The following is a 57671-nucleotide window of genomic DNA, read 5'->3' on the forward strand; positions in this document are numbered from 1 at the left end:
TATTGGATTGCAAATATACGACAATATTTTTAAAATCCTAATTTTTCTTTTAAATAAAGGACTTTTATGAAAACTATTTTAATATTCGTATCTTTGTTCTATGGCAAAAATATTGAAAATATATCCTGACAATCCACAGGAAAATCTTATTAATGAGGTTATTAAAACCTTAAACAATGGCGGACTCATTATTTATCCTTCCGACACTGTTTATGCCCTTGGCTGCAATATTTTTGATATAAAAGCCATGGAAAAATTAGCACAGATAAAGAAAATCAAATTAGAAAAGGCTCAATTTTCCATTATCTGTAATGATCTCAGCCATCTTTCGGATTTCACAAGACCTATTGAAACTTCGGTTTTCAGGTTTTTAAAAAGCCATCTTCCTGGTCCGTTTACATTCATCTTAGATGCGAACAAGGGCCTGCCTTTAGCCTACAAAAATCATAAAACCATCGGTATCCGTGTTCCGGACCATCCGATTCCGCAGCTGATCGTAGAGAAACTTGGCCATCCTATAGCCTCTACCTCCATCAAGGATGATGATGAGATCATAGAATATTCTACCGATCCTGAACTGATCGCTGAAAAATATGACCATCTTGTAGACATCGTTATAGATTCCGGCTACGGAGACAATATGGCTTCCACTATTGTTGATCTTACTTCAGGCGAACCGGAGGTGATCCGTCAGGGAAAAGGTATAGTATAAATTGTTCAAAATTAATTTCTGAGCCTCAATTAAACTACGTTTTTACTTTTATGAAAATAGTAACATCTCCTGCAAAATTGATGAATGTGGAAAATTCAACAGACCTGTTGAGAAGCACCACACCGAAATTCATTGATGACGCAGCTTTTATACAATCTTATTTAAAACAGAAAACTCCGAAATACCTTTCGGAACTAATGGAGATATCCCCAAAACTGGCTGATGAAAACTGGGAAAGAAACCAGAAATGGAAAGCAAAACCTACAGTAAAAGATTCGTGTCCTGCACTTTTTGCTTTTACCGGCGAAGTTTACAGAGGGCTTGATGCAAAAACCCTGGATAAAAATGCAGTGGATTATCTGCAGAAAAACCACCGGATACTTTCCGGATTGTATGGATTGCTGAAACCTTCCGATAAAGTGATGCTCTACAGGCTGGAAATGGGAAGACCTTTTGAATTTGATACTTATAAAAACTTATATGAATTCTGGCGAGAAAAAGTTACGGAACAATTAAATTCCGAATTAAAAAAGAACGAAATTTTACTCAATCTTGCCAGCAACGAATACTTTAAAGTTGTGGACCGTAAAAAGCTTAATCATAAAATAATTGATTTTGATTTCTATGAATTAAAGGATGGAAAACCAAAAACAATTGTTGTTTACACCAAACACGCCCGGGGAATGGTGGCCAGATTCTGCGCAGAAACCAACGCAAAAACTTTGAATGATGTCAAAGCATTCAACTATGAAGGCTACAGAATTGACGAGCAAAAATCTATAGATACGAAACTTGTTTTCACAAGATAATGACGATTTCAGAATTTAAAAATCTTTTCAAATCAGAGCTTTCAGAAATCTATATAGATTCGGAAGCAGCCTTTTTGTCAGCTGTTTTCGTTGAAAAAATAGTGGGATTTGACAATTTTCAGCAAAGAAGATTTTGCGGACAGGAATTATTAATCCAGGACGAAAAAAGTTTATTGGAAATCATTTCCGAATTGAAAACCTACAAGCCTTATCAGCAGATTTTAGGTGAAACAGAGTTTTATGGAATGAAATTTTTTGTGGATGAAAATGTATTGATTCCGCGGCCTGAAACGGAAGAACTGCTGGAATTCGCTATTCAAAAAATTCAAAGTTTAGGGTTTAATTTTCAAAGTTTGAGGATTTTGGATATCGGAACCGGAAGCGGGGTTATTCCTTTGGTTTTAAAGAAACATTTTTCATTATCTGAAGTTACTTCGATCGATATTTCTGAAAAAGCATTGGAAACAGCTAAAAAAAATGCAGCTTTTCATCAGCTTGAAGTTAATTTCATACATTCGGATTATTTGAATTTTGAATTAAATCAAAAATTTGACATTATAATTTCCAACCCACCTTATATCGGGATTGAGGAAGAGTTCGAAATTGCCGATTCGGTGAAAGAATTTGAGCCGAAAATGGCTTTATTCTCTCCCACTTCTGATGTCTTGATTTTCTACAAAAAAATTGCGGAAGATTCTCAAAAATATCTGAACAAAGGCGGACTTTTATTTTTAGAAATTAATCAGAAACTGGGGCTGGAAACTTTAAATCTGTATTTAAATAATTTTTCAGAAGCAAATTTAATAAAGGATTTATCTGAAAATGACCGGTTTATTTTCGGGATAAAATAATTAAGAGACCTGTTTAAGTTTTTTATTTAACCACAAAAGACACAAAAGATTTTGATATTATATTTAAAGTTAATGATTAAACAATAAAAAAGAACACACAAGTCTTTAAAAATCTTTGATTTTTATTCTTTTGAGAACTTTGAATAGCTAATAATGTATTTTCCAAATTTCTTTTGCTTCTTTTGTGGTTAAATTTAAATTAGTTTAAACAACTTTAATATGGAAATCAAAACACACGCAGTCAACAATACAAAAATCGCTGAAGTAATTTCTAATGATATAATCATTAATTCTGCTCAGGACGGACTGGATCTTCTGGGAAATATCTATTATCAGGATTTTGATAAGGTAATTATTTATGAAAAAAATATTTGCCCGGAATTCTTTGACCTGAAAAATAAAATGGCAGGTGATATTTTACAAAAATTCTCAAATTACCGGGTAAGGCTTGCTATTATTGGAGATTTCACACGATACGAAAGTAAAAGCGTTAAAGATTTTATTTTCGAAAGTAATAAGACAAATCATATTATTTTCATAGAAAATCTGGAAAAGGCATTGGAAAAGCTTTCGATTTAAGTTTTTTAAAACCTTTTGATTTTTATTCTTTTATAAATTTTGCTTTCAATAATTATCTTTAATAAGTCAATTATAGTTATAAATTCTTTTGTGGTAAAAACTAAGTAAGTTTTAGTTAAAATATAAAAAAATAAACCAGCGAAATCATCACTGGTTTTATATTTTAATTTATCCTATTCTTTTCCTTACAAAAATTTCGTAACTGAGATAGATGAGTGGAAGTGCCATAATTCCTATATATAATGAATTAGCCATCGCAGCCTGCGGTTGATTCGCGACAGCATAAACAAGCCCGAAAAAAGCACCTCCTAAATGCGCGGCGTGTCCAATATTATCGTGCTGTCTTGGATTGAGCATCATATACACTGAATATCCAAAATAAACTAAACCAAAGATATAGCCAGGAATCGGAATTGGAATAAAGAAAAAATAAATTCCTATTTGAGGATATAAAGCAATTGCTGAAAACAAAATCCCCGAAACACCTCCACTAGCCCCAATTGCCGAATACCAGGGCTGTTTCTGATAAATAAATAATGAAAAAATATTTCCTAACAGGATTGCTCCAAAATAAATAATCAAAAATCCTACATTCCCAAATCCCTGAATTACAACCGGACCAAAGAAATACAGCGTTATCATATTAAATGCCAAGTGCATAATATCCGCATGAAGAAATCCCGCAGAAAGCAGACGGATGTATTCTTTCCTGTGCAGAATAGCTCCTACACTGAATTTATATTTTTCGAAATTACTGCTTCCATTAGGTGCTACAAAGCTTATAATGGCAGTAATAGCTATTATTACGATTAAAATATTCATAATTTTTTTCTTTAATTTTCCGAATTCTCATCACTCTGAAACAGATCACCAATCGTGCCATCTTCATCGAAACCGCTCATAGGTTCCGGCTCTTCATAAACTTCCGGCTCTTCTTCTTCAGGTTCAGGAACAGAAATATTGATTGACTTTACCTTAAACTTGGTAAACTGGTTTCCAATGGCTTTAATCCCTTTTACAGCAATGAATTCATCTATATTTACAGACTCAGGATCTCTTTCTTTTCCTTTATCTTTTGCAAAAATAATTTCTGCCGTTGCCCCGTTAGCCACAATTACATTTTCGATAAATGATTTCGGATGTTCTGTAGGCATGAAGGTCTGTACGTTCGGGGTATTTTCAAATAAAAACCTCTTAATGAAGTACATATCTTTCTCGCCATCATAGTAAATGCAGGTTACAGGCTGTTCCGGCTTCCATTTTTCAAGGACCAGATATTCATCGTCAAAACGGTTTCCGAGATCAAAAGAAACCAGTTTTGCATCACCGTTTGTGTTAATGGTTAATATTTTATCATCCCCTTTAAAGCTTCCCAGCAAAGTTCCCCTTCCGTCTGCATTCAGCCTTCTTACCGTATCATCGAACCAGATTCTTCTCGGCGCCAGAGTGGAAACTCCTTCTTCCTTTAAATCTACTTTTTTTACCGCATATTTTGTTACCAGATTTCCTTTGGAATCACGGCCCTTGATAGCCAGCTCCGAGAAACTGATGTCCATTTTATTTTTTCTGATTCTTGGATTAGGCTTTAGCAGAACGGTTACTGTTTCAGCCTCACCATTAGGATTAGCCGAAAAATAAAGCACTTCTGAACCTTTTTTATCAGAGGCTAAAGGATAGTCCGTATTCCTTGTGCCTCCCGTTACGGAAAAACGCTTCATGTAATAAGGCCCCTCCTTTCCTTCACGGTAGATCATATTGTAGACCGTACGCTTATCGTTTTTCTTCCAGATCGCTACGTGAAGAATATCTTTTCCGATAAATGTTTTTGCTTCTACTTTTACCACCTTCATGCTTCCGTCTTTCCTGAAAGTAATGATGTCATCAATATCCGAACAGTCGAACAAATACTGATCCTTTTTCAATGAAGTCCCGATGAAACCTTCTTCAAAATTGGCATAGAATTTTTCATTTGCAACCGCCACTTTTGTAGCATCGATGGTATCAAAAATCCTTAATTCCGTTTTTCTCTGCTTGTCTTTACCGTATTTTTTCTGAATATTCAGATAATAATCAATAGCGTACTGAACAAGGTTTTCCAGGTGATGTTTCACCTGCTCTATTTTTCCTTCAAGAGCGGCTATATTTTCTTTAAATTTATCTAAATCGAATCTTGAAATTCTCTTGATTCTGATTTCTGTAAGCCTTAAAATATCCTCTTCCGTAACAGCTCTCAAAAGATGCCCGGTGTGAGGCTTTAAACCTTCATAAATGGTTTTCAGAACATCCTCCCAGGTTTTTACCTCTTCAATATCATGGTAAATCCTGTTTTCGATGAAAATTCTTTCCAATGAAGAAAAATGCCAGCTTTCCTGCAATTCATGAAGTTCGATTTCAAGCTCTTTTTTAAGCAGCGAAACCGTGTGATCCGTATTCATTCTCAAAATTTCGGATACATTCAGGAACATTGGCTTGTCGCCGACAATTACGCAGGCATTTGGTGAAATGGTAACCTGGCAGTCAGTAAATGCATACAATGCATCAATCGTTTTATCAGGCGAAACATCGTTATGAAGGTGGATTAAGATCTCTACCTTATCTGATGTATTGTCTTCAATTTTTTTAATCTTGATTTTACCTTTCTCATTTGCTTTTAAGATAGAATCAATAAGATCACTGGTTGTTTTGGAATAAGGAAGTTCCGTAATGATTAAAGTATGCTTATCAACAGGGGAAATTTTGGCTCTTGCCCTTACTTTTCCGCCTCTGTGACCGTCATTGTATTCTGAAACATCCAGATAACCAGCCGTTAAAAAATCAGGAAACAGCTCAAACTTTTTACCTTTAAGATAAGCTACGGAAGCGTTGATTAATTCATTAAAATTATGTGGAAGAATTTTAGTGGAAAGCCCCACCCCGATTCCTTCAACTCCCTGAGCGAGAAGCAATGGGAATTTTACCGGAAGATCAATAGGCTCATTGTTTCTGCCGTCATAAGACTTTGCCCATTCCGTAGTTTTTGGGTTAAAAACCACTTCCAGTGCAAAAGGCGTAAGCCTGGCTTCAATATATCTTGCCGCCGCTGCAGAATCCCCTGTATAGATATTCCCCCAGTTTCCCTGAGTGTCTATCAACAGTTCCTTCTGCCCGATTCCTACCATGGCATCCGTAATAGAGGCATCACCATGAGGGTGATATTTCATGGTGTTTCCTACGATATTGGCAACTTTGTTGTAACGTCCGTCTTCCAGCTCTCGCATGGAATGCATGATCCTACGCTGAACAGGCTTAAAACCATCATATACTGACGGGATTGCCCTGTCTAAAATAACGTATGAGGCATAATCCAAAAACCAGTCTTTGTACAGCCCGGAAACTTTTTTTAAGCTCTCACCTTCATGCGAGTATTCTTCTGTCATCATTTATTATAACCCTTTTTTCTCGTTATTAGCTTTTACCACTTTATTTAAGGAGAGTTTTAAATCATTAACTTCTTTTCTTGTTAAATACGAGATCTCATATTTCAGCATAGTAGATCCGCTGTTTTTGCTGGATATCGTGACATACAATCTTTTAACGAAAAATACGTCGATAATTTCGTATTCCAACAATTTATATTTCGGGAATTCATCGCTTAATGGCTTATCCAGAAAGGGTATGATATTCCTGTTTTTAAAATGAATAGCTTCTCCATCGCTATCATATTCAAAAATCTGTCTTCCGTTAAGATAAAAAAGCATTATGAATACTGCGGGAACAAGTATAAATAAATAGCTTTCCCATCCTAAAATGTCAAATCTGTATTCTTCCAACAGAAAAGCTCCGATTCCTGCGATTAAAAACATAATCAGCAGGGTGTTCAGGAAATTGTACAAGGAACTTTTGTTACGGTTACTTAGTCTCATATTTGTGTTGTGTTTTAAAATTATAGTTTTTATTTATTTTTCATCTATGACTTCACTCAATATTTCTTTTTTATCAATATCCGGATCTTCTACTACAAGATTTTCGAGGATGAAAGTTTGTCTGTCCGGAGTATTTTTCCCCATATAAAATTCCAGCAGCTGGTCTATGGTCTGATCCTTTCCTACAACTACGGGCTCCAGACGAATGTCTTTTCCTATAAAATGCTTGAACTCATCCGGTGAGATCTCTCCCAATCCTTTGAATCGGGTGATTTCCGGGTTTTTCCCCAGCTCATTCAATGCCTTTACTCTTTCTGCCTCAGAATAGCAATATCTTGTTTCCTTTTTGTTTCTTACCCTGAACAAAGGGGTCTGAAGAATATAAAGATGTCCGTTTTTAATCAGGTCAGGGAAGAACTGAAGGAAAAACGTAATCATCAACAGACGGATGTGCATCCCGTCCACATCGGCATCGGTAGCAATAATTACCTGGTTATATCTGAGATCTTCTAAGCTTTCCTCAATATTTAAAGCGGCCTGGAGAAGATTGAACTCTTCATTTTCGTACACCACTTTCTTTGTTAGGCCATAGCAGTTCAAAGGCTTTCCTTTTAATGAAAATACAGCCTGAGTTTCTACATCTCTTGACTTCGTAATCGATCCGGAAGCAGAATCTCCCTCGGTAATAAATATCTGGGTTTCTCCTTTTCTTTCGTTTTTCTGGTCATTGTAATGCTGTCTGCAGTCACGAAGCTTTTTATTGTGAAGGGAAACTTTTTTTGCCCTCTCCCTTGCCAGCTTCTGAATTCCGGAAAGTTCTTTTCTCTCTCTTTCGGAAATTAATATTTTTCGCTGAATTGCTTCTGCAACTTCAGGATTTTTATGTAAAAAGTTATCTAATTTGCTTTTTAAGAAATCAATAATGAAAGTTCTTACCGTAGGTCCGTTTGGCCCGATATCGTTTGATCCCAACTTGGTTTTAGTCTGAGATTCGAAAACAGGTTCTTCCACATTGATGGAAACGGCTGCAACAATTGACTTTCTGACATCCGAGGCATCAAAATTCTTATTGAAGAATTCGCGGATGGTTTTTACATACGCTTCACGGAAGGCATTCAGGTGAGTACCGCCCTGAGTGGTATTTTGTCCGTTAACAAAAGAAAAATACGTTTCCGTCTGGGATTTATCAGTATGTGTAATGGCAACTTCAATATCATTATCCCTCAAATGAACAATCGGATACAGGGTTTCGTTTTCCAGCTCCTCGTCCAACAAATCTTTAAGTCCGTTTTCGGAAAAGAAAGTTTCGCCGTTAAAAAGTATTTTCAGTCCAGGGTTCAGGTAAGCATAATTTCGGAGCATTCTCTCGATGTATTCTTTTCTGAACTTGAAGTGAAGGAAAATCTCACCATCCGGAATGAAAGAGATTTCGGTCCCGTTTCTGTCCGAAGTTTCTTTTTCCTCGTGATTTTCGGTAATGATCCCGCGTGAAAATTCTGCCATTTTCATCCTTCCTTCACGGAAAGAACGCACACGAAAATATTCCGAAAGCGCATTTACTGCTTTTGTACCTACACCGTTAAGACCTACTGATTTTTTGAAAGCTTTGCTGTCATACTTACCACCGGTATTCATTTTTGAAACGGCTTCCACCACTTTCCCCAGCGGGATACCACGGCCGAAGTCACGGATCGTAACTTTCCCGTCGTCCAGCTTTATTTCAATTCTTTTACCTGCTTTCATCCTGAACTCATCTATGGAGTTGTCCAGAATTTCTTTAAGCAAAATATAGATACCGTCATCAGCAGAAGAACCGTCTCCCAGCTTCCCGATGTACATTCCGGGACGCAAGCGTATGTGTTCCTGCCAATCGAGGGTTCTGATGTTATCTTCGGAATAGATTGGATTTATTTCTTGTGACATAGTAATTTCAGCAAACATACAAAAATACGAAATTGGACAAAATTATCCGAATTTTTAATTTATTTTTATGATAATACTATCAACCATGCTTTATAAATCATTTTATTCTGAAAGAAGTTCTAAATCTACTGTACAAAAGCAAAAATATACTACAGTAGAATAAAAATGCAGTGCAGCGGAATAAATTTCTTCAGTAGCAATATAAAAATTAACTACAGTACGATAAAAATATACCGAAGTTGAATAAATTTTTACTCAACTAAAGTAAATGCATTATGGAGTATAGTAAAAGTAAGTAACAGTACATAAAAAATTATCTGTAAGACAATAAATCTGCTCTTTATAGTATAAAAATGAGTAAAGCACCTTTTAGACTCTTCTCTTTTTTTAATGTATTGCTCTCGTGTCGCTGGGATTCCTTTTTGTAAAGGCGCAATTTCAAATGCTTTTTTTCGATTCCAATTGCTGTAAATTAATGAAATCTGTTAGGGTCACTAACTTCCAAGATTAAACCTGTTAAACCTTTAAATCGATAAATTCCTTCTGATACCGGAATATCTTTGTGTACCAAGCTGCTCAAAATGGTACAATGATTATTCATAATGAAAAAGAATATATTCAAAGATTAAAAGAAGAAATTACATTTTTAAGGAAGATATTAGATGAAAAAATAAAGTAAAGAGCTTTTAATTCTACCTCTTGTCAAGGTTTTGAACCTTAACAAGGTTTATGCAGAACGGAAGATAAAACCGATTATAAAAGAAATTTGGACAGATTTAGAAAATGAATTAAATTCGATATAATTAAAAATCCGCTTAATGATACACCTTCCTTTATCGAAATTATCTAATGTAGGAACCACTATTTTCAGCCAGATGACACAGCTGGCCAATGAAAACGAAGCCATCAACCTGTCGCAGGGCTTCCCGGATTTCATGCCGGATTCTGAGCTGCTGGATAAAGCAGATCATTTCATTAAAAAAGGCTTTAATCAATACGCCCCCATGGGAGGAATGATTGCTTTAAAAGAAGAAATTGCAAAAAAAATAGAAAATTCTCATCAGGCGATTTACCATCCTGAATCGGAAATTACCATAACTGCGGGCGGAACCCAGGCTATTTTTACCGCTATTGCCACTTTTATAAAAAAAGATGATGAAGTTATAATCTTTGAGCCGGCATACGATTGTTATGAACCTACCGTAGAACTTTTCGGGGGAATTGTGAAGCGTTTTGAAATGAAAGCTCCGGACTATGAAATCGACTGGAATTCAGTAAAAAGCTTAGTTTCAGACAAAACAAAAATGATTATCCTGAATAATCCGAATAACCCTTCCGGAAAGATTTTAAAGGAGAATGACATTCAGGAATTAATTAAAATTGTAAAAGGAACTTCCATTTTGATTTTAAGCGATGAAGTCTATGAAAACATTGTCTATGACGGAAAACAGCACCTCAGCATCTGCAAATATCCCGAACTGAAAGAAAGAAGCCTTCTTGTAGCATCTTTTGGAAAGTTATTCCATGTTACAGGTTGGAAAACCGGATATTGTGCCGCACCGAAAAACCTTACGGATGAATTCCGGAAAGTACATCAGTTCAATGTTTTTTCTGTAAATACACCCATTCAGATGGCCTTGGCGGAATACATGAAAAACCCCGATCATTACAATCAGCTGAACCAGTTTTTTGAGGAAAAAAGAGATTTTTTAAGACAAGGCTTGGCCACAACATCATTTGAGCTGCTGGATTGTGAAGGAACTTATTTCCAAGCTTTGAAATATGATAAAATTTCAGATAAAAATGATTTCGATTTTGCCAGCGAACTGACCATCACGCATAAAGTAGCGAGTGTTCCGTTTTCTTCTTTTTATAAAAATAAACTGAATGAAAATGTGATCCGTTTATGTTTTGCAAAAAAGCAGGAAACTTTAGAAAAAGCGATTGAAAATTTATTGAAAATATAGTATTTATAATCCAAAGGTTTGTCATTCTGAACGAAATGTAAGTGAAGAATCTCAATATATCAGAGATTTTCCGTTCCTCAGAATGACAAACCGTTGAATTAATTTAGCTTCTATAAAAACATTCCTCCGGAAGCTTCTATTCTCTGCCCGTTGATCCATCTTGCATCTTCAGTACAAAGGAAAGCCACCACTCCGCCGATATCATCCGGTACTCCGGCTCTTCCTAATGCCGTATTGCTGGCTACCATAGCATTTATATGCTCATCATCCCTTGTTCTTCCGCCTCCGAAATCTGTTTCGATAGCGCCAGGAGCGATAACATTGACTTTAATTTTTCTTGGTCCTAATTCTTTCGCCATATATTTCGTCAGCATCTCAACGCCTGCTTTGATAGAGCCATAAATTGACGATCCCGGCAATGCAAATCTTGCAAGTCCTGAAGAAACATTGATAATTCCTCCTTCTTCATTAATAAACGGTAAAAACTTCTGTGTCAAGAAAAATACTCCCTTGAAATGGATGTCTACCACATCATCCAGTTGGTCTTCCGTAACATCAGGAATCGGTGCGTATAAGGCTGTTCCGGCATTATTTACAAGAAAATCTATGTTTCTGCTGCCTGTATTTTCTTCCAGATGATCTCCCACCTGCTTTACGAAAGCATCAAAGCTCCTTATATCTTTTGTATCCAGCTGATAAGCAATTGCTTTTCTGCCTAAAGCCTGGATTTCTTCCACCACTTTATCAGCTTCTTCCTTGTTACTTCTGTAAGTGATGATTACATCTAAACCTTTTTGTGCAATTTTAATTGCTGAATTTTTTCCCAGTCCGCGGCTTCCTCCGGTTACCACAGCGATTTTTGTTCTTGTACTCATTTGTTTATGTTATTTGTTGATACAAAGTTGAGAAAATTGTAAGCCAAAGTATTTGCCCGAATCAAACTGAAATTTGCAAAATTCAAATCACGAGCGAAATTCCATGGGAGTAAACGTTGTTTTCCTTTTAAAAAAGTTTGAAAAGTGAGCAATTTCTTCAAAACCCAATGCGTAGGAAATCTCGGAAACATTCCATTTTGTTTGTTTTAAAAGGATTTTTGCTTCCTGTATCAATCGGTCTGCGATAAATTCTGTCGTAGTTTTTCCGGTACTTTCTTTTAATTTTTTATTTAAGTAATTCACATGAACGGCCAACCTATCTGCATAGTCTTTCGCGGTTTTTAACTGCAGCCTGTTTTCAGCAGATTCAATGGGAAACTGCCTTTCCAGTAATTCTATGAATAAAGAAACCACACGGAGTGATGCGTCATTTGATGTAGAAATTTTGGTCGCGGGCTGTAGTTTCTGGCCGTAATGGATGAGTTCCACTACATAATTTCTGATCAGGTCATATTTGAAGATATAATCTGATTCTATTTCTTTTTTTATTTTGCTGTAAAGCTGTTCTATTTCATCGGCCAGTTCATTATCAATTTCAAAAACAGGCACATTTCCCGGCTGGAAAATCGGTAAATCTTCAAGGGTGCTGTGAGATTTGTCTTTAATAAAAAAATCTTCCGTAAAAACACAGAAACTCCCGGACTGATCGGGGTCTTCAGGGATCCAGTGGTAAGGAACCTTTGGGGTTGCAAACAATAAAGCATTCTGTTTAATCTGAATAGTTTTATCTGCGTATTCTGCCCTGTTTTTCCCTCTTATCAGGCTTATTTTATAATATTTCCTTCTGTTATAGGGCATTTCAGAAGTCGCTTTTGCTTTTTCAATTGTCTGGGCAATATCAAATACATTAAAATGCCCGATATCTTTATGAAGTCCTTTTGGGAAGATGCTTTCGAGGTCTTTCCCAAGCTTGGCGGTCATTTCTCTGTAGAAATCTTCAATTGTGGCATGCGCGAGTTTTTCCATGAGTGTTATTTGTAAAAATCAAATGTACAACTATTACATTATAAATTAAATAGTAATTCCGCCGATTATTTCTAAAGCCCATTTTCCGTTTTTATACTCGGCCGCATAGTCATTTTCAAAACTGCTTCCTGACTTTGAAATGTAAAATTTGTTTTTATCAAGCTTATCCCTTTTAATTTTTGAAATATTGCCTCTTGTAAGATCAGTTACTTTTTCATAATAAGTTTTCTTGCTATTGCTTTCCGGTGTAAACAGAATTCTTGAATTTGGATGTACCTGATGAAAATAATCGCAGTCATTTTCAAATATATCAAAAGTATAGTGGAGATTTTTAAGATCAACTGTTTCTTCGTAAGCCGGAAGAAGCTGTTCATAAAGTGTCGTAAACTTATTTTTCCCTGATATAAACATTGGGTTAAGATCATCGAAATCAGACATTCCGTCACCGTCCGTATCCTTATTGTTTGGGTTTAAGCCAAAACTTTTTTCAAAAATGTCATTATAACCATCATTATCAGAATCTTTTGTGAGATCTTTTAAATTAATTTTAAATAATTTTCCATCATCGATAGCGGAATAGTCGTCATAGCCGGGTAAGCCTGCAACCTTTACAATTTTAACCAGGCTGCCTTCCAATTGAAGGAATCCATCTTTTATAATTGAATTTTCCTGGATATTATTAATATAGTAATGACTAAAACTTAAGCCTAGAAAATATGCAGAAGGTCTATCTTTCTCAATCTTCAACAGCCAGAATCCCAAATTATTTGTTCCCAGTGCATATATTGCATCTCCTGTCTGCAGTTTATTTGAACAGGAAAACTGATCTGAAAATTTTTCTTTGAACAGCTTAAATTCTTCCTGATGTGTTTTCCATTTTTTTTCTTCTATTTCTTCAGAGTAAATTTCACGAGCCTCTATACTATCTTGCTTAAAGGTCCAATAATTTCTGAGATCACTGATTTCAAGATAATCCGGTTTATATTCAAGAATCTGTTTTACAGTAAATGTCTCTTTTTCAACATATCCTTTGAAGGTCTGTTCATATTTACCGGCAAAACACCTGTCATCGGCATTTTTTGAGCATGAAATTAATAGAGTAAAAAGAATAAAATATAAAATCTTCATCGTTAAAAGTTTGACTCATGAATGCAAAAAACGCTCCCAAAATACATCGGAAGCGTTTTTCTTTATAACTAACTTTAATATTTTCTTATACGTTGAATCTGAAGTGCATGATGTCACCATCTTTCACCACATATTCTTTTCCTTCTACAGAAAGTTTCCCTGCTTCTTTCACCTTTGCTTCAGAACCATAATTCACATAATCATCATATTTGATTACCTCAGCACGGATGAATCCTTTTTCGAAGTCTGTGTGGATAACCCCCGCAGCCTGCGGTGCCGTCCAGCCCTGCCCGATTGTCCAGGCTCTTACTTCTTTAACTCCGGCTGTAAAGTACGTCTGAAGCTTTAACAGATCGTATGCTTTTCTGATCAGACGGTTAACTCCCGGTTCAGTAAGTCCCAGCTCTTCAAGGAAAATTTCTCTTTCCTCAAATGTTTCAAGCTCATTGATATCAGCCTCGATCTGAGCAGCAAGAACTACTACTTCTGCCCCTTCATTTTTAGCCATTTCTTCGATCTTTCCGATCCACTCGTTTCCGTTTTTGATAGAATTTTCGTCTACGTTGCAAACGTAAAGAACCGGTTTATTTGTCAACAATTGAACTTCCCCGATAATTGATTTTGCGAAATCATCAGCCGGGAATTCTCTTGCATTTTTACCATCTTCAAGGAATTTTTGAAGATTCTGAAGTGTTTCATACGTCAGAATATCTTCTTTTTTACCTGATTTAATGAACTTTTTCGCTTTTTCAACTGCTTTTCCTACAGTTTCCAAGTCTTTCAACTGAAGCTCGATGTCAATAATTTCCTTATCTCTTAACGGATCTACCGAACCTTCTACGTGAACGATATTTCCATTATCAAAACATCTTAAAACATGGATAATCGCCTCACACTCACGAATATTCGCCAGGAACTGGTTTCCCAAACCTTCTCCTTTGCTGGCTCCTTTTACAAGACCTGCGATATCTACGATCTCTACAACGGCAGGCAAAACTCTTTCCGGTTTTACTAATTTTTCCAGCTCAAACAATCTGTGATCCGGAACGGAAACTGTTCCCAAATTGGGCTCAATAGTACAGAAAGGATAGTTTGCCGACTGTGCTTTTGCGTTGCTCAGACAGTTAAAAAGAGTTGATTTACCTACATTCGGTAAGCCTACGATTCCACATTTCATAACGTTAGATTCAAAGTTTAAGGGTTAAGATTCAGGGATTAAAGTTTAAGGATTCCAGATTGAGCAAAAACTGCTTTCAATCTGTACCATAAAACTTTAAACCATAAGCCTTGAATTATGAGTGTGCAAAGATAGTGATTTTAAAGACAGTTTCATAATAAAAAAATCTGCCAGTTTCCTGACAGATTCAAATAAATTTTTATTCAATCCGGTTTTATGGGTTATCACCTGTAGCGTCCTGTGCAAGAGGAACGTCATTAGGTGCATCTTGTAATGTTTTATCAAAAATAAACAGAGATTCGTCTGTAGCCCTATCTCCTCCGGCAATTTTCAGTTTGTCGATCAGGTTGGAAGCCAGTGTTTCTTCTTCGATCTGTTCCTGCACAAACCATTGCATAAAATTCCACGTTGCCCAGTCTTTTTCTTCCATAGCCAGATCTACCAGCCTGTAAATTGAGGTGGTATTGTCTACTTCATGTTTAAAAACACCATCAAAACAAGCAGTTAAAGATTCCGGATCTGCGGGCGGAGCCGGGATTGCATCTACTTTTGGTTTTCCTCCTCTGTTCAGAATGTATTCCATAAATTTAATAGAATGATTTCTTTCTTCCTGAGCGTGTCTGTAAAGGAAATTTGCGATTCCCTGATAACCTTTATCATCTGCCCAGATTCCATAAGATAAAAAAACGTGTGATGCGTGAATTTCTTTGTTCATTTGGTCACTAAGCGCTTTTTCCATTGTTGCGGAAAGTCTGTTAGTATTCATAATTCATATTTTTTAGTGATTATGGTTTTACAGATGCAAAAATGGTTCCGAGAGGTTTTTAATTTAAATCTATTTAATGAAACATATTTATAATCTACTGAATTACTTTATTTTAAGTTAATAATTTATAGTTAGTCTAAAATAAAATTGTTTACTTTTTCCGTACTTTTTAACTAAAACTGAAATTTTGGATGCGTTTTTTGAAAATATAGCAAAAGGGATAACTAATATCCCTTCTTTAATTTAATTTAATTCAAATTATTTATTTATTCAAAAATTCAACAACTTTTGAGACAAATGCATCATGATTCTGGAAAAAAGAAGCGTACCCTGAATCCGGAAAAATAATTAATTCTGAGTTTTCTAAATTTTCATGTAAATTATGTGCATTCTGAACAGCAACGGGAAGATCATTTTCTCCATGAGCGATAAGAACAGGATTGTGAATGTTATGCAGTTCAGTCAATGCATTAGCATCCGGCTGTGCCCAGCTCAACACTGCTGTGAAAAGCGTTAAACATAAAACACTGGTAACTGAGTTTTTCTGATTGTTTTCATTGTAGTTTATTTTTGTTTGATTTTATGGTGCAAGCATAAATCATAAAAATAAACGTGTCACTGATAAACTGGTTTAAACAGACATTTTAAAGGCTAATTAGACATTTTAAAACGTAAAAAATCCCCTCTTTGTAAAGAAGGGACAATATGTATTGATTTATTTTACTTTTTTAGCCAGATAATCGCTTTCATTTCCCAGTCTGTCTATGGCTTTAATGGCTACGGCATTTAATGTTTTTCCGTCTTTGAATTTAGGAATATCTTTGGAAAGCTGATCCAGTGTAAGAATTTCCGTTTCCCAGACTCCGTTGTACTGTGTAAAAAGTACCCACTGAAATACATCTCCGATGTTTTTCACGCTCCAGCTTGTTTTCGCAAAGCTTCCATTGTCCGTAATGAAAAGCGTGGGAATCTGCAGGGGCGCAGCTTTTAGCCATGAGGTTTTTGGGACTAATGCTTTTTCTTTGTAAGGCCCGTTCTTTAAGGCAGGCAGCATTCCTGCATTTCTTGTCAGTCCCGCTATACTCCAGTGAATTTCGCCGGCATCTTTTCCTAAAACCTGCCTTGAAATTTCTACCTGATTTTTAATTTCCGCTGGTCGGTCAGAAACTTTGATTTCTACGGTATTCAGTCCCGGCCAAAGGTGGCGGTTCATGGTGTTTTCTGACTTCCACCAGCTTAATAATTTTTCAAATCCCTGTCCCTGGGAATCAATCGGCCAGTACAACTGGGGTGAGAAATAATCTACCCAGCCTTTATTTAGCCATAGTTTAGCATCAGCATACAATTCGTCATACTGTGAAGAGCCTACAATACCTTCCGGATAGCCGGGTTTCCAGATCCCGAACGGGCTGATCCCAAATCTTACATGACTTTTTTCCGCATGGATTTCTTTGTAAATTCTTTCTACAAACTTATTCACATTATCTCTTCTCCAATCTGCCCTTGTAAGGCTTCCTCCATTTCTTACATATTCGTTCCAGCTTGCATTATCAGGAAAATCCGCTCCTTTATTATAGGTTGCATAAGGATAAAAATAATCATCAAAATGAACAGCATCTATATCATATCTCTTTACAATATCCTTCACCACGTTGGAAACATGGCCCTGGGTTTTCGGGTTAGCGGGATCAAACCAGTACATTCCGTTTTTAAGCCTCATCACAATATCAGAAAGTTTGTTAACCATTGATAAGCTGTTGACAGCACCTCCATTGGTGTGATGTGCCCTGTAAGGATTTAACCAGACATGAAGCTCCAATCCTCTTTTATGGGCTTCTTCTATCCAAAACTGCAACGGATCATAATTAGGATAAGGTGCCCTTCCTGTTTCTCCTGTCAAAAAATAAGACCACGGCTCCATGCTGCTTGTATATAAGGCATCTGCAGAAGGACGAACCTGAAAAATCACCGCATTGAAATTATTATCTCTAAGCATATCGAGCATGCTGATCGCTTCCGATTTTTGCTGATCAACCGTTAAATAGCCTTTGACGGCCAGTTGATATTGGCTACGCTGGCAATCCATGCGCCACGGAATTCCCTTTTGATTTCCGGAAGATTGGTGCGGAATATTTCTTCTGTGGGAGTTGTGGTTACTGACGCTGCAGGAGGAGTATTGGGTGCAGGTTTTACGGGTTTTGTTGTATTTTGATTTTTTACCGGCTTTGAGCTATTTATTACAGTTTTAGAACTGCTGCACGAAGCAAAAAGCCCTAATAAAAATATTAATTTAAGTTTATTCATTTTCATACTCTGCAAAACTACATTAAATTATTTTTTTTGATTTTAAAAATTAAGATAATAAAATGAATTATTTAATGAATATTTATTTAAATTAATTATTTTAACGCAAAGTACACAAAGTTTTTTTTGGTTACTATCTGTTTTTAAGTTCGCAAAGGCGTTTGACTTCGCCGAATCTTCGATTTCACTCAGTTAAGCTCTCAAAAAGATTCTCACTTCTATCATATTAATTTTGACTGAAGCCAGGATTTTTATTGAATGTTGAAAGCGGACTAAAGTCCGCTCCTATTGAGGTTTCGTGTAGATAGAAATAAAAAAGCCCCGAAAAATCGAGGCTTTTGTTTATATTAAAGAATTTTATTAAGCTTTTGCTTGTCTTTCCAATCTTTTTCTGTCTTCTTCAGAAAGAATTTTCTTTCTCATACGGATGAAGTTTGGTGTTACCTCAATAGCTTCATCAGCCTGAATATATTCCATACATTCTTCCAGAGAGAATAAGATTTTTGGTGCTACACCAGTATCTTTATCTTTTCCGGCAGCTCTCATGTTATTAAGCTGTTTTGCTTCAACGATGTTTACCACCAAATCTCCCGGCTTGTTTTGCTCACCGATAATCATACCTGCATAGATTTCCTCTCCCGGATCTACGAAGAACTTACCTCTGTCCTGTAGTTTGTTGATAGAATATTCCGTAGCCGGCCCTTGAGTTTTGCTGATCAATACCCCGTTGTTTCTTCCCGGAATAGCTCCTTTGAAAGGCTTATATTCTGTGAAACGGTGGGCCATGATAGCTTCCCCTGCAGTAGCAGTCAACATCTGAGAACGTAACCCGATTAAACCTCTTGAAGGAATTTCGAATTCCATGTGCTGCATTTCACCTTTAGTTTCCATAATGTGAAGGTCACCTTTTCTCTGAGTCGCTAAATCGATAACTCTTGATGCATATTCTTCCGGTACGTCTACAACCAAAGATTCGTAAGGCTCACAATTTACACCGTCGATTTCTCTAAGGATTACCTGCGGCTGTCCGATTGTCATTTCGTAACCTTCTCTTCTCATTGTTTCAATAAGAACTGATAAGTGAAGAATACCTCTACCGAAAACAAGGAAAGTGTTGGCATCATCAGTCTGCTGAACTCTTAATGCTAAGTTTTTCTCTAATTCTTTCGTTAATCTTTCTTTTAAGTGATTAGAAGTCACGTATTTACCATCTTTACCGAAGAAAGGTGAATTGTTGATAGAGAACGTCATGTTCAACGTAGGCTCATCAATTGCTGTTCTTTCCAACGGCTCAGGATTTTCCAGATCTACAAAAGAATCTCCAATCTGGAAAGCATCGAAACCTACCACAGCACAGATATCTCCTGCCTGTACTTCCGTTACTTTTTTCTTTCCTAATCCTTCAAAAACGTATAATTCTTTTACTTTTCCTTTTACAATTTTACCATCTGCCTGTGCAAGACCGATCCATTGAGATTCTTTGATCTCACCTCTCGTTACCTTCCCGATCGCGATTCTTCCTAAGAAAGAAGAATAATCAAGAGAAGTAATCTGCATCTGAAGATTTCCTTCCGTAATTTTCGGAGCAGGAACATATTGTAAAATTCCGTCTAATAATGGGAAAATATCTTCTGTCTGTTCTAATGAAGTATTGAACCATCCCTGTTTAGAAGATCCGTAGAACGTTGGGAAATCCAATTGCTCTTCAGTCGCTTCAAGGTTGAAGAAAAGATCAAAAACCTGATCGTGAACCTCATCCGGACGACAGTTTGGCTTATCCACCTTATTGATAACCACCAATGGTCTTAACCCTAATTCCAAAGCTTTCTGAAGTACGAATCTTGTCTGCGGCATTGGTCCTTCGAAGGCATCTACCAACAAAATTACCCCGTCTGCCATTTTCAATACTCTTTCTACTTCCCCACCAAAATCGGCGTGACCGGGTGTATCAATTACATTAATTTTTGTGTCTTTATAAGTAACAGAAATATTCTTGGATAAGATGGTGATCCCTCTTTCTCTTTCAAGATCATTGTTATCCATAATTAATTCTCCACTCTCCTGATTTTCTCTGAAAATATTGGTAGCGTGGATGATCTTGTCGACCAAAGTTGTCTTACCGTGGTCAACGTGTGCGATAATCGCAATATTTCTAATGTTTTGCATATAAGATTTTTACGGGTGCAAAAATAGTGATTTTTAATGAAAAACTCATCAAGAAGTTTTATTAATTAACAAATTCATAATGAGAAAGTTAAACCTATGACATTCATAATTTATTAAAAGTGAATATTTTATGCTATCATTTTGAGATAAAATCAGGTGGAAATGATTCAATTTTAATCATAAATAAGAGCTGTATTCTTCAAAAAAATAAAAAATGATGATCTGAATTAAAACTATTACTCCAAACTTTATTAAAAATGAGGCTTTTGAAATTTTATGTCTGAAAATGATCATTCCAAAAACAGCGCCTATTGTACCGCCTAAAAAAGTGACCGCCAACAAAGTTTTTTCAGAAATTCTTTTCTGGTGCTTCACCGCACGTTTTTTATCAAAACCGAAAACAATGAAGCATACAAGATTGATTATGATTAGTAAATAAGTCATTACCGCAAATCTAATACAAAATATTGTTACAGATTTTTTAATTTTGTCATCAATAGTAAAATCAATGACAGTACACGATCTCGCGGGAAACTATTCGGTCCAGGGCAGCAATCAGGAAGAAAATGACCATATTTCTTATCATGGTTTATTGACTTTAACTGTAGATGAAAACAACCGAATCATCGCTCAATGGATGATTGGTGATCACATTCAGAACGGTACAGGATTTTATAAAGATGAGATTTTAGTAATTAATTTTAATTACGAAGGTAATGATCAGAAGATTTATAAAGGTGTTGCTATATACCGCTGCTTAAATAAAGATGTACTGGACGGGTTCTGGTCTGAAAAACATGGTAATCCCTTATTTTTGGGAAGTGAGTATTGTGTCCGGATTCAGAATTCCGGGTTTTTGAATTGAGTTTTTTTAAAAAAAAGCTGCCTTAAAAAGGCAGCCCAAGATTAAATTATCTAGCAATTAATTATTTTTTTGCCTTTACATCCACAGCGATTTCGATGTCTTTACTGATCATCCATTCCGCAGGATCTGCTTCGGAAGTCCCGAATTTGATTCCCCAATCTGCCCTGTTTACTGTAAATTTAGCCTGGATAGAAGCAGAATTTTCCACCACATCCACTTTTGCCGGGAAAGTAACGTTCATTGTTTTTCCGGATAATGTAAGATTTCCGCTTACTGTTTTATTTGCTCCGGCTACAGCATCTTTAGGTGCTTCCTTCAAATCTGTAACGCTTGTAATTTTGAAATCTGAAGTTGGATTTTTAGCCGTATCAAAGAAGTCAGGATTTTTAAGGTGCGCTTCAAGATCTGCCGGTTTTTTGTCTTTTTCCGTTACAGATGCCGGATCTACTTTAATGGAATTCATATCGATCACGAAATTACCAGCCGTCACCTGACCGCCTTCTACGCTAAGATCTCCTGATTTTACATTAAGTGTTCCCCAACGAGGTGCCATTCCACCTTTGTGGAAAGCCTTCCAGTTCACTTTAGATGCCACCGTATCTACAGCAAGCATTTCTCCTTTACTTTCGGCAACCGTCTGTTCCTGAGCCGTTGCAGCGTTCTCAGCCGCTTTTTCCTTGTTACAAGATGCTGCAAGCAAACCTACTCCTACTAATGCAATTACACTAAGTTTTTTCATATTATTTTAATTGTTTAAGTTTATTTTTCTGATGATTTAACGGATTTTAAAGATAAATATTTTAATCCAAATCTTCTGATGTCAAAAATAGAAAACCTCATTTCCAGTACCCTTATCATACATCAAGAAAATTGTTTAACTTCAAAATGGGAAAAAGATGATGGCACAGGTATTTTAATGAATTTTAAAATTACCTATTTTAGCCGTTTAAAACTTACGATGAACGTTACAAACTATATCCAGCAGACCCTCAATATATCAGAAAAAAGCATTAATGCAACCCTTCAATTGTTATCAGAAGATTGTACAATTCCTTTTATTTCAAGGTACAGGAAAGACAAAACAGGGAACCTTGACGAAACCCAGATCGAACAAATTTCGAAAATCAGTAAGCAGTTTGAAGACATCGTAAAGAGAAAAGAAACGATTTTAAAATCTGTTGAAGAACAAAATGCTTTAACACCTGAATTCAAACAAAGAATAGAGGAAAGTTTTGATATTCAAGAACTTGAAGATCTTTATTTACCATTCAAAAAAAGAAAGAAAACCAAAGCAGATGCCGCTAAAGAAAAAGGGCTGGAGCCTCTGGCCAAGATTATCATGAGCCAGAAAGCCCAGGACATACAATTTTTAGCTTCAAAATATATCAACGACAAAGTAGATTCTGAAGAAGAGGCCCTGCAGGGAGCAAGGGATATCATGGCCGAGTGGATCAATGAAAATATGTACGTCAGAAAAAACCTTCGCCGTTTGTTCCAGCGTAAAGCTGTGGTAACCTCAAAAGTGGTGAAATCTAAAAAAGATGAGGAAGACGCACAAAAGTTTTCCCAATATTTCGAATGGGAAGAAAACCTCAACAGAACCCCTTCCCACAGGCTTTTGGCCATGTTGAGAGCTGAAGCCGAAGGTTTTGTGAAAATCAATGTAGGAATTGATAAAGAAGAGGCTGTTGATTTTATTGAAAACGCAATCATTAAATCAAATAACGAATCCGCAGAACAAATTTCATTAGCCATAAAAGACAGCTACAAAAGATTACTGGAACCCGCCATTTCAAATGAAACTTTACAGGAAGCCAAAGAAAAGGCCGACAAAAAAGCCATCGAAATATTCTCCGAAAACTTAACCCAATTATTGCTTGCCCCTCCGTTGGGAGAAAAGAGAATTCTGGCCATTGATCCCGGATACAGAAGCGGATGTAAAGTAGTCTGCCTCGATGAAAAAGGTGATTTACTGCATAATGAAACTATCTATCCGCACGCCCCGCAAAATGAAACGGGCATGGCAATGAAAAAAATCCGTTCTATGGTGAATGCTTATAATATTGAGGCCATATCCATCGGAAACGGTACTGCAAGCCGTGAAACGGAGTTTTTTATTAAAAAAATTGCTTTTGATAAGCCGCTTCAGGTTTTTGTGGTTTCGGAAGCCGGTGCATCCGTCTACTCAGCAAGTAAAATTGCAAGAGATGAATTCCCCAGCTACGACGTGACTGTCCGTGGAGCAGTTTCTATCGGCCGAAGACTGTCTGACCCGCTGGCGGAGCTAGTAAAAATTGATCCAAAATCCATCGGAGTCGGACAATATCAGCATGATGTAGACCAGACACAGCTTAAAAATGAACTGGATTCTACGGTAATGAAATGTGTGAATTCTGTAGGAATTAATTTAAATACAGCAAGTAAGTCCCTTTTAAGTTATGTTTCCGGAATTGGCGAAAAGATGGCCGAAAACATCATCAATTACCGAACAGAAAATGGTGCCTTTGAAGACAGAAAGCAACTAAAAAAGGTTCCCAGGCTTGGCGAAAAGGCTTTCCAGCAGGCTGCGGCATTTGTAAGAATCAATAATGCTAAAAATCCGCTTGACAATTCTGCAGTTCATCCTGAAGCCTACGGTATTGTTGAAAAAATGGCTAAAGATCTTGGTATAAAAACTAATGAACTAATAGCTAATAAAGAAAAAATTGCTTTAATACAGCCAGAAAAATATATTACAGAAGATATCGGGATTTTAAGTATCAAAGATATTTTAAAAGAGCTTGAAAAGCCGGGACTGGATCCAAGAAAAGCAGCAAAAGTTTTCGAATTTGACCCTCATGTAAAAAAGATTACCGACTTAAAAATAGGAATGATATTGCCTGGAATTGTGAATAATATTACAGCCTTCGGATGTTTCGTAGATCTGGGAATTAAAGAAAGTGGATTGGTACATATTTCTCAGTTGAAAGACGGCTTTGTTTCTGATGTGAACGAAGTGGTAAAACTGCATCAGCACGTTCAGGTAAAAGTGACGGATGTGGATGAGGCCAGGAAGAGAGTGCAATTGAGTATGATTTTGTAAGATACAATAAATAATCCCTGCCATTTCTGACAGGGATTATTTTATATAAAATTCAATTATGATTGTTGTCCAGGAGAATTTTCTATGTTTTTATAGTTATTTCTCAGAAATCTTAGCGGCTTAGTTCCATCTATAAACCTAAAATCAATATACTGAGGGTTTAAAACTGTATTATTTTCTATTTCATAAGTAGTCTGCCCTGCTCCACCTTCTACAAAAACACCCCATCTCATAAAACCGTCATTAGATCTTATTTTATTATGCTTTATAGCTATTTCCACGTTATTAACTTCAGATATTTTTATACCTGTTAATAGTCCTTCGTTGCCTGTATTTTTTATACCCGGGTTTTCAATAATATTAAAATTTATATTCAAGAAATTATTGTCTGATTCTATTAAAATCCCATTTTCTTTGGTAGACTTAATAATGTTATTTGAAACTTCACAAGTTGTAGTATGTGATAAATAAATGCCACAAAATTCAATATTATTGATCATATTATTAGATACAATTGCCCCGTCTACATTCCGGATATTGATACCATGCTGACCTGCATTTCTAATAACATTTCCATTAACAACAACATTTTTTGCAATTAGAATCCCGGTTGTTGTATTAATGATCAAAATACCGTCTCCGCCTCCACCGGTATTGTCAATTATATTATTTGAGATAACTACATTTTTACAAGTATAATTTACTGTATAGGAAGCATCTTGATTCTGCAATTTAATGCCCATTTTTTTTGTATTTCTAATTCTATTTTCAGATACTGTAAGATTAGAAATTCCTACATCCAGATACATACCGTGTTCCAAGATTGTATTTTCAATATCATTATCAGTAACAGAGACAAACTCTGAATCTTCTGCAATAATGATTCCCTGGGATGAATTTTTAAAGCTATTTTTAAATATTGTTATATTTTTGCCACCCACGGTAATTCCTGTATTGTCTTTTCTTCCAAAAGGGCTTTCACTTGTATTTGCAGCCCACGCATCATCAAAAGAGTTTTCTACCTTATTATATTTAAAAGTAAAATGATTAACATCCCTTAGTCCTGAAACAGCAGAATACGTAAAATCTTTGAAACTATTATTTTCAACAGTAAGATTTTGTGCTCCAAAACATAAAACTCCCACAGCTTCTGAGCTTGAAGTAGGACTGTAATTTGTACCAAGCCCCTCCAGCTTAAACCCGGTAATGGATATATTACTCCTATACTCACAGTTAAAAATAGGTTTTTCAATGCCTAATTGTTTAATGATACATCCTTTAGAAAATAGCTTTTGGTTATCTTGCACAAATAACTGGTCATTTATCTGAATTGATATTTCATCAAAAAAAATATCATACCCCAACGTTAATGCTGTTTGTATTTTGGAGGTAACATCAGTAGCAGCAAAAGAAGCATCACCTATTCCCCACCATAAAATATTAACATATCCTGTCCATTGCCTTTTATAAAAGTCATTTCCTTTTTTTCTATAAATGGCTCCATCACCATTTCCACTTGGAGGAACCCCTACAGTTGTTTTTTTATAAATAACATTCTCATAAGTGTAGCTGTCCACCAACTGTACTACGTCATCATTTGGAAAAATACTTCCTGGCTGAAAAAAATCGTTTGTGTAAATCATATTCTTTGTTTTAATTATTATTTAGAAAACTCTCCCGGCTTTCTATTAAAACAAAAATATAGGATCATTACGCCAAAACTCGACGTATAAAAAATTAAACTTAAAAACAAAAGCATCCAATAAGTTAATGGATGCTTCTATGCTATAAATAAAAATAGCCGGCTTTAACGGCCGGCTACTTATTATTTTTTAGATTCTTCAACGGAAACTTTTCTAAAGTCTTTGAACAATTTGCTAAGTTCTAAAGCTGCTTTACGTGCTCTTGTTCCAGCTGCTTTGTTTCCTTTTTCTGCTTGTTGGTTTGCTTCAGTAGTGAAAGCTTCAAATTCTGCGTTGATTTTTTCAATTAGTTCTTTCATTATTTATAAAATTTAGGCTGCAAATATATGTTTTATGGGGATTCCAGCCAACTTTCAGGGAAAAAGTTTATAATAATTAATAAATAATTTATCCAGTTACCAAAAGTGCAACAAATTTCGGCCATAAAGAATCCAATTTTGTTTTAAATTAACTATAAATACAGCATCATAACCTTTTCAAATATAATACAGGCCTACTGACAGGCTCTTGTCATTAAGCTGCATTATTTTTGTTAATAATTTTAAATATTAAAAAAATGAATTTAGCATCAGTTCGTATTATAACCGCACAAATTGAACAGTTAATACAATTTTATGAAGAAATAACAGGTATTCAGGCCATACGCTACACTCCGGATTTTGCAGAGCTACGGACATCAACCATTACAATTGCCATTGGAAGTACCAATACCCTGCAGTTTTTTGGTGGAGAAAGTACGGCACAACCGGCAAAAAACCGCAGCCTGATAATAGAATTTGCTGTTGAAAATGTAGATCAGGAATTTATGCAGATAAAAGGTCTCATATCCTCATCTATTGTTCAGGAACCAACAATAATGCCTTGGGGAAACAAGTCGCTGTTATTCAGAGACCCGGATGGAAATCTTATTAATTTTTTCACTCCTGTCTCGAAATAAAATAATATAAATTACATTTTGAATCGCCTTATTTCAGGGCGATTTTTTTATACGAAAAATCTTTTAAAATATTTTTTATAAAGTTTCATTATTCATTAATTAAATACCTAAATTTTAAATAAAAATTAAACAAAAACAACTTAATAACTATTATTACCTAAAAAACACGGCATAATATTAAAATTTGATAAATTGTTCAAAATTTGATTACCTTTGCATAGTAAAACATTATTGATGAAAAAAAACAGAACATGCAAACTACGCGCATAGACTATAAAACACTTTACTTTTGTTTATTTTTTCTCAAATTAATTTTAATATCAATCACTGCTTTAATTGAAAAGCTAGGGATTACTTAAATCCATTTATATGCATAAAACTTTTTCGGAATTAAAGAAAACCGTATCAAAAAATTCTCAAAGTTTAAAATTAAAGAAAATAAAAATTGCCTTACTGGGAGATACCGCAACACAGTTCCTGAATGTTGCATTAAAAGGTACTGCCATCCATGAAGGGTTTTATTTTGAAATCTTTGAAGCGGAGTTCGGGCAGATATCCAGACAGATTTTTGATCCTGCCTCAGACTATTACAGCTTTGAAGCAGATTATACCGTCATTTTTGAATCTTCTCATAAATTATTAAACCAATATTATAAATCTGATGCTCCTGTCTGTTTCGGGGAAAACAAGATCAATCAGATCCAGGAGCTTTACAACAGTATTCAAAGCAGAACAAAAAGTAAAGTTATCTATTGTAATTTTCCTTCCATCAATAACCAGATTTTTGGTAATTTTTCTAATAAGGTGGAATCTTCTTTTGTATTTCAGCAGACTAAAATAAATTATCTACTTTCAGAATTAGCGGTTAAAAACAGCAGCCTGTATGTTGCTGATCTTGTTTCAATTCAGAATAAATGGGGTAGAGATTTTATGTTCTCGCCCAATATTTATATCAATACCGAAATGGTGCTGTCCATTGATGCTCTGCCAGTTGTAGCAAGGGATATTACGGCAATTATTTCTTCTATTGAAGGAAAATTTAAAAAATGCCTGATCCTTGATCTGGACAATACCATATGGGGAGGAATTATTGGTGATGACGGTCTTGAGAAAATACAGGTGGGAAATCTGGGTATCGGGAAGGCGTTTTCAGAATTTCAGTATTGGATAAAAGCCCTTCAAAAAAGAGGCATTATCCTCGCTGTATGCAGTAAAAATGATGAGGATAAAGCAAAAGAACCTTTTGAAAAACACCCTGATATGGTAATCCGGCTTGATGACATTGCTGTATTTGTGGCCAATTGGGAAAATAAAGCTGATAACATACGGAAAATACAGAGTATTCTTAATATCGGTTTTGATTCCATGGTCTTTTTGGATGATAATCCATTCGAAAGAAATATTGTGAGGGAAAACCTGCCGGAAGTATGTGTTCCCGAGCTGCCGGAAGACCCTGCAGATTACCTGGAATATCTTTATGGCTTAAATCTTTTTGAAACCGCCAGTGTTTCTGAAAATGATGCGGAAAGAACAAAGCAATATCAGGTGGAAGCTCAAAGGACAATTGCGCTGGAAAGCTTTACCAATGTGGATGATTTCCTGAAAAGCATGGAAATGACTTCTGATGTTCAGCCATTTAATAATTTTTCAAAACCGAGAATTTCGCAGCTTACCCAGCGTTCCAATCAGTTTAATTTAAGAACAGTACGATATACGGAGCAGGATGTTGATCATCTGATACACTCACAAAATCATCATACCCTATCTTTTACCTTAAAGGATAAATATGGCGATAACGGACTGATCTGTGTGATCGTCTTAGAGAAAAAAAATCCCGACACCCTTTTTATCGATACCTGGCTGATGAGCTGCAGGGTACTGAAAAGGGGCATGGAAGATTTTACTCTTAATACAATTGTAGAAACGGCAAAAGAAAATGGCTTCAAATATATTGTAGGAGAATACATTCCCACTGCTAAAAACCAAATGGTGGAAGATCATTACAAAAAATTAGGATTTACTCCCAATGAAAACCAATGGATACTGGATGTAGAAAATTATGAACCAAAACAAGTCTATATAATTAAAAAACAAAACAATGACAACAGAAGAAATTTTATCAAAACTAACAGGAATCTTTCGTGAAGAGCTCGATAATGAAGACATCAATCTTAGTACGGAAACTACCGCAGAAGATATTGAAGAATGGGATTCGCTTTCGCATATCCAGCTTATTGTAGCCATAGAAAAAGCTTTTAAAATACGCTTCACTTCATCAGAAATCCAAAGTTGGAATAATGTAGGAGAGCTGGCAGAATCCATAAAATCCAAATAGGTTTTTAAATGCTTCTCAATTCATATAATTTTATTGCTTTTTTCACGTTACTCTTCTTTTGCTACTATCTTTTAGCTAAAAACTTAAAGCTGCAGAATATTTTTCTTCTTATTGGAAGCTATATATTTTATTGTAGCTGGAGCCCACAGTTTTTATTGCTGATTGTTCTATCAACAGGTATCACGTATTTTATCGGAAATAAGATAAAAAACAATGAAGGTAAAACGAAGACAAACTGGGTAAGACTGGGGATTTTTTCAGTCCTGATACAGCTTTTATATTTTAAGTATTTCAATTTTTTTATAGAAAACTTTAATGACCTTCTGAAAATTTTTGGATTGAAAGATCAATTAAATATATTGAAAATAATATTTCCGATCGGGATCAGCTTTTATTCATTCAGGATGATTGGCTATCTTCTGGATATTAAAAACAATAAGCTCAAGGAAATCCCTTCATTACTGGATTATTCGGTTTTTGTGGCTTTTTTCCCGTGTATTATTGCGGGGCCCATTGACAAGGCTGCACCTTTTCTTAATAATTTAAAAACAAAAAGGGAATTTTCTTCCCGGCAGTTTACAGACGGCCTCAGGCTGATATTGTGGGGATTGTTCAAAAAACTTGTGGTTGCAGATAATATTAATACCATTACATCGCCGTTATTTGAGACATATCAAACCTTAAACGGGAGTGCACTTTTTATAGGAGCAGCATTGTATTTTATCCAGCTGTACGCAGATTTTTCCGGCTATACAGATATGGCTGTCGGAATTTCAAAATTACTGGGAATAAAAATACAGCCCAATTTCAATTACCCGCTTTTTGCACAAAATGTCGCCGATTATTGGAGAAGATGGCATATTTCCCTTACTTCATGGCTTACAGAATATGTATTTACTCCGTTATCAATCCGTTTCAGGGATTATGACAAATATGGTCTTATAATGGCTATTATCATTAATTTTTTAGTCGTTGGCTTCTGGCACGGCGCGGAGTGGCATTATATTGTTCATGGGCTGGTAAGCGGTATTATGTTTATTCCATTGATCTTAAAAGGGAAAATGAATAAAAAAATAAAACCGTCAAACAGCATTATTCCTACAAAAAATGAATTGATTAATATCCCTCTTACGTTTGTACTTTTTTCCCTGCTCATAATCCTTTTCTTTGTCAAAGACATGGAAATGGCATTAAATTATTATAAAGGCATTTTTTCACTGTCTTTTTTTCAGCTGCCCAACTATGCTATTCAGAAAGAGATTGTTTTGCTTATTCTTTTCATGATGCTTATAGAATGGACTCAGAGAGATAAGGAATATGCCATCAAAGACCTTTTTACGGGTAAACAATCGTTTTAAGGTGGGGATTTTATTACGTATTAGTGTTTCTGATCTTCTTATTTTACATTGCCCCGAAAGGGTTTATATATGCACAATTTTAGATATGAAAAATTCTATTTTAAAATTAATCGCTTTTTCGGTACTTCCATTTTCAATAGTTTGTTTTGCTGTTTATCTTACCGGGATTAATACGGATGATTTTTACAAAAGATTCACATCTCCACAACAAAATTCTTTAATTTTAGGAAGTTCCAGAGCAGCATCAATGAACCCGCAGCTTATTGATAATATTGTCCGTAAAAAATTTCCCGATGTCAGACTGTACAATTATTCCTTTACCTGGGCCCATTCTCCCTTTGGTCCTAAATATCTGGAATCTATCAGTAAAAAAATAAAACCCGGCACAAAAGACGGTTTGTTTATAGTAACCGTAGAACCATCCGCAGTCATGGTAGATAAAAAACTGCCGGACAGCCCGGAATATTACATTGAAAATGATAAATCCGTGGCCAGAACATCAATGGTCTCTATCAACCCTAACATAGAATATTTAGTAGAAAGCTACGATTTTTCCATTACCAATGAACTTAATAAAATGATACGGCCTCCAAAAAATGTAATTGCAGAAGTTAAAATTTTAGACAACGGTAAAGTAGATGGCAAAATAGTAAAACGCATCCCTCCTGAGATACAAAAAATAACTAATGCCAGGAAAATGGAAGAATTGAGAACAAAAATGGAAGGCCTTAAAATATCTGAAAACAGGCTCTCTTATCTTATTAAAACCATAAAGTTTCTAAAACATCACGGAGAAGTCATTGTCATAAGAATGCCTATAAATAAAGCGCCTTACTCTATAGAAAACAGTGTATTTCCTGATTTTGACAGACGGATTGCTACCATTTGCTCCCACGAAAAAATAAATTATATCAACTACAATAATACTCCAAACAGCTATATATGGACCGATGAGGTGCATCTAGAACCAGCATCAATGGACAGGTTTTCAAAAGCAGTTGCCGAAGATATTGTAAAAAATGCGGCTGCCTTTTAAAGCAACTTTATTTTTTTGTTAATGTAATAGTTGAAATAAGTGAGGCTGTCAAGAAATGTGACAGCCTCATGTGTTTTTAGAATAGAGTCAATAGTATGCCCAGTGTTTGTAATGAGGGATTAAATAGGAATTATCGTTGTCCGACATCAGGAGTCCAGAGTATGTCTCCGGAAGGTAATAGCTTCAAAAGCCAATAGTCTCCTGTTCCCGCGGCATGGTTCAGATCTGTTACATCGCCATTATTGGATGAACCGGAATCACTTAATAAGAGATAAGCATTTTCATTAATTATTGGTAAAAGGTAAGCTCCTGTACTACCTTCGTTACCGTTACCTCCATACAATTTTTGCTGAACTAAATTTAATGAAGCATCCAGTTTGAAAACCCAACTGTCATTTCCCCCATGAGATATAACTCCTGTTAAAGTACCTGTGTTGGATGAGGCAGATCCTCCTGAAACAATATAACCTCCGTCAGAAGTCTGGTTAATAGGCAAAGGTATATCTGAGCCGGTTCCACCAAATACCTTTTGATTTTTAAAGTTCCCATTTGTATCAAGTTTCATAATCCAAAAATCGTTGCCCCCAACCCTGCAATTCCCGTTAAAGAACCTGTATTTGAAGCTGCCGTCCTGATGGCAAAAATATATCCATTGTCCGAAGTCTGGCGTGCATCTAATAAAGGATTGGCTGCTGCAGAAACGCCAAAACGTTTTATCCATAGCCTGTTTCCTGAGATATCTGTTTTCATTACAAAAGGATTTGGTCCTGCAAAGACCGGTAATCCTGTAAAGTCACCAACTGCTTCTGAGCTTGTAGTACCTGTAACTAAATATCCTCCATCATTTGTAGGGATAACATTTCCAAAAGAATCTTCATCTGTACCGCCATATCTTTTTTGCCACGCTATAGTCCCGTCTGTATTGAGTTTTAGCAGCCATGCATCAGTTCCGAATGCTCCACCTGTATATTTTGGTATTCCGGTAAGGTCACCATCTACTGAATAAGAAACACCACAAATTATATATCCACCATCCGAAGCAATGACCACTTTACTACCCTCATCATTTCCTGATCCCCCAACAAGTCTTTGCCACTGAATATTCCCTGCAGCATCCAATTTGGCAGCTAATAAATCAGTCTGTCCTCCATGAAAAGTGGTGCCTGGTATGTTGTTGGATCCGGATCTGGTTACCACAATACATCCTCCATCCGGTGTTGCTGTAATGGCGGTTCCTAATTCTAATCCGTTTCCGCCAACAAGCCTCTGCCAGACTATTTTGCCTGTCGTGTTCCATTTTACTACCCAGTTATCCCTGTTACCTCCATTCGTTCCGGTTACATCTCCGTTAACGGATGATGTTGCTTCTCCTACTCCAAAATAACCTCCATCCGCCGCCAGAGACAGCGCATTGGTTCTTGGGCCATCTACCCCGTTACCTCCGTAAAGAAAGCTGAAGGAATATCTATCATGGGAATATAGGGTGTGCCTACGGCCTGCCCATTACCCTGTGCTGCCATTCCTCCCAATAGGAATATGGAAAGAAGCTTTTTTATATTAGCATTCATTTGTTAACTATTTATATTTAAATTAAACAGCTGTTGCTATATAAACATAAATAACCGTACCTATTGCAACAAGGGTGTACAGTGTATGAGTGCTAGCTACTGTTGAGCGGTTGTTGATATACCTAACAGTAAATCCGGTTGCTGTAAAGGTAGAAGTACCAGCTACTGCACCACGTACAGATAATGTATATGTTCCGCCGTCTTTTATATTTTGCAGTGTAAATGCTCCTGCATTAGCAGTAGTATAAGCCAGATTACTTTCCTACGGCATTAAGACCATTGCTGGCTGTTGTTAATGGGAAAGCACTAGACCTGAAACCAGAAAGTTCCCATGTGGAAGCAGCGCCTGTAAGCCCTGTACTTATTAATTCAACACTTTGGCCTGCTGGTAAAGTTATGCCGGCATTTCCGTTGATGGTTTCCGGAGTTACTGCATTTATGGTAACAGTAAAGGCTGAGTTATTTTTAACGGTATACATTCTACCTTTAAAGTTTCCAGTACCAGCTATAGACGTAGGTAAAGTAAAGACAGAATTTGCAGTTCCGGTGTATGCGACATAAAAATCAGAGCTTACCATTGTATAAGTGGAAGCTGAAACTGCTTTGTACTGTGCGGCCAGAGATCCGTTAATGTCTAGTGTGGAGCCTGGGGCGGGAGTATTCACTCCAATGTTTCCGGATTGAGCTGTGATTATTCCGAATAAAAGCAAAAAAATTGCCAAACCTGTTTTTTTCATTATATAGTGGGTTATTAATTATTTCAAATGTAATCATTATGCATTACATATCTGTTAAAAATTAACAATATTTAATAGATGCTATATAAGACACAAGGATTCAGTATATTATTCTCATAATTTAGTATTTTTAATGGCTGTAAAAATCCAATTCTAAAAATTGGACCATAGAATAAAAAAAGAGACAACTTAATAGTTGTCTCTTTAAGTGGCCGCAGAAGGATTCGAACCCTCACTGTCGGAGCCGAAATCCGAAGTTCTATCCATTAAACTATGCAGCCTTGGTTTGGTTGCAGGTAAAAGGTTAAGGTATGAGGTGTAATACCCGCTTGCCTATTTTCTGTCATCTGCTACCTAGAAAGTAATCTTTACTCCTCCTACAATCTGCGCACCAAGAACTTTATATCCTTTGTACGTCTGGTATTTTGAGCTTAAAAGATTATTTCCGAGCGCGAAAATACTGAAATTTTTGTGAATTTTATACTCTGCGGAAAGATTTAAATCTGCATATCCCCCAACTTTATCATCTGTATCTTCCGTAGACTGGTATAACATAGGGCTTCCAACTCCTTCAATAGCAAAAGAATTCGTAGTTCTGTCGCTGGCAAAAATCCCTTTAAAACCTAACAATAATTTCTGATCAAGCATGGTATATTTTGCCCCTATATTCGCGGTGAATAAAGGTACATTGTAGATATGCTCGTAATTATCCAAATCAAATTTCATAAACTTCACTTCTGCATCCAAAACTAAATTAGCCAACGGAAAATACTGTAAGCTTCCTTTAATATCTCCTACATTTCCATTATCGTAAACCGCAGAGAAAGTATTTGCAAAGTTGTAAGCAGAACGGTTAAGCGTATAATTATTATCGAATAATCCGTTAGCTTTAAAGAACATAATATCCCTCATTTTCCCATATCCGGCAGAAACATCATATTTGAATGTTTCTTCAATATCTCCTCTTAAACCTACATAAAAGTGATATTTAGTTTCAGTAGGCTTCAGATACTGGTCTGAAACTATGAATGGGTTCTGCTGTAATAAATCTGAATATGTATTCAGCTTTAAACCACCGTCCACTCCACCGTAAAATTTAAATCCGTTGGCAGCGGCAAGCTGAAATTCAGCCTGTGGAAACCAGTACGTTTTATTATTTTTCATCTGCTCAGCCATCAGGTCATTCTGATTTTTTGAGTTCAGGAATGAAAATGATGAACCAAGCATTAAATAAGTATCCCCTTTTCTGAATGTCACTTTCGGAGCCAGGCTCATATTGACAAAATTAGAGGTATTTTTATCTCTGATTGTAAATTCACTTTTCACAGCTTCCAGGCCTACACCTAAATCAGCGTTAAGATTGATCCCGGATTTCCCAATTTCTACAGCATGTTTTGATAAATTAGCCAATACGGAAACCTGATTTTCACGGGCATCAAAATGGTCTTTTAAGAATGAAGATTTTACCCTTACATCATTTAAAATATTATTGGAATAAAAATCATAATATCCATTTGCTTTAAACTGGTTAACCCTCTGATCCAGATCCGCATCCTCCGGCTGTAAAGCATAAATACCGTAATAATTATAGCTGTCTAAGCCATATTCAGCATTTAAATTAAACTTACCCTTATCTCCGTAAGAATTAAGAAAAGCACCAAGCTTTGTTGAACTCTGTTTGGAATCCCACGGATACTCTTTTTTCAAGCCCTGAGTAGAAAGAAAATGAGCGTCTGCACCCACTTCAATCTTATTTTCAAGTGTTTTCGAAATATTGGCATTACCTACAATCTTCCCATAATTACCCATTCCGAACTGGATGTAATTATTCTGAGCCGAACCCTCAAATTTCGGAGTAACATCCTGCCCCTGAATAGTGGAAGTTTTAAAATCTGAAACCGCAGGAACGTCTGTAATGTTGTATTTTACAGGATTCTGGGATTTTTCTTCCGGCGGATAATTTTTGATGGTCTCCACGGAAGTTTTTTTCTTTTCGATTTTTTTCACTTCCGGTTCTCTTTTTTTGTTGAGAATCAGCTTTTCTTCTTTGATCTGGGAAAACGCTACCGACGAAATTCCTAAGAATATGATTGGAAGAATATATTTCATCATAATTTATCAATATTTATGCAGCACCTCCTAAACCCTAAGTCCCGGATCCTGCTATCTTTTACTACTTTTACTTTTTAATCGATTTTTTAACCTCTTTTGCTTCCGCTACAATTTCAGGAAAATCCTTATAGTTTTCAATGATCTGATCGCAGGTATAGCTTGCTTGGTAATTATCTTTTAAACCAACATAATTTTTCGCCATCAGAACAAGCGCTTTTGCACCCCAATACTCTTCTGAAGCATAGTTATTGGCCAGCTTGAAGATGGTTTCATTGGATGATTTGAAAGCTTTCCCTTTATTTTGATAATATGCTTTTGCATACAGCGCCTCAGCCGCAACCGAAGTATTGGATGACTTTTCAAGAGATGTATATGCTGTCTGGGCATCCTTATCTTTCCCGGAATTCATCAGGCTTCTTGCTTTGATTACTTTTGCGGTTTCAATAACTGCTGCAGAATTTTTGTTATTAGCAATTACGGCATCAGCCAGTTTTTCAGCTTCAGAGAAATTCTTTTCATCTGCATACAGCTTCATTAATTCTACATTGGCGTAGTTTTTAACATTTACATTAGAAGAATTTTTAATGTTTTCAAGGTATTTTCTGGCTTCCGCATTGTCACCCTGCGCAATATAAATCTGAGCTAAGCGGGTCTGTGCATCATCCTGATAATCATTTGGAACATTAGCAATTTCCTGTAGAACAAGCAAGGCTTTAGTGGTATCTTTTGTCTGGTAATAACTCTCACCAAGCTCATATTTTGCCTGATAAAGCCCTTCTCCGGTAGGATTTTGAGTTAAATATCTTTCGTAATAAGAAATGGCGCTTTTATAGTCTTTCTTGGTGAAATATTGTTTTGCTGTTGACAGATTAATCTCATCAATTTCCGCAGCATCTACATTTACACCAATACTTTTTGCAAAACTTTCATATCCGGCTACATCACCATTTTTAGTAAAAATCGGTTTAGCGGCCTGAACAATTTTCTCCGCATAAGCAGTGTTTTTGTACTGATCACCAAGAGTTTTCAGCTCAGACAATGCTTTATCGCTTTGGTTCTGATCAATGTAATTCTGAGCTCTGTAAATTGAAGCATTGGCCACAAGGTCTTTATCAGACGAAGTTTTAATAACTTTATTAAAGAAATCATTAGAATTATTAAAATCATCCTGCGCTGCATACGCCGTTCCGATTTCGTATTGAGCATCATCGTAATAATCGGAGCCCGGGTATTTTGATAAAAGATTCTTAAGGTTGGTAATTTTTGCCTGAGTATCCCCTTTAAACCCTAAAGCCATAGCTTTCTGATATAAGGTATAATCCGTTGCATCCTCATTTTTGTCATAAATAGCGATGGCTTCGTTCAGATTATTATTAGCATAATTAATATCTGCCAGACGAAGTTCCGCATCATTTTTAAACTCAGGTTTTGGATTGGTTAAATATTGCTTAAAATAAGTTTCCGACTGATCAAATTTCTTTGATTTAAAATAAGCATACCCTAAATCATAAGGTAACTGCTGCTTTTCAGGGAAATTTTCGTTAAGCAGTTTTTCATAACGTACAATAGCAGAAGGATAGTTTCCTTTCTGGTAATATACCTGTCCCAGCCAGTATAATGCCCTGTTATTGAATTCTTTATTAATATTAAATCCTAAGCTTCTCAAAAAATACTGTTCTGCTTCATCATAATTTCCTTTGTTGAATTCTTCTGTTCCCAGTAAATAAGATACTTCCTGATCTACTTTATCAATGTCAGGACTGGAATTTTGAAGCCTGTCGATCGCGTTTAAGGTTTCCTTGTAATTTCCTGAATACAAGTAAGATTTCACCAAAAGAGACCTCATTTCTGCACCGTTGGCATCATTCGGGTTTTCATTAATATAATTCTGAATTACCGTTGAAGCACTCTCAAACGGGTTTCCGATATCGTAGCTTAACTTTGCATATTGCTCATGCGCCAGTTTTTTAACCTTTGGATCATAATTCATCTGGTAAGACGAGCGGAAAGCAGATAAAGCTTCCTGCTTTTTATCGACCGCCAGATAAGCATTTCCAAGCTGGTAGTAAGCATTTTGAGCCAATGCCGAATTGCTGTTTAACAATTGGTTATAATAAGAAACCGCTTCATCATATTTTTTAAGCTGAGCAGCCACAAATCCCATTTCATAAAGGTCATTTTCAGACGGATTCTGCTGAACGCTCAGGTAATCTTTTAAGTGTGGATAAGCAGAAGTATAATCACCTTTCATGAAATAACTTTCACCGATGATCTTGTGGACTTCAGCTTTATAAGCATCGGAAATATCTTCGTTAAGCAAAGCATTTCCTTCCGTAATCGCCTTGTCATAATCCTTATCATTGTAATACATCTGCACATAGTACGGACGCACCAGTTTTGAATATTTCGGCTGGTCTTTTACAGAATCAAAATACTGGAAAGCTTTGTCATTCTGCCTGTTAGAATAATATAAATGTCCCAGCATATAAGCAATATCTCCTTTTTGAGACTCATCTGCCGTTTTATAAGCTTCTTCCAGCGCATCAGTAGCCCCTTTGGAGTCCCCCATCATGAATTTCGCATATCCTAATTTCAGGATGTACTGGGTATTTTCTTCTTTTGAAAGCTGATATTGGTTAACCTTTTTTAAAGTTTCCAATGCTTTTTCAAAATCTTTTTTTGCTAAATAATAATCTGCCAGAGGAAGATTAGCCTGAGCAAAATAAGCAGAATTAGGGTATTCTTTCATGAAAGCGGTTAACCCTTCTTCGGCATGATTTTTCTGAAGAATCACCCCTATTACGTTATCAAAAAACTGCGCAGCTTCCTTTCTTGACCTGGACAAATTCTGGTTATAAAAATATTGTCTGGCATACTCGAACTGGGAGGCGTTGTATATTTTGGTCTGGTAAAGATTTTCAGCCAGGTTAAACCTGTAATCTTCCTGTTGGGTAAAGTATTGTGACTGTTGTGCATCGGAGATTCCGAAATACAGGACGGCAGTCGCTAGAAGTATTTTTTTTGAGCTCATTAATTTAAATTTTAAAATGTTTAGGCCTTGAAATGATGGTCTGTATATTTTAAATTTTAGGGTGGAATTTATCCACAATTTATCAACGAAAATATCGAAAAGATATTGTATATACAAGCCTTTTAACATATTGTTAGTATGTGGATTATTTTTTAATAGTTATTAACTTTCTTCTAAGAAATTTTAAGAAAATATTAATTATTTAGCAGAAATAATTACATTTGTTTTTTTCAAATCAAATATAGACATTGAATGAATCAACTTTTTAGAAGGAAAAACTATTCAGAAACAGATACATCTACCCATCTATTGAGGGTTTTAGGTGTTTGGGATATTGTATTTTTTGGTATTGCGGCGATTATTGGTGCAGGAAGCTTCAGCAGTTTGGGAGAAGCCGTTTTCAGAGGGGGTCCCGGTGTTATTTTACTATATTTGATCTGCGGTTTTGCATGTGGTTTTACGGCACTTTGCTATGCAGAATTTGCCAGTAGAATTCCTACTGCCGGCTCAGCTTACACTTATGCATATGCCAGTTTTGGTGAATTAATCGCCTGGATTATCGGCTGGGCGCTGATTATGGAATACTCCTTCGGAAATATATATGTAGCTTTCTCCTGGTCAGACTATTTCACCAGCTTTCTGGAACGCCTCGGAATGCATATTCCCGATTACTTAACCTGCAGTTACACCGAAGCTAAAAAAGCTTTCAGAAACGGTTCTGAAAACATGGAGCTGCTTAACGCTTGGAACAACGCTCCACTGATCGGTAACCTGAAATTCATTGTTGATATCCCGGCTTTGGTTATCAACGGGTTAATTACCTGGTTATGCTATATTGGTGTTAAGGAAAGTAAAAACTTTAACAATTCACTGGTGATTCTAAAGCTGGCTGTTATTGTTTTAGTAATATTAGTTGGTTTTGCTTACATTAATACAGATAACTGGACGCCCGTAAACCCAGAAACTCAGGTCGCTTCTTTCATGCCGAATGGCTTTGCCGGAGTGATGAGTGCCGTTTCCGGAGTTTTCTTTGCTTATATAGGTTTTGATGCATTAAGCGTCCTTTCCGAAGAAACAAAAGATCCTCAGAAAACACTGCCGAAAGGGATGATTATTTCTTTGGTTCTGTGTACATTCATTTATATTGCGTTAACCTTAGTGTTAACCGGAATGGTTGATTACAGAAAGTTCGATGGTGTGGGAGATCCTCTTTCCTTTATTTTCGAAAAAACTAATGCAAATGTAGCCTGGATGGAGCTTGTTGTTTCTTTTGTGGCAATTGTAGCGATTACTACCGTATTATTGGTTTTCCAGATGGGGCAGCCGAGAATATGGTATGCCATGAGCCGTGACGGACTGATGCCAAAGAAATTCCAGGAGGTCCATCCAAAATACAAAACTCCTTCATTTGCTACTATTATCACAGGTATCGTTGTAGGAATTCCCATTTTATTTACAGATAAAACATTCATCCTTGATTTTACGAGTATCGGGACTATTTTCGCTTTCGTGCTTGTTTGCGCCGGGGTTTTGATGCTTCCTGCCAAAGAAAAGATCAAGGGAAGATTCCACCTTCCTTATATTAATGGTAAATTTATTTTTCCTCTTATTTTTATCGGCGGATTGGTATTTTTCTATTTCTGGCAGCCTGACTTTTTCCATAATTTAATGGACTGGAAAGATGCTGATGAAGGCGAATTCAGAGCTTCAATGTTCTTTTTTATTTTAATTAATCTCGTTCTATGTATCGTAACTTTTATTAAAAACCTTTCATTAATTCCTTTAATAGGATTAAGCTCATGCTTATACCTTCTTACCGGAATGAGCCATGAAAACTGGTTCTGGTTTGGGTTATGGTTTGCAGTAGGACTGGTAATCTATTTCTGTTACGGCTACAGAAACAGTAAGCTCGGAAAATCATAAGAAATATTATTTTTAATATAGAAAGGCAAAATTGTTAACCGCAGTTTTGTCTTTTTTATTTTGGTTAAACTTTGGCGAAATTATTGCTTAACTTTTTAATAACTTAACTAATACACGCCATGTCAGAAAGAATAAAAACATTCAAAGAATTTTACCAGTTTTATTTAACCGAGCACAGTAAAATGGGGACAAGGATTTTTCATTTTATAGGAACTTTGCTTGTCTTTGTGGTTATAGGATATGTTATCAGCTCCGGGAAAGAAAGATTTTTATGGTACATTCCGATTTTCGGCTATGGATTTGCCTGGTTCAGCCATGCAGTAATTGAAAAGAATAAACCTGCTACTTTTAAATATCCGCTTTGGTCTTTGATATCAGATTTCAGGTTATTTTTTGAATTACTGATCGGCAAGCAGAAATTTACCGGGATTCCAAAGCAAAAACCAGTGGAATGAGGACTGTTTAAGGTTTAAGATTTTGAGTTTAAAATTTAGGGCTTACTCTAAAATCCAAACAAGATTATTATAAAAAAGTTTCGGCGGGTTTGCAAAGCAAACCCGCCGAAACTTTATCCTCAATTCAAAGTTTAAACAATAAACTTTAAACACAAACCAAAATTACTTAAATCGTTTTTTAAAATTAAATTTAAGCATATTCATCAATCCCGGTTCTATGATGTCTATTCCCAGACCAAAGTTACTGTCGGCAATAGTATGATGATTAGACCTGAAGGTTTCGAACTCATCCTTCGGAATCTCAAGATTAACTAATGGATTAAATTCGATGTAAACCGTCGCTCCGTTTTTGGTGATTTTTTTACGGCTGGTAAAATCAAAATACGGGTTTTTGATTGAGCTTTCCTGCGCGGTATATTTTTCATCCGTATCAATTTTTTGATCCGTATAAAGGTTGATTTCATACTTTTCACTATCGAAATTATGCCAGAAAGGAAGATCCTTATGAATAAAATCCCGCGCGCTGGCTTTCACTACGTTTCGGTCAAAATACATTAGGAATCTGTTATTTCTTGGATCAGTATAATATGGATTTTCAACCGTGGACTGATACTGAATCTTAAACTCATTCAGCTTTTTATCATCACTTATAATGTCTATTACAGCGTCTTTAAAGATATTCCTGATATCCGTTCCATTCCTGTCATTCGAGTAGTTCAGGCTGTAAAAAAGGAAATTATTCCAGCTGTCCACCACTTCCCTTTTGTTGGTATTTTTAAAATATCTTCGCATCGCATTTGCCCGGTTTCCTTTGTAGGTTGTGGTCAAAACCAGCTTTCCCGTAGAATTTTGAGCATTAAATTCCACCTTTTCATCAATACAGAAATAAGGATATTTGTAAGGTTTTCTTTCCTTCAGTTCCTGATCAGGCCTTACTTCAAGATAATGCATGAAATAGATAAAGCCACGGTTTTCAAGCAGCCCAAATTCATCTCGGATTGTGGCATCCACGAAATATTCTTCACCATTATGCCTGATTTTAACAATAACATGATTGAATGTAAGCAAAGAAGGCAAATAATATTTAATATAAAAATCTGTGTGGAAATTCACCAGAACAATAGAAGAATCTACCCCAATATAATCAAGAATTACCTTCAGCAAAACAGATTTCGCTTTACAGTCGCCCTGCTTGTTCTCATAAGTAATGGAAGGCTCCTGCGGTTTGTGACCATTCATTTCATCAGCATTAAAAATATAGTAAATATTATTCTGAACATATTCTATTGCAAACTGAATTTTTTCATCCAGATCAGAAATTAAGTCTAATTTTTCTACCAGGTTTGGTGCATATTCAGGCAAAGAAGCTTTGTTGAAAATTTCTTCGTAAATAGGAGCAATATAGTTCGAAAGTTCCTTCCAGCTGCTTTCTGTGGCGAAGTCTATGTATGGGAAAATCTCACGGTTGGCATCTACCGGATTAATGTAATTTTTTTCTTCAAAAACAAACTTTTCTCCTTTATTCAAATAATGAACTTCCGGTTCCAAAACATCTCCATTCTCATTTCTGAAGAACGTTTTCTTGTAGGCAATCGTTTGCTCCCGGTCATTGATGAAAGTAAATTTGTAGCTTCCGTAAGCCCAATAATTATCGGGACTTACCCACACATATTTTGAGAATTCTTTCCTTAAAAAATCACGGTCTGTAAAAGCTTTTACTCTGGAATCTTCCAAAATCAAAATATCATTAAGGCGTAAATCTTTAATGGTAATATTAATCTTCTTATTGCTGCTTAAGATACCTCCGCTGCTTTGGTTTTCACTGTCCAGCACTTTAATTTTCATATCCGGAATTTTATCTACCAAAACCCCATCCCTTAAAACACTGATTCTGTGAATATTATACACCTCATTTTCTTCCACCACAATGTCCATCACCGAAGCTCTTTCAAGGTTTGAAGGTTCATTGAGAGTGTAAGCCATGCAGACATATTCGTTGTTTTCTGTATTGCTGGTGTAGTATTTTTTATCTAAAAAATAGCAGTAATCTCTTCCTTCACTGATCTGTTTTTTTGCAAAATCGGAATCTTTTATTCTTTCTATAAGCTCAAAATCCTCAATATTCCCAGCCCACGACGAAGTTTTTTCAATTTTATAATTTTCCGCCTCTACTTGATTATCCATACTTTATTTCGTTATTAATGTTTATTTGGTAAAAAAAATTGAAGGTTCAAATTAATTAAATTAAAAATAAAAAACAATAGAAAAACTACTGTATGACCAAGTATACTTCGGCACAATAATTGGTTTTTTAAGTTGAAAATCATGTTATGATAAGTTTATCAGCTACTTTAAAAAAAATAATTACGCTTGCAGGAATAGCTGTATTAGTACAGTGTACAACCGCCAATACCGCATCATCCGGAACAGAACAGACATTAATTGTAGGCCCTAAAACCCGCGACTGCACCGGAATAGCTCCCATGAAATGCCTGCAGATAAAAGAAAAACCAACAGATAACTGGACCATTTTTTACAGCAATATCGCAGGCTTCACTTATGAGCCGGGATTTGAATATGTTTTAAAAGTAAGAACAGAAAAAATTGCCAATCCTCCCGCTGACGGCTCTTCCATATCATATACACTGGTAAAGCAGGTATCCAAGACAAAGAAATAATTTAATTCAAAATAAAAAAACGATGAAAAAAATGTTATTGTGCGGTCTTCTGATGACTTCAGTAATTGCTTTTGCTCAGGAGGAAGCTCCAAAAAACCCTAATCTTAAAAAGGTATCCAAGTCGGTAACTTCAACAAAAACGATGATTATCGGCCCGAAAAGACTACAATGCATCGGTATCATGCAGACCGGCGACTGCTACCAGGTAAAGCAGGACAAGAACCAGAAAAACTGGGAAAGTTTCCCGTATGCAATCAAAGGATTCAAACATGTTGAGGGATATGAATATGTGATCAGCGTAAAGGTGGTTCCTTCAAAAGAGGCTCTGGAAGGCGCAAAAGAAGATTATATTTATCTTAAAACTATTTCTAAAAAGAAAGTGAAATAATAAAAAAACCTCCGGCTGGAGGTTTTTTTTGTTTACATATTGCTTTTGTGCTCATGCTCGGGGGAAGGTTTGGGATAATTCCCTTTTGTAACTTCACCTACGGTATTTGCAGTAGTCATAGCCACTACCAGGTCATTCAGCATATTGCTTGCCGCAGTCGGCGAATTCGGGAGTAAAACGAGATTACTCCTATTACTCGCACCCACAGAATGCAGCGTGTCATAATGCTGTGTAACCACAATCAGAGCCGAGGCTTCGTGAGAGTTTATATCAACATTATTCAGCATTCTTACGGATTCTTCAAGACCTTTTGCAATTTCTCTCCTCTGATCTGCAATACCTTGTCCCTGCAGTTTTTTAGATTCAGCTTCTGCTTTTGCAACCGCCACAATCCTGATTCTCTGTGCCTCAGATTCGTACTCTGCCGCTGTTTTTTCTCTTTCTGCCGCGTTAATCCTGTTCATTGCATGTTTTACCTGTTCGTCAGGATCAATATCGGTTACCAATGCCTTGATAATATCGTAGCCATAGCTTTGCATGGCTTCCTGCAGCTCTCCTTTTACAGCAATTGCAATGTCGTCTTTTTTTACAAAAACATCATCCAGCTTCAGCTTCGGAACTTCGGCTCTTACCACATCGAAAACATAGGATGTAATCTGATTTTCAGGGTTTTCCAAACGATAATAAGCGTCTCCTACCTGCGTTCTGATTACCTGGTACTGAACGGAAATTTTCATTTTAATAAAAACATTGTCCAAAGTTTTGGTATCAATCATTACATCCAGCTGCTGGATTCTCAGGTTCAATCTTTTCGCGATCTGATCAATGATCGGAAGCTTCAGATGCAGGCCGGAATGCTTTACTCCATGAAATTTCCCGAAACGTTCAATAATAGCCGCTGTCTCTTGTTTTACTACAAAAAACGAGGCGAAGAAAATAATTAGCCCAATAAAAATTACGGGCGCCAGAAACAAACTCATAGCTTTAATTTTTTTTAATGTGTCGTAATAATTTTTGTTTTGTTAAAAAACACTTATCAACTGTGTCTCCTTAAATATAATAAAAATAATTGAGTAAAGATCTCAGGAATTTGAGGGGAAAGTCAGATATAGCTACCATGCAGGTTAACTTCCGGCCCGGATTCTTCAATTTAACCAACTTTAAAAGAAAAACCTTAATTTTGAGTATAGATTATTCTTATGACCGATGCCAAAGAAATCCTTAAACAGCATATTTTAAAATTCATCTCTGTAAATGATGAACAGCTTGATTATGTTTTCTCCCATTTCGAAATAATCAATTTAAAAAAAGGACAAAGCCTGATTTCTGAAGGAGATTTTATAGATCATGAATATTTCGTGCTGGATGGCTGTCTGAAAGCATTTTATTTTAATGATAATATGAAAATGTTTATCCTGCAGTTTGCCATGCCGACATGGTGGGTCACCGATTTTGATGCGCTTTATAATAAGACCAGAGCCACCATTAATGTAGACTGCATTAGCAATGCCCGAATTTTATCACTTTCAAACGAAAACAGGGAAAAAATCTGCCGTGAACTTCATGAGCTGGAGTATTTTTTCAGATGGAGAACCAATAAAGGTTACGTCGCCCTGCAGAAACGTCTGCTTTCATTTATGGATAATGATGCAAAATTCAGGTATGAAGAACTATTGTCATTATATCCGCAGCTTTATAACCTTGTTCCGAAGCATCTGATTGCCGCCTATCTTGGAGTTACCAGGGAAACCTTAAGCAGACTTCATCAATCTAAATCCTAACTTAAACCAACAACCTAAATCTTAATCTCAGCCTTAATTCGTGATCTACATCACGTAATATTCCTCTCCGTTCCACTGAACTTTGTGTCATAATTTAAACCCTATAAAAATGGACACAAAAAATTTTAAAGTAAACAATGCAAACAGCATTATAGAATGGACCGGAAGAAAAGTAACCGGCACACACAACGGAACTATTGCCGTAAAAGAAGGAAATTTCACTTTTGAAGAGAGTAAGCTTGCATCAGGAAAATTTATCATCGATACAAAATCTATTAAAATCCTTGACATTGAGGATGCTGAAACCAATGCACAGTTCGCGGGGCATCTGGCATCGGCTGATTTCTTTAATTCTGACCATTTTCCAGAAGCAATTTTTGAAATTATCCATGCAGAACCTGGTGATAGTAACCTGTATAACGTAACCGGAAATCTAAGCATTAAAGGAATAACCCATCAGACACAAACAGCCTTACAGATTGTAATGACCGGCAACATCGCCATTATCGATAGTAAAATTGTAGTTGACAGAACGAAATTCGATATTAAATTCAGATCTGGAAATTTCTTCACCAATCTCGGCGATACTTTGATCTACAACAATTTCGACTTAAATGTACATCTTGTTGCACAAGCCATTTAATTCAAATTTAATTTAACTTTCAAAATTTACATCATGCCATTCATTAAAATAGATGTTTTGCGCGAGGATATTGATCGCAATAAAAAACAACAGTTAATAAGAAAAATCAGTGAAGCCGTTACTGAAGTTTTAAACAAAGATCCGCATCTTACTCACATCGTAATCAATGAAATCGAAGATGATAACTGGGGATATGCTGGCGAACAGGTTTCTGTATTGAAAGAACAGGGATTTTCAACCTCAAAAAAATAAGCCATGAAAAAGCAAACCGTAATTGTTACCGGAGCATCATCCGGGATCGGCCTAGAAATTGCCCGCTATTTCCTGGAAAAAGGAGATAACGTGATTATTAATTCACAAACAGAATCAAAATTAAAAGAAGTTTTTAATGAGCTTGGTGCAGGAGAAAATCTTGCGATGGTTGCAGGAAATGTTTCAGACAAAACAACCGGCGAGCAACTGGTAAAAACAGCCCTCGAAAAATTCGGTTCGTGGATATCCTTATCAATAACGCCGGAATCTATGAAAACAAAGCTTTTCTGGAGGTTACAGAAGATTATTTGGATCGGTTTTTAAACACCAATTTCAAAGGAACATTTTTCACCACACAAGCTGTTATTCCTCAAATGCTGAAGCAAAAAGACGGTGTAATCATCAATGTAGGAACACCGCTTGTTAACCATGCCATTGCACAGTCACCATCTACCGCTCCAGTTTCCAGCAAAGGTGCTATTCATGCACTGACACTGCAGCTTGCGGCAGAATTCGGAAGAGGGAATATCCGTGTAAACACTGTGGCACCAGGGCTGATAAGAACACCCATGCACGGGGCTGATCTTGATAAAAATGCCGGAATCCACCTGATTAATCGTATTGGGGAACCGGAAGAGGTAGCTCAAATGGTCTATGCTATTGCTAAAAATACATTCATTTCTGGTGCCATCATTAATGTGGATGGTGGAATGGGTGCCGGACATCACTTATAATATGAAAAATTTATTAATCATTGTATGGCTGCTTATCTTCCCGGTAAGCAGTCATGTACAAAAAAATACAGTCATGGAACGGGATATAACTGAAATTAAAAATATTATAGAAAACTATTATTTTAAAGGTATTTTTGAAGGCAACACCGATTTACTTAGAAAAGCTTTCCACAAGGATGCTCTGCTTTTTGGGGACATAAAAGGAGTTCCTTATTTCAAAACTGCAGAACAGTATATTGAAGGGGTGGGAAGCCGGGTAAGTCCTGAAAAATCAGGGAAACCTTTTGAATCAAAAATAATTTCCATTGATGCCGTTAACTCAATTGCCACCGCAAAATTAAACGTCAGAATGTATGATTTCAATTACTTTAATTTTATAACTTTCAATAAAATAAACGGCGAATGGCTTATCATCAATAAAACATTAACCGATGTGGAACTTTAACCGCATCTTTTTACATCAAAAATCAACAAAATCATGTGGAACAAAAATAGAATTACAAAATTACTGGGGATTGAATATCCCATTATGCAGGGCCCTTTCAGAGGTGGTTTATCTACGGTTGAGCTTACAACTACGGTTAGTAATCTCGGTGGTTTGGGCGGATTCGGGGCTTACACTTTATCGCCTCAGGAAATTTATGATATCCATCAACAGATACAGTCAAAAACCGACAAGCCTTACAACCTTAACCTTTGGGTAAATGACCATGACATCATCGATGAAGAGCAAACGCAAAAGCAATATGACACAGCTGTTGAGACTTTTAAGCCTTATTTTGACCTTTTAAATACTGAAGTTCCTGCCCTACCACCCTCTTTTGAATCAAGATTTCAGAATCAGCTGCAGGTTGTTTTTGATATTAAGCCAAAAGTTTTCAGCTTTATGTTTGGTTTATTAGATCAGAATATAATTGAAGACTTTCACAGTCAGGGAACCGTTGTTTTTGGGAATGCCACCACGCTGGATGAAGCCATTGCACTGGAAAAAATCGGTATAGACGTCATTGTAGCTTCCGGTTTTGAAAGTGGCGGACACCGGCCTTCATTCCTCGATAAATCTGAACTTTCTACAACTGGAACATTTGCATTAATTCAATTAATTAAAGATAAAGTTAAAATTCCTGTTATTGCAGCAGGTGGAATTGCCAACGGCCGCTGAATTGCCGCTGCTTTTACCTTAGGAGCCGAAGCAGTACAAATCGGGACTGCATTTTTAGCGACTGAAGAATCCGGCGCACTGCCTGTTCACAAAGAATTCCTGTTCTCCGACGCAGCAAAATACACTACTCTTTCCAGAGCTTACACCGGGAGATTAGGACGCGGAATTACCACAGAAATTACGAGAAATGTTCTGGCTGCAACTGATAAAACCTTACCATTTCCTTTACAGACAAATTTTATGGGAGCCTTGAGAAAAGCCGCTCTGGAACAGCAAAAACATGAATTGGTTTTCTTCTGGTCCGGACAGATAGCCCCGATTTTAAAGCATAAAAAAGCTTCCGTTTTAATGAAATCATTAATAGATGAAGCGAATGAACTGATGGGTTGAGTTGCCGGAAGATGGATACCCTCCGTCTTCCCTTCCTCCCGCTTTTACACCGTCATCCCGATATCGATTCCTTTTATTTTTCTGTACAGATCCGTCGCAAAATTGTCCGTCATTCCCGAAACAAAATCAATGACACCAAGAACTTTCTGATAATCCGTACCTTCTTCATACACAAACTGTTGCGGAAGAAGCTTCAGGGCCATTTTATCATAAGACTTTCTTTCATCTTTTGATTTTAAAATTGACGGAATGAAATGATCCAGCAGCTCATACATTACATTGTAGCCGGCATTTTCTATTTCTACCACCGCTTTATGATTGTAGATTTTTGCTATGGAAAATTTTTCAATTTCCTTTAAAGAATCATTTTCAGATTTATAGACATCAAGCAGGGCTTTATCAAGATTTCCTGCAAGAATCATTTCAAAGTTTTGTTTATAAATTTCAATGGATTTATTGATTAAAGCATTGATAACTTTTGCCCTTAAATAAGAAATTTTTTCATTTTCATTTCCTATGGATGTCAGCTTATCTTTAACCCTTTTAATATCATCCGTTTCAGATTTCACCAGTTCAAAGAAAAGATTTTCGCAGTCTGAAGTTGATACAATCCCCAGTCTGTGAGCATCTTCCATATCAATAATATTGTAGCAGATATCATCCGCGGCTTCCACCAGCCAGACAAAAGGGTGTCTTTTGAAAATATGAGGCTCTTCGTTTTCTGAAATTAAGTTTGTTCCTTTTGCTATTTGAAGAAAAATATCCTTTTCATTTTGAAAAAAACCGAATTTCTTTCTGTGCAGTACTTTCTTATCTCTTGCAATGGCTTCACAGGGATATTTTGCGATGCTTGCCAGCGTTGAAAACGTTAGCTGAACTCCTCCCGCATCTTTACCCTGCTGCTGCTGAGCCAAAACCCGGATGGCATTGGCATTTCCTTCAAAATTTACGAGATCCGCCCATTCTTTTTCATTGAATTTCGGCTTAAGATCAGATTCATTTCTCTCAAAATAGCTGGCAATAGCATCTTCACCAGAGTGCCCGAATGCAGGATTCCCGACATCGTGGCACAAACATGCCGCAGCAATCACATTCCCTAAATTAAGAAGATAAAAATTCCTGGAATCTTCCGTTAAATCATTTCTAAACTGATCATGAATATATTCCCCGATAACACTTCCCAAACTCCTTCCCACAGAAGAAACTTCGAGCGAATGCGTTAAACGGTTATGTACAAAAACACTTCCCGGAAGCGGAAAAACCTGCGTTTTATTTTGCAGCCTCCTGAATGCAGAAGAAAAAATAATTCTGTCAAAATCCCTTTGAAAATCCGTTCTTGAAGCTTTTGTATGTGGATTGTTTCCTGTACGCTGATTAGTATAAATCTGATTTAAATTCATCATTTTTCAAAATTACTTTAAATTTTATTTTTTATGAACTAATCGGATGTTTTTTTCTAAAAAATTCCGGTTTTCCCTCCTTTTATTTCCGTAAAAATACCTGAAACTTTCATTACGGTTTAGGCTACATTTGATTCACTAATAATCAAAAAACAAAATCATGCCTGAACTATTACAGCAAATATTGGGAAGTACTATTGTCACAGCTTTTTTTACGGCAGTCATTGCTTACTTTTTCAGCAGGAAAACAGAAAATCAGAATGCTGTGATAAGAAGAGAATTCGAAGCACTGTCAAAGAAAGATAACTCCTATTTTGAGTGGCGAAAAAATACGGTAGAACTGCTGGGACAGGTTTACCTCCATCTGAACCGGCTGAAAGATGCTTTTAAAAATAAATATTCGAAAATTAATGAATATGACCCGTTTTATGAAGATGAAATTATTTACAGTTCGAATAAGCATATACGTGATCTGCTCATCAATAACGGACACTTTTTACCACCCGAATTATTAGATGAAGCCACGAAACTGATTGAGCATTTTGATATCTGGTTAAATAAATACCATCAATTAAGGATTTTACAGAAAGACATGCAATCAAAGCAGATTTATGTAGGGCCGGATGGATTTCGTTTTCCTGAAAATGCAGAGAAAATGTTCAAAGAGAAATATATTGAGATGTTTAATGATTTACATAAATAATTTGAAGGCGTTTCAAAACTTTCGATGGCAGAATTGTTGTTATTTAAATCTTAAAATTAAAATCATGCCTGAAGGACCATCCATTATATTAATGAAAGAAAGTCTGCAAAAGTTTGCAGGAAAAAAAGTAACCGAAGCGCACGGAAATGCAAAAATTGATAAGGAAATTCTGGAAGGAAAAATTTTAAGGGAAATCCGGACTTTTGGAAAGCAGACTTATCTGGTTTTTGATGATATTGCCGTGAGAATTCATCTGCTGATGTTCGGGTCTCACAGTATTGATGAGCAGACAAAACCGGATCGTCAACTGCGGTTATCACTTTTATTTAAGGAGGGAGGAATGTATTTTTACACGTGCCATGTAAAGCTTGTGGATCATGAGTTTTTATCAAAAATTGATTGGGAAGCTGATGTCATGAGTAATGAATGGAATCCCAAGAAAACAGAAAATAAGTTAAAATCTCACCCCGAGATGATGGTTTGTGATGCCTTAATGGATCAGGATATTTTTTCGGGAGTTGGTAATATTATAAAGAATGAAGTTCTGTTCAGGATTGGAGTGCAGCCGGAAAGTCTCGTCGGAAATATGTCTGCAAAAAAGATTAAAGAACTAATTGCTGAAGCGCGAAACTACAGCTTTGATTTCCTGAAATGGAAACGCGAATTTACTCTGAAAAAACACTGGCTGGCCCATACTAAAAAAATCTGCCCGATTTGCGGTCAAAAACTGATTAAAAAACAGACAGGGATGGGGAAAAGAAGAAGTTTCTACTGTGAAAAAGATCAAAAGCTTTATTAAAATTTGGGATTAAACAATCTTGATTAATCTGATTAAAATATTTTGTATCATCATTTAAAACAAGTTTCAAAAACTTATAAAAAAAATAAATCACTTTTTCCAACAGCAATAAGTTTTACTATAAAAACCAAAATCCCGTAAAATTTTATCTGCTATACTATCTTTTTAAGTTTTAATTACAATAAAAAAAGAAAATAGCTATATCTTATTTTTATCACAATTAGCTGATTTACAATAATATATAAATTTAATGGCATGCATTTTGAAATTACTAATGTACACAAAAATGAAAAAAAATGATAGCATGTACATTACTAACAACGTGCCTTGTAATCGGAGCATATCTGTATGCGAAAAGTTCTGAAAAGGCAAAGACTAAGAAATAATCCCAACAAAACTTCCGCTTATCGGAGTTTTTTTATTTTGAAAATAAAAATAATTCATTTTAAAGAGAATTTTATAGTACAATTTTCTAGCAAAATTTATACAAGCATATAGTTTTATGCTTTTCATTGTAATCTTTTTGTTTTTATCAAGTTGAAAATAGAAATAATGGAAGCATTAGCAGATCAATAATTATTTATGAATAATATAATAAATGTATTAATATTTTCATAAAAGTATATTAAATTATTGTAAACTAAAATCTAATTATTTCTCAATAAACAACACATAACTAACTGATAAACATCATTATTATTTAATTTGACACTTCAAATTATTGTCGTAATATTGCAGTATAGAATTAACAAAAAAAAGTCAAATAATTAAAAATAAAACAAAATGATCACTTACATCGGAATTGCAACATGTTTAGTAGTTTTTGCTTCTTATTTCACAACAGTTAGAAAAGAAAATAATTAATTTCGAAAACAAAAACTAAATCACGAAATACTCATAAAACATTTTTTTGTTTTAAAATTTCAATCTTCGGGTTGATCTTACTTTAGGAAATATTTTTTCATAGCGAATTTTCAATTATAATTAAGCCCAAAGCCAGACATTGCGTCTGGCTTTTTTATTTTACGTTGTAGAAAATTAATTAAAATGTTAATTTTTTGTTAAAATTAGAATTCATGATATATTAGTTAGGAATCCTAACTATATTTGCAATAGAATTTTAATTTAAACTTTAAACAATGAAAAAAACAGTTTTTTATCACGCGGGATGTCCCGTTTGTATCAGCGCAGAACACGATATCATTGATTTGATAGGTGCAGAAAATGTAGAAATTGTGCACTTTGGACAAGACAAAAACAGGATCTATGAAGCCGAAAAAGCCGGTGTTAAGTCAGTTCCGGCATTAGTAACGCCGAATGGAAATGTTCTTCACATCAATTTTGGAGCTTCCATGGAAGACGTAAAAGGATAAAAAAATTTGCTTCACATAGTTAGGACTACTACCTTTGTGAAGCATTTTTATTAACACTTAAAATTTTTAAAATGCAGGTAGCAGTTTGGGACACTTATGTCACAAAAAAAGACGGATCAGTAATGCATTTCGATATTATTGCTCCAAAAGAAATTACTGATACAGCCGTAATTTACAGTTACGGAAGAGATTATTTAACAGGCAAAGGGCAGGAAAGCCAGGAACTTAGCTCAAAAGAATGCATTTTCTGTCATATAGAAACAGTTCTGCCACAATGTGAAGCCGAAATTCATAAAAAAGGCTATACCATTATAGAAATGGAAAATTGTAATTGATGAACGAATCAGATTTTAATTTAAAGCATCAAAACCAAAACACGGAAAGTAAAATTGTGGCTTCTCTGGAGAGAATTTCGCAGGCTTTCCGTGTTTTGCTTTGGCAGGAAAGTAAAGAGCATGCTTTAAGCCCTATTCAGGTGCAGGTTTTAATTTTTCTTTTGAATCACAGCGAAGAAAAAAGAAAAGTGAGCTATCTGGCGGACGAATTTAATATGACAAAAGCCACCATCAGCGAAACCGTAAAATCACTTGAACAAAAAAATCTGATTTCCAAAGAATACGAACCTCACGATACCAGAAGCTACATCATCCATCTTAGCCAAAAAGGTAAGGAAATTGCGGACAAAACCTCTTACTTCACCCGGCAGATTGGCTTTCCCATTAAAAATATGAATGAAGAAAGCAGAGAAAACCTGCTTCAGAGCCTGTTTGACGTCATTCATCATTTAAACAAAACCGGGATTATTACCATTCAGAGGATGTGTACCACGTGTATTTATTTCCGGCCGTCTGCGGAAGGAAAAGAGCCGGTCTGCAGCCTTCTGGAAAAAGTTTTATATTCCGAAGACCTGAGAATCGACTGTCCGGAACACCAGATGAAAGCTTAATTTAAATAACAAACAATGAATCTGTACAACCTTATTATTCAAGATAAAGAAGAAGTAACGCTGAACGATGTTTTCCTTGACCCAAAAAATAAGGAACAATTTGTACAGCTCATCAAAGAAAATACATACACCAAAGAATTACAGGAATACGGGCTTCCCGTAAATAACAAAGTACTTCTCCAGGGAAGCTCCGGCTGCGGGAAAACCATGACGGCAAAGGCAATTGCAAACGCTCTGGGTAAAAATATTATTATTCTTAACTTAAGTAATATTGTTTCTTCCAGAATCGGGGAAACTTCCCAAAATATCAAAATGATCTTCGATAAAGCTTCACGGGAAAAATCCGTTCTTTTTCTTGATGAACTGGACCAGATCGGGAAAGCCAGAGGCAGCGATGACAAAGATGTGGGCGAAATGAGGCGACTGGTAAATACTTTGATCCAACTAATTGATTATTATCCCGAAGATGCCCTGCTGCTCTGCGCTACCAATCACCCGGAAATCATTGATACGGCTTTAATAAGACGTTTTCAGCTTAAAATTAATTATGAAATGCCTTCCAAAGATTTTCTGGACATCTTCTATGATAATTTACTATCAAAATTTCCGGAAGATCTGAGGAATTTAGAGAGAAAATATGGGATTTCATTTGCTGAAGCCAAGGATCATACTTTTACGGTAGTGAAAGGAAATCTCATTAAAAAACTGGAAGCAAAGCATCATACTCAATCATGAAAGAAGATATCATTCACAACCTTGAAATCATTAGCCAAAGGATAAAAAATGCCTGTGAAAAAGCTGGCCGGAATGCTAATGAAGTGAAATTATTACTGGCGACGAAAACCGTTTCACCCGAAAGGATAAAAATTGCCCTTGAAAACGGATATACATTAATTGCAGAAAATAAAGTTCAGGAATTAAAGGAAAAATATGAAGATTTAAAACCTGTTCTCCATGAAAATCATTTTATCGGACATCTGCAGACAAATAAGGTAAAAGATATTCTGAAATATGATGTAAGCTGTGTGCAATCGCTGGACCGTCCGGAACTGGCGGAAAAGTTTCATCAGAGACTGATATCAGAAGGAAAAACGATTGACGTTTTAATCCAGGTAAATACCTCGAATGAAGAAAGCAAGTTCGGAATCCATCCGGATCACGCCATTGATTTGGTGAAAAAAGTTTCTGAATTTTCTACTTTAAGGATAAAAGGCCTAATGACCATTGGCTTATTCAGTGCAGAAACTGAAAAAGTAAGAGCCTGTTTTAAACTGCTGAAAAACTTACAGCAGGAAATCATTTTACAAAACATTCCAAATGTAGAAATGAAAGAGCTTTCCATGGGAATGAGTGGCGATCTTGAAACCGCCATCGAAGAAGGATCAACGATTGTAAGAGTGGGTACAGCCATTTTCGGACCGAGAATTTATCCCGATTCTTATTATTGGAATGAAGGAAATGTTTAAAGTTTGTTTCAAACGATTTAAGTTTTATCTATCCTGCGCAAAATCACATCCCGCAGCCTTTCTTCATGCTCATCTCCCCAGTTTCCCAACGTCGAAATAACGGGTATTAATGTTTTCCCGAAATCCGTAAGGTAATATTCCACCTTTGGCGGAACCTGTGCGTAAATCTTTTTTGAAACCAGCTCATGCTCTTCCAACTCTTTCAGCTGGATATTCAAAACACGTCTTGAAGCATCAGGAATCTTTCGCTGGAGCTCACTTGGCCGTAGATGGCCCTGATTTATAAACCATAACAACCGGATTTTCCATTTTCCGTACAGTACTTCCCCGATCAGGTCAAGGCCGCAATTTAAAGGAATTTTTCTTTCATGCATAAGACAAAAGTAACCCAATGTTCCAAAATGTACAATAGGGGAAAAAATTTTCCCTATGCGAATCGGTTTTCCGTTATTGCCGGAAATCATGATACTTCGGAAATTTGTATCAAAGAATTAGAAAATGGAAAATCAATTTAATTTTAATCATGAACTTGAAGGTAAAATTACCTTAGTAACAGGCGGTACAAAAGGAGCCGGAAAAGCCATTGCTGAAAGATTAGCAAATGCCGGAGCAACCGTAATCATCACTGCCCGAAATCCTCCTGAAGAAGAAAAACCTCACCTTCACTTTATTTCTGCTGATCTCAGCACACCGGAAGGAACCCAAAAAATGGTGGATGAAATCTTACAGAAATTCGGAAAGCTTGATATTCTTGTAAATAATCTCGGAGGGTCGGAAACCCCAAGTGGCGGTTTTGCAGTATTGACCGACGATGACTGGCTACATTCCTTACAGACCAATCTTATGTCACCGGTTCGTTTAGACAGAGGATTTTTACCCCAAATGATAGAGCGAAAAAGTGGAATTATCATTCATATTGCTTCCATTCAGGCTAGATTGCCATTGTACGACAGCACACTTCCCTACGCCGCAGCAAAAGCAGCCCTTCTGAACTACAGCAAAAGCTTATCCAATGAAGTTTCCCCGAAAGGAGTGCGCGTTATGACGGTTTCGCCCGGCTGGATCATGACCACAGCATCTACAAGAATGATAGAACGTATTGCTGAAAGCAGCAACATCAGCCTGGAACAGGCTGCACAAAGTGTAATGGATGGTTTGGGAGGAATTCCTTACGGAAGGCCTGCAGAACCTGAAGAAGTGGCTGAACTTGTTGGTTTTCTGGCATCACCTAGAGCCGGATATCTTACAGGAAGCGAATTTATTATCGACGGAGGAACGGTACCTACGGTGTGATGTATTAATAGTAATAGGTAATAGGTAATGGGTAATAGTGTGCAGTTATTAGTTATTAGTTATTAGTTATTAGTTATTAGTTATTAGTAAATATTAAATTTTAAAACAATTAAAAAAATAAATAAAATGAACTTACCAAACATTATCACAACATTAGTGAAAACGCAAAATAGTTTTGACAGTAAAGCTTACGCCGATTGTTTCAGCGAAACAGCAGTGGTTTTTGATGAAGGAAAAACTCACAACGGAAAAGCAGAAATACAAAACTGGATTGAAAGCGCCAATAATGAATATAAAGCCTCCATGAAGCCTTTAGAATACAACGAAAAAGAAAGC

The 57671-nt window shown here is 36.1% G+C and carries 58 protein-coding genes, 1 tRNA gene and 2 pseudogenes (1 of these 61 running past the window's edge); 33 read left to right on the forward strand and 28 right to left on the reverse strand.

Annotation, left to right across the window (positions count from 1 at the left end):
* Positions 1-100: 100 nt before the first annotated feature.
* The 4 genes from H560_RS0120300 (at position 101) to H560_RS0120315 (ending at position 2951) form a co-directional block, all read left to right on the forward strand.
* Positions 101-712, forward strand: a complete 612-nt coding sequence (locus tag H560_RS0120300; RefSeq protein WP_027381671.1) for an L-threonylcarbamoyladenylate synthase — start codon at positions 101-103, stop codon at positions 710-712.
* 50 nt (positions 713-762) lie between these two features.
* Positions 763-1521 carry a peroxide stress protein YaaA gene (gene yaaA / locus H560_RS0120305; protein ID WP_027381672.1) on the forward strand — a complete coding sequence of 253 codons (759 nt, stop codon included), beginning with the start codon at positions 763-765 and terminating at the stop codon, positions 1519-1521.
* Positions 1521-2372 (forward strand): peptide chain release factor N(5)-glutamine methyltransferase, encoded by an 852-nt coding sequence (gene prmC, locus H560_RS0120310; RefSeq protein ID WP_027381673.1) that lies wholly within the window; start codon positions 1521-1523, stop codon positions 2370-2372. The genes yaaA and prmC overlap by 1 nt, the downstream gene beginning before the upstream one ends.
* Before the next feature lie 219 nt (positions 2373-2591).
* Positions 2592-2951, forward strand: coding sequence for a DUF4180 domain-containing protein (locus H560_RS0120315; RefSeq protein ID WP_027381674.1), 360 nt, complete (start codon positions 2592-2594; stop codon positions 2949-2951).
* A gap of 168 nt (positions 2952-3119) precedes the next feature.
* Here the strand turns inward: H560_RS0120315 and H560_RS0120320 are convergent, their stop codons facing one another.
* Genes H560_RS0120320 through H560_RS0120335 form a run of 4 tightly spaced genes read right to left on the reverse strand, consistent with a single transcriptional unit; the run spans position 3120 to position 8776 of the window.
* The gene (locus H560_RS0120320; protein WP_027381675.1) at positions 3120-3773 is read right to left on the reverse strand and encodes a rhomboid family intramembrane serine protease; all 654 of its coding nucleotides are present in this window, start codon (positions 3771-3773) and stop codon (positions 3120-3122) included.
* A gap of 11 nt (positions 3774-3784) precedes the next feature.
* Positions 3785-6370, reverse strand: coding sequence for a DNA gyrase/topoisomerase IV subunit A (locus H560_RS0120325; protein WP_027381676.1), 2586 nt, complete (start codon positions 6368-6370; stop codon positions 3785-3787).
* Positions 6371-6373: 3 nt separating this feature from the next.
* Complete coding sequence (locus H560_RS0120330; RefSeq protein WP_027381677.1) at positions 6374-6853, reverse strand: hypothetical protein; 480 nt, start codon at positions 6851-6853, stop codon at positions 6374-6376.
* A gap of 33 nt (positions 6854-6886) precedes the next feature.
* Positions 6887-8776: a DNA topoisomerase IV subunit B gene (locus H560_RS0120335; RefSeq protein WP_027381678.1), complete on the reverse strand. Its 1890-nt coding sequence runs from the start codon at positions 8774-8776 to the stop codon at positions 6887-6889.
* 818 nt (positions 8777-9594) lie between these two features.
* Here H560_RS0120335 and H560_RS0120350 point away from each other — a divergent pair.
* Positions 9595-10743 carry a methionine aminotransferase gene (locus tag H560_RS0120350; protein ID WP_027381679.1) on the forward strand — a complete coding sequence of 383 codons (1149 nt, stop codon included), beginning with the start codon at positions 9595-9597 and terminating at the stop codon, positions 10741-10743.
* Positions 10744-10853: 110 nt separating this feature from the next.
* Here the strand turns inward: H560_RS0120350 and H560_RS0120355 are convergent, their stop codons facing one another.
* From H560_RS0120355 to H560_RS0120395, 10 genes are all read right to left on the reverse strand, one after another.
* A complete protein-coding gene (locus tag H560_RS0120355; protein ID WP_027381680.1) occupies positions 10854-11618 on the reverse strand; it encodes an SDR family NAD(P)-dependent oxidoreductase in 765 nt (254 codons plus the stop codon).
* A gap of 87 nt (positions 11619-11705) precedes the next feature.
* Entirely contained in the window at positions 11706-12644 is a 939-nt protein-coding gene (locus H560_RS0120360) for a helix-turn-helix domain-containing protein (RefSeq protein ID WP_027381681.1), read from the reverse strand.
* Positions 12645-12689: 45 nt separating this feature from the next.
* Positions 12690-13772, reverse strand: coding sequence for a hypothetical protein (locus tag H560_RS0120365; RefSeq protein WP_027381682.1), 1083 nt, complete (start codon positions 13770-13772; stop codon positions 12690-12692).
* 85 nt (positions 13773-13857) lie between these two features.
* A complete protein-coding gene (gene ychF, locus H560_RS0120370) occupies positions 13858-14949 on the reverse strand; it encodes a redox-regulated ATPase YchF (RefSeq protein ID WP_027381683.1) in 1092 nt (363 codons plus the stop codon).
* 214 nt (positions 14950-15163) lie between these two features.
* A complete protein-coding gene (locus H560_RS0120375) occupies positions 15164-15715 on the reverse strand; it encodes a ferritin (RefSeq protein WP_027381684.1) in 552 nt (183 codons plus the stop codon).
* A 262-nt stretch (positions 15716-15977) separates the two neighbouring features.
* Positions 15978-16214, reverse strand: coding sequence for an alpha/beta fold hydrolase (locus H560_RS0120380; RefSeq protein ID WP_034753405.1), 237 nt, complete (start codon positions 16212-16214; stop codon positions 15978-15980).
* A 216-nt stretch (positions 16215-16430) separates the two neighbouring features.
* Positions 16431-17801, reverse strand: coding sequence for a glycoside hydrolase family 10 protein (locus tag H560_RS22135; protein WP_316929374.1), 1371 nt, complete (start codon positions 17799-17801; stop codon positions 16431-16433).
* Positions 17753-18025 (reverse strand): hypothetical protein, encoded by a 273-nt coding sequence (locus H560_RS23720; RefSeq protein ID WP_316929375.1) that lies wholly within the window; start codon positions 18023-18025, stop codon positions 17753-17755. The genes H560_RS22135 and H560_RS23720 overlap by 49 nt, the downstream gene beginning before the upstream one ends.
* Positions 18026-18379: 354 nt before the next feature.
* On the reverse strand, positions 18380-20185 hold the full coding sequence (typA, locus tag H560_RS0120390) for a translational GTPase TypA (protein ID WP_027381686.1): 1806 nt from the start codon (positions 20183-20185) through the stop codon (positions 18380-18382).
* Between the two features lie 177 nt (positions 20186-20362).
* The gene (locus H560_RS0120395; RefSeq protein ID WP_034753408.1) at positions 20363-20629 is read right to left on the reverse strand and encodes a DUF1294 domain-containing protein; all 267 of its coding nucleotides are present in this window, start codon (positions 20627-20629) and stop codon (positions 20363-20365) included.
* A 64-nt stretch (positions 20630-20693) separates the two neighbouring features.
* Here H560_RS0120395 and H560_RS0120400 point away from each other — a divergent pair, with 64 nt between their 5' ends.
* Positions 20694-21050 carry a hypothetical protein gene (locus tag H560_RS0120400; RefSeq protein WP_027381688.1) on the forward strand — a complete coding sequence of 119 codons (357 nt, stop codon included), beginning with the start codon at positions 20694-20696 and terminating at the stop codon, positions 21048-21050.
* A gap of 61 nt (positions 21051-21111) precedes the next feature.
* Here H560_RS0120400 and H560_RS0120405 read toward each other — a convergent pair whose 3' ends face one another.
* Positions 21112-21789, reverse strand: coding sequence for a YceI family protein (locus tag H560_RS0120405; protein ID WP_027381689.1), 678 nt, complete (start codon positions 21787-21789; stop codon positions 21112-21114).
* Positions 21790-22008: 219 nt separating this feature from the next.
* On the opposite strand from H560_RS0120405, the gene H560_RS0120410 reads away from it, so the two are divergent.
* Complete coding sequence (locus H560_RS0120410) at positions 22009-24132, forward strand: Tex family protein (RefSeq protein ID WP_027381690.1); 2124 nt, start codon at positions 22009-22011, stop codon at positions 24130-24132.
* 56 nt (positions 24133-24188) lie between these two features.
* Here H560_RS0120410 and H560_RS0120415 read toward each other — a convergent pair whose 3' ends face one another.
* Positions 24189-25775 carry a right-handed parallel beta-helix repeat-containing protein gene (locus tag H560_RS0120415; RefSeq protein WP_027381691.1) on the reverse strand — a complete coding sequence of 529 codons (1587 nt, stop codon included), beginning with the start codon at positions 25773-25775 and terminating at the stop codon, positions 24189-24191.
* A 182-nt stretch (positions 25776-25957) separates the two neighbouring features.
* Complete coding sequence (locus tag H560_RS0120420; RefSeq protein ID WP_027381692.1) at positions 25958-26134, reverse strand: histone H1; 177 nt, start codon at positions 26132-26134, stop codon at positions 25958-25960.
* 257 nt (positions 26135-26391) lie between these two features.
* Between H560_RS0120420 and H560_RS0120425 the strand changes: the two genes are divergently transcribed.
* The 5 genes from H560_RS0120425 (at position 26392) to H560_RS0120445 (ending at position 31501) form a co-directional block, all read left to right on the forward strand.
* Entirely contained in the window at positions 26392-26772 is a 381-nt protein-coding gene (locus H560_RS0120425) for a VOC family protein (protein WP_027381693.1), read from the forward strand.
* Positions 26773-27141: 369 nt separating this feature from the next.
* Positions 27142-28917, forward strand: coding sequence for an HAD-IIIC family phosphatase (locus tag H560_RS22140; protein ID WP_051289411.1), 1776 nt, complete (start codon positions 27142-27144; stop codon positions 28915-28917).
* Positions 28871-29107: an acyl carrier protein gene (locus tag H560_RS0120435; protein WP_027381694.1), complete on the forward strand. Its 237-nt coding sequence runs from the start codon at positions 28871-28873 to the stop codon at positions 29105-29107. Before H560_RS22140 ends, H560_RS0120435 begins: the two co-directional genes overlap by 47 nt.
* 8 nt (positions 29108-29115) lie before the next feature.
* A complete protein-coding gene (locus tag H560_RS22145) occupies positions 29116-30465 on the forward strand; it encodes an MBOAT family O-acyltransferase (RefSeq protein ID WP_051289412.1) in 1350 nt (449 codons plus the stop codon).
* 85 nt (positions 30466-30550) lie between these two features.
* Positions 30551-31501 (forward strand): hypothetical protein, encoded by a 951-nt coding sequence (locus tag H560_RS0120445; RefSeq protein WP_027381695.1) that lies wholly within the window; start codon positions 30551-30553, stop codon positions 31499-31501.
* Between the two features lie 130 nt (positions 31502-31631).
* On the opposite strand, the gene H560_RS22150 is transcribed toward H560_RS0120445, so the two are convergent.
* Together H560_RS22150 and H560_RS22620 are read right to left on the reverse strand one after the other, a co-directional pair.
* Positions 31632-32066 carry a hypothetical protein gene (locus tag H560_RS22150; protein WP_027381696.1) on the reverse strand — a complete coding sequence of 145 codons (435 nt, stop codon included), beginning with the start codon at positions 32064-32066 and terminating at the stop codon, positions 31632-31634.
* Positions 32063-32698, reverse strand: a complete 636-nt coding sequence (locus H560_RS22620; RefSeq protein ID WP_155845060.1) for a hypothetical protein — start codon at positions 32696-32698, stop codon at positions 32063-32065. The genes H560_RS22150 and H560_RS22620 overlap by 4 nt, the downstream gene beginning before the upstream one ends.
* Here H560_RS22620 and H560_RS22625 point away from each other — a divergent pair.
* On the forward strand, positions 32670-32885 hold the full coding sequence (locus H560_RS22625) for a hypothetical protein (protein WP_051289414.1): 216 nt from the start codon (positions 32670-32672) through the stop codon (positions 32883-32885). The genes H560_RS22620 and H560_RS22625 overlap by 29 nt on opposite strands.
* 43 nt (positions 32886-32928) lie before the next feature.
* Here H560_RS22625 and H560_RS23070 read toward each other — a convergent pair whose 3' ends face one another.
* Entirely contained in the window at positions 32929-33069 is a 141-nt protein-coding gene (locus H560_RS23070) for a hypothetical protein (RefSeq protein ID WP_155845061.1), read from the reverse strand.
* 89 nt (positions 33070-33158) lie between these two features.
* On the opposite strand from H560_RS23070, the gene H560_RS23515 reads away from it, so the two are divergent.
* On the forward strand, positions 33159-33317 hold the full coding sequence (locus H560_RS23515) for a hypothetical protein (RefSeq protein ID WP_228372514.1): 159 nt from the start codon (positions 33159-33161) through the stop codon (positions 33315-33317).
* 6 nt (positions 33318-33323) lie between these two features.
* On the opposite strand, the gene H560_RS0120465 is transcribed toward H560_RS23515, so the two are convergent.
* From H560_RS0120465 to H560_RS0120480, 4 genes are all read right to left on the reverse strand, one after another.
* A complete protein-coding gene (locus tag H560_RS0120465; protein WP_027381697.1) occupies positions 33324-33806 on the reverse strand; it encodes a hypothetical protein in 483 nt (160 codons plus the stop codon).
* A gap of 209 nt (positions 33807-34015) precedes the next feature.
* Positions 34016-34087: transfer RNA gene (locus H560_RS0120470), tRNA-Arg, on the reverse strand.
* Between the two features lie 73 nt (positions 34088-34160).
* Positions 34161-35918: a TonB-dependent receptor gene (locus tag H560_RS0120475; protein ID WP_027381698.1), complete on the reverse strand. Its 1758-nt coding sequence runs from the start codon at positions 35916-35918 to the stop codon at positions 34161-34163.
* Between the two features lie 67 nt (positions 35919-35985).
* Positions 35986-38949 (reverse strand): tetratricopeptide repeat protein, encoded by a 2964-nt coding sequence (locus tag H560_RS0120480; protein ID WP_027381699.1) that lies wholly within the window; start codon positions 38947-38949, stop codon positions 35986-35988.
* Positions 38950-39201: 252 nt separating this feature from the next.
* Here H560_RS0120480 and H560_RS0120485 point away from each other — a divergent pair, with 252 nt between their 5' ends.
* Positions 39202-40872 carry an APC family permease gene (locus tag H560_RS0120485; RefSeq protein ID WP_027381700.1) on the forward strand — a complete coding sequence of 557 codons (1671 nt, stop codon included), beginning with the start codon at positions 39202-39204 and terminating at the stop codon, positions 40870-40872.
* 119 nt (positions 40873-40991) lie between these two features.
* Positions 40992-41327, forward strand: coding sequence for a DUF962 domain-containing protein (locus H560_RS0120490; RefSeq protein WP_027381701.1), 336 nt, complete (start codon positions 40992-40994; stop codon positions 41325-41327).
* Positions 41328-41489: 162 nt separating this feature from the next.
* Here H560_RS0120490 and H560_RS0120495 read toward each other — a convergent pair whose 3' ends face one another.
* Positions 41490-43511 (reverse strand): DUF3857 domain-containing protein, encoded by a 2022-nt coding sequence (locus tag H560_RS0120495; RefSeq protein ID WP_027381702.1) that lies wholly within the window; start codon positions 43509-43511, stop codon positions 41490-41492.
* 146 nt (positions 43512-43657) lie between these two features.
* Here H560_RS0120495 and H560_RS0120500 point away from each other — a divergent pair, with 146 nt between their 5' ends.
* On the forward strand, positions 43658-44005 hold the full coding sequence (locus H560_RS0120500) for a DUF4377 domain-containing protein (RefSeq protein ID WP_027381703.1): 348 nt from the start codon (positions 43658-43660) through the stop codon (positions 44003-44005).
* 22 nt (positions 44006-44027) lie between these two features.
* On the forward strand, positions 44028-44393 hold the full coding sequence (locus H560_RS0120505) for a DUF4377 domain-containing protein (RefSeq protein WP_027381704.1): 366 nt from the start codon (positions 44028-44030) through the stop codon (positions 44391-44393).
* Positions 44394-44425: 32 nt separating this feature from the next.
* On the opposite strand, the gene H560_RS0120510 is transcribed toward H560_RS0120505, so the two are convergent.
* Positions 44426-45373 (reverse strand): SPFH domain-containing protein, encoded by a 948-nt coding sequence (locus H560_RS0120510; RefSeq protein WP_027381705.1) that lies wholly within the window; start codon positions 45371-45373, stop codon positions 44426-44428.
* A 219-nt stretch (positions 45374-45592) separates the two neighbouring features.
* On the opposite strand from H560_RS0120510, the gene H560_RS0120515 reads away from it, so the two are divergent.
* The 6 genes and pseudogenes from H560_RS0120515 to H560_RS22165 all read left to right on the forward strand — a co-directional run bounded on the left by H560_RS0120515 (position 45593) and on the right by H560_RS22165 (position 49355).
* Complete coding sequence (locus H560_RS0120515; RefSeq protein ID WP_034753415.1) at positions 45593-46174, forward strand: Crp/Fnr family transcriptional regulator; 582 nt, start codon at positions 45593-45595, stop codon at positions 46172-46174.
* A gap of 109 nt (positions 46175-46283) precedes the next feature.
* Positions 46284-46817, forward strand: coding sequence for a YceI family protein (locus H560_RS0120520; protein WP_027381707.1), 534 nt, complete (start codon positions 46284-46286; stop codon positions 46815-46817).
* Positions 46818-46850: 33 nt separating this feature from the next.
* Complete coding sequence (locus H560_RS0120525; protein ID WP_027381708.1) at positions 46851-47069, forward strand: tautomerase family protein; 219 nt, start codon at positions 46851-46853, stop codon at positions 47067-47069.
* Between the two features lie 3 nt (positions 47070-47072).
* A pseudogene (locus H560_RS22160) lies at positions 47073-47803 on the forward strand (SDR family NAD(P)-dependent oxidoreductase).
* A gap of 1 nt (position 47804) precedes the next feature.
* Positions 47805-48248: a nuclear transport factor 2 family protein gene (locus H560_RS0120535; RefSeq protein ID WP_027381709.1), complete on the forward strand. Its 444-nt coding sequence runs from the start codon at positions 47805-47807 to the stop codon at positions 48246-48248.
* Between the two features lie 84 nt (positions 48249-48332).
* Positions 48333-49355, forward strand: a pseudogene (locus H560_RS22165) (NAD(P)H-dependent flavin oxidoreductase).
* Between the two features lie 44 nt (positions 49356-49399).
* Here the strand turns inward: H560_RS22165 and H560_RS0120545 are convergent.
* Complete coding sequence (locus H560_RS0120545; protein ID WP_027381710.1) at positions 49400-50755, reverse strand: deoxyguanosinetriphosphate triphosphohydrolase; 1356 nt, start codon at positions 50753-50755, stop codon at positions 49400-49402.
* Between the two features lie 160 nt (positions 50756-50915).
* Here H560_RS0120545 and H560_RS0120550 point away from each other — a divergent pair, with 160 nt between their 5' ends.
* The 7 genes from H560_RS0120550 (at position 50916) to H560_RS0120580 (ending at position 56042) form a co-directional block, all read left to right on the forward strand.
* Positions 50916-51458, forward strand: coding sequence for a hypothetical protein (locus H560_RS0120550; protein ID WP_027381711.1), 543 nt, complete (start codon positions 50916-50918; stop codon positions 51456-51458).
* 64 nt (positions 51459-51522) lie between these two features.
* Positions 51523-52257, forward strand: a complete 735-nt coding sequence (locus tag H560_RS0120555; RefSeq protein ID WP_027381712.1) for a DNA-formamidopyrimidine glycosylase family protein — start codon at positions 51523-51525, stop codon at positions 52255-52257.
* 1139 nt (positions 52258-53396) lie between these two features.
* Complete coding sequence (locus H560_RS0120560) at positions 53397-53630, forward strand: hypothetical protein (RefSeq protein ID WP_027381713.1); 234 nt, start codon at positions 53397-53399, stop codon at positions 53628-53630.
* A 71-nt stretch (positions 53631-53701) separates the two neighbouring features.
* On the forward strand, positions 53702-53965 hold the full coding sequence (locus H560_RS0120565; protein ID WP_027381714.1) for a DUF2024 family protein: 264 nt from the start codon (positions 53702-53704) through the stop codon (positions 53963-53965).
* Positions 53965-54576: a MarR family winged helix-turn-helix transcriptional regulator gene (locus H560_RS0120570; protein ID WP_027381715.1), complete on the forward strand. Its 612-nt coding sequence runs from the start codon at positions 53965-53967 to the stop codon at positions 54574-54576. The genes H560_RS0120565 and H560_RS0120570 overlap by 1 nt, the downstream gene beginning before the upstream one ends.
* Positions 54577-54591: 15 nt before the next feature.
* Positions 54592-55311: an AAA family ATPase gene (locus H560_RS0120575; protein WP_027381716.1), complete on the forward strand. Its 720-nt coding sequence runs from the start codon at positions 54592-54594 to the stop codon at positions 55309-55311.
* Complete coding sequence (locus H560_RS0120580; RefSeq protein ID WP_027381717.1) at positions 55308-56042, forward strand: YggS family pyridoxal phosphate-dependent enzyme; 735 nt, start codon at positions 55308-55310, stop codon at positions 56040-56042. The genes H560_RS0120575 and H560_RS0120580 overlap by 4 nt, the downstream gene beginning before the upstream one ends.
* Before the next feature lie 17 nt (positions 56043-56059).
* On the opposite strand, the gene H560_RS0120585 is transcribed toward H560_RS0120580, so the two are convergent.
* Positions 56060-56506, reverse strand: coding sequence for a winged helix-turn-helix transcriptional regulator (locus H560_RS0120585; protein ID WP_228372515.1), 447 nt, complete (start codon positions 56504-56506; stop codon positions 56060-56062).
* Positions 56507-56540: 34 nt separating this feature from the next.
* Between H560_RS0120585 and H560_RS0120595 the strand changes: the two genes are divergently transcribed.
* Positions 56541-57335, forward strand: coding sequence for an SDR family oxidoreductase (locus tag H560_RS0120595; protein ID WP_027381719.1), 795 nt, complete (start codon positions 56541-56543; stop codon positions 57333-57335).
* 126 nt (positions 57336-57461) lie between these two features.
* Positions 57462-57671: the 5' portion of a nuclear transport factor 2 family protein gene (locus H560_RS0120600; protein WP_027381720.1), read on the forward strand. 108 nt of this gene lie beyond the right edge of the window; 210 of the gene's 318 nt are visible here — the first part of the coding sequence; it begins with the start codon at positions 57462-57464; its stop codon lies beyond the right edge, outside the window.

The sequence above is a fragment of the Chryseobacterium daeguense DSM 19388 genome (assembly GCF_000430825.1).
Lineage (GTDB): Bacteria > Bacteroidota > Bacteroidia > Flavobacteriales > Weeksellaceae > Chryseobacterium > Chryseobacterium daeguense.

Excerpts from the sequence above, each read along its gene's own strand:
- H560_RS0120395 (WP_034753408.1), bottom strand. The coding sequence starts at position 20,629 with ATGACTTATTTACTAATCATAATCAATCTTGTATGCTTCATTGTTTTC.
- H560_RS0120490 (WP_027381701.1), top strand. The coding sequence starts at position 40,992 with ATGTCAGAAAGAATAAAAACATTCAAAGAATTTTACCAGTTTTATTTA.
- H560_RS0120315 (WP_027381674.1), top strand. The coding sequence starts at position 2,592 with ATGGAAATCAAAACACACGCAGTCAACAATACAAAAATCGCTGAAGTA.
- prmC (WP_027381673.1), top strand. The coding sequence starts at position 1,521 with ATGACGATTTCAGAATTTAAAAATCTTTTCAAATCAGAGCTTTCAGAA.
- H560_RS0120330 (WP_027381677.1), bottom strand. The coding sequence starts at position 6,853 with ATGAGACTAAGTAACCGTAACAAAAGTTCCTTGTACAATTTCCTGAAC.
- H560_RS0120585 (WP_228372515.1), bottom strand. The coding sequence starts at position 56,506 with ATGATTTCCGGCAATAACGGAAAACCGATTCGCATAGGGAAAATTTTT.
- H560_RS0120515 (WP_034753415.1), top strand. The coding sequence starts at position 45,593 with ATGACCGATGCCAAAGAAATCCTTAAACAGCATATTTTAAAATTCATC.
- H560_RS0120495 (WP_027381702.1), bottom strand. The coding sequence starts at position 43,511 with ATGGATAATCAAGTAGAGGCGGAAAATTATAAAATTGAAAAAACTTCG.
- H560_RS0120375 (WP_027381684.1), bottom strand. The coding sequence starts at position 15,715 with ATGAATACTAACAGACTTTCCGCAACAATGGAAAAAGCGCTTAGTGAC.
- H560_RS0120415 (WP_027381691.1), bottom strand. The coding sequence starts at position 25,775 with ATGATTTACACAAACGATTTTTTTCAGCCAGGAAGTATTTTTCCAAAT.
- H560_RS0120445 (WP_027381695.1), top strand. The coding sequence starts at position 30,551 with ATGAAAAATTCTATTTTAAAATTAATCGCTTTTTCGGTACTTCCATTT.
- H560_RS0120320 (WP_027381675.1), bottom strand. The coding sequence starts at position 3,773 with ATGAATATTTTAATCGTAATAATAGCTATTACTGCCATTATAAGCTTT.
- ychF (WP_027381683.1), bottom strand. The coding sequence starts at position 14,949 with ATGAAATGTGGAATCGTAGGCTTACCGAATGTAGGTAAATCAACTCTT.
- H560_RS23720 (WP_316929375.1), bottom strand. The coding sequence starts at position 18,025 with ATGAAAATGAATAAACTTAAATTAATATTTTTATTAGGGCTTTTTGCT.
- H560_RS0120365 (WP_027381682.1), bottom strand. The coding sequence starts at position 13,772 with ATGAAGATTTTATATTTTATTCTTTTTACTCTATTAATTTCATGCTCA.
- H560_RS0120485 (WP_027381700.1), top strand. The coding sequence starts at position 39,202 with ATGAATCAACTTTTTAGAAGGAAAAACTATTCAGAAACAGATACATCT.
- H560_RS0120545 (WP_027381710.1), bottom strand. The coding sequence starts at position 50,755 with ATGAATTTAAATCAGATTTATACTAATCAGCGTACAGGAAACAATCCA.
- H560_RS0120555 (WP_027381712.1), top strand. The coding sequence starts at position 51,523 with ATGCCTGAAGGACCATCCATTATATTAATGAAAGAAAGTCTGCAAAAG.
- H560_RS0120510 (WP_027381705.1), bottom strand. The coding sequence starts at position 45,373 with ATGAGTTTGTTTCTGGCGCCCGTAATTTTTATTGGGCTAATTATTTTC.
- H560_RS23070 (WP_155845061.1), bottom strand. The coding sequence starts at position 33,069 with ATGAATGCTAATATAAAAAAGCTTCTTTCCATATTCCTATTGGGAGGA.
- H560_RS0120570 (WP_027381715.1), top strand. The coding sequence starts at position 53,965 with ATGAACGAATCAGATTTTAATTTAAAGCATCAAAACCAAAACACGGAA.
- H560_RS0120520 (WP_027381707.1), top strand. The coding sequence starts at position 46,284 with ATGGACACAAAAAATTTTAAAGTAAACAATGCAAACAGCATTATAGAA.
- H560_RS0120500 (WP_027381703.1), top strand. The coding sequence starts at position 43,658 with ATGATAAGTTTATCAGCTACTTTAAAAAAAATAATTACGCTTGCAGGA.
- H560_RS0120300 (WP_027381671.1), top strand. The coding sequence starts at position 101 with ATGGCAAAAATATTGAAAATATATCCTGACAATCCACAGGAAAATCTT.
- H560_RS0120560 (WP_027381713.1), top strand. The coding sequence starts at position 53,397 with ATGAAAAAAACAGTTTTTTATCACGCGGGATGTCCCGTTTGTATCAGC.
- H560_RS22625 (WP_051289414.1), top strand. The coding sequence starts at position 32,670 with ATGTTGTTGGATCCGGATCTGGTTACCACAATACATCCTCCATCCGGT.
- H560_RS0120595 (WP_027381719.1), top strand. The coding sequence starts at position 56,541 with ATGGAAAATCAATTTAATTTTAATCATGAACTTGAAGGTAAAATTACC.
- H560_RS0120475 (WP_027381698.1), bottom strand. The coding sequence starts at position 35,918 with ATGATGAAATATATTCTTCCAATCATATTCTTAGGAATTTCGTCGGTA.
- H560_RS0120350 (WP_027381679.1), top strand. The coding sequence starts at position 9,595 with ATGATACACCTTCCTTTATCGAAATTATCTAATGTAGGAACCACTATT.
- H560_RS22145 (WP_051289412.1), top strand. The coding sequence starts at position 29,116 with ATGCTTCTCAATTCATATAATTTTATTGCTTTTTTCACGTTACTCTTC.
- yaaA (WP_027381672.1), top strand. The coding sequence starts at position 763 with ATGAAAATAGTAACATCTCCTGCAAAATTGATGAATGTGGAAAATTCA.
- H560_RS0120525 (WP_027381708.1), top strand. The coding sequence starts at position 46,851 with ATGCCATTCATTAAAATAGATGTTTTGCGCGAGGATATTGATCGCAAT.
- H560_RS22135 (WP_316929374.1), bottom strand. The coding sequence starts at position 17,801 with ATGGATTGCCAGCGTAGCCAATATCAACTGGCCGTCAAAGGCTATTTA.
- H560_RS0120565 (WP_027381714.1), top strand. The coding sequence starts at position 53,702 with ATGCAGGTAGCAGTTTGGGACACTTATGTCACAAAAAAAGACGGATCA.
- typA (WP_027381686.1), bottom strand. The coding sequence starts at position 20,185 with ATGCAAAACATTAGAAATATTGCGATTATCGCACACGTTGACCACGGT.
- H560_RS0120575 (WP_027381716.1), top strand. The coding sequence starts at position 54,592 with ATGAATCTGTACAACCTTATTATTCAAGATAAAGAAGAAGTAACGCTG.
- H560_RS0120480 (WP_027381699.1), bottom strand. The coding sequence starts at position 38,949 with ATGAGCTCAAAAAAAATACTTCTAGCGACTGCCGTCCTGTATTTCGGA.
- H560_RS0120360 (WP_027381681.1), bottom strand. The coding sequence starts at position 12,644 with ATGGAAAAACTCGCGCATGCCACAATTGAAGATTTCTACAGAGAAATG.
- H560_RS0120425 (WP_027381693.1), top strand. The coding sequence starts at position 26,392 with ATGAATTTAGCATCAGTTCGTATTATAACCGCACAAATTGAACAGTTA.
- H560_RS22150 (WP_027381696.1), bottom strand. The coding sequence starts at position 32,066 with ATGAAACTTGATACAAATGGGAACTTTAAAAATCAAAAGGTATTTGGT.
- H560_RS0120400 (WP_027381688.1), top strand. The coding sequence starts at position 20,694 with ATGACAGTACACGATCTCGCGGGAAACTATTCGGTCCAGGGCAGCAAT.
- H560_RS0120325 (WP_027381676.1), bottom strand. The coding sequence starts at position 6,370 with ATGATGACAGAAGAATACTCGCATGAAGGTGAGAGCTTAAAAAAAGTT.
- H560_RS0120355 (WP_027381680.1), bottom strand. The coding sequence starts at position 11,618 with ATGAGTACAAGAACAAAAATCGCTGTGGTAACCGGAGGAAGCCGCGGA.
- H560_RS0120465 (WP_027381697.1), bottom strand. The coding sequence starts at position 33,806 with ATGAAAAAAACAGGTTTGGCAATTTTTTTGCTTTTATTCGGAATAATC.
- H560_RS0120410 (WP_027381690.1), top strand. The coding sequence starts at position 22,009 with ATGAACGTTACAAACTATATCCAGCAGACCCTCAATATATCAGAAAAA.
- H560_RS0120505 (WP_027381704.1), top strand. The coding sequence starts at position 44,028 with ATGAAAAAAATGTTATTGTGCGGTCTTCTGATGACTTCAGTAATTGCT.
- H560_RS0120550 (WP_027381711.1), top strand. The coding sequence starts at position 50,916 with ATGCCTGAACTATTACAGCAAATATTGGGAAGTACTATTGTCACAGCT.
- H560_RS0120580 (WP_027381717.1), top strand. The coding sequence starts at position 55,308 with ATGAAAGAAGATATCATTCACAACCTTGAAATCATTAGCCAAAGGATA.
- H560_RS0120420 (WP_027381692.1), bottom strand. The coding sequence starts at position 26,134 with ATGAAAGAACTAATTGAAAAAATCAACGCAGAATTTGAAGCTTTCACT.
- H560_RS0120405 (WP_027381689.1), bottom strand. The coding sequence starts at position 21,789 with ATGAAAAAACTTAGTGTAATTGCATTAGTAGGAGTAGGTTTGCTTGCA.
- H560_RS0120435 (WP_027381694.1), top strand. The coding sequence starts at position 28,871 with ATGACAACAGAAGAAATTTTATCAAAACTAACAGGAATCTTTCGTGAA.
- H560_RS0120535 (WP_027381709.1), top strand. The coding sequence starts at position 47,805 with ATGAAAAATTTATTAATCATTGTATGGCTGCTTATCTTCCCGGTAAGC.
- H560_RS0120335 (WP_027381678.1), bottom strand. The coding sequence starts at position 8,776 with ATGTCACAAGAAATAAATCCAATCTATTCCGAAGATAACATCAGAACC.
- H560_RS22140 (WP_051289411.1), top strand. The coding sequence starts at position 27,142 with ATGCATAAAACTTTTTCGGAATTAAAGAAAACCGTATCAAAAAATTCT.